Origin of the sequence: Bacillus sp. FCW2, assembly GCF_021228595.1 — a bacterium.
In the GTDB taxonomy this organism is placed as follows: domain Bacteria; phylum Bacillota; class Bacilli; order Bacillales; family Bacillaceae; genus Bacillus; species Bacillus velezensis.
In genome coordinates this window covers 2,563,716-2,621,029 of the sequence record NZ_CP089436.1, presented here as the reverse complement: position 1 = coordinate 2,621,029, position 57,314 = coordinate 2,563,716, and the positions used below count along the sequence as shown (strand labels likewise).

At 45.9% G+C, this 57,314-nt stretch carries 64 protein-coding genes (2 of these 64 cut by a window edge); 45 read left to right on the top strand and 19 right to left on the bottom strand.

All coding sequences use genetic code 11. The annotated features are described in order from the left end of the window. From K3G25_RS13210 to K3G25_RS13115, 20 genes are all read left to right on the top strand, one after another. A protein-coding gene (locus tag K3G25_RS13210) for a glycosyltransferase family 2 protein (protein WP_003150972.1) crosses the window boundary here: on the top strand, nt 1–78 show its 3' portion. Its footprint begins 693 nt before the window's first position; only the last 78 of its 771 coding nucleotides appear in the window; the start codon falls outside the window, past its left edge; its stop codon occupies nt 76–78. 4 nt (nt 79–82) lie between these two features. After that, a complete protein-coding gene (locus tag K3G25_RS13205; protein ID WP_232489343.1) occupies nt 83–1,507 on the top strand; it encodes a capsular polysaccharide export protein, LipB/KpsS family in 1,425 nt (474 codons plus the stop codon). A gap of 22 nt (nt 1,508–1,529) precedes the next feature. Next, nucleotides 1,530–2,699: a DegT/DnrJ/EryC1/StrS family aminotransferase gene (locus K3G25_RS13200; protein ID WP_160183108.1), complete on the top strand. Its 1,170-nt coding sequence runs from the start codon at nt 1,530–1,532 to the stop codon at nt 2,697–2,699. Then, nucleotides 2,700–3,563, top strand: coding sequence for a GNAT family N-acetyltransferase (locus K3G25_RS13195; protein ID WP_072176926.1), 864 nt, complete (start codon nt 2,700–2,702; stop codon nt 3,561–3,563). Continuing rightward, nucleotides 3,563–4,684, top strand: coding sequence for an N-acetylneuraminate synthase family protein (locus tag K3G25_RS13190; protein WP_007614529.1), 1,122 nt, complete (start codon nt 3,563–3,565; stop codon nt 4,682–4,684). The genes K3G25_RS13195 and K3G25_RS13190 overlap by 1 nt, the downstream gene beginning before the upstream one ends. Beyond that, nucleotides 4,677–5,417: a cytidylyltransferase domain-containing protein gene (locus K3G25_RS13185; protein ID WP_232489747.1), complete on the top strand. Its 741-nt coding sequence runs from the start codon at nt 4,677–4,679 to the stop codon at nt 5,415–5,417. Before K3G25_RS13190 ends, K3G25_RS13185 begins: the two co-directional genes overlap by 8 nt. Before the next feature lies 1 nt (nt 5,418). Beyond that, nucleotides 5,419–6,423 carry a PseG/SpsG family protein gene (locus K3G25_RS13180; protein WP_232489342.1) on the top strand — a complete coding sequence of 335 codons (1,005 nt, stop codon included), beginning with the start codon at nt 5,419–5,421 and terminating at the stop codon, nt 6,421–6,423. Nucleotides 6,424–6,450: 27 nt separating this feature from the next. Continuing rightward, the gene (locus tag K3G25_RS13175; protein ID WP_029972897.1) at nt 6,451–7,188 is read left to right on the top strand and encodes a sugar phosphate nucleotidyltransferase; all 738 of its coding nucleotides are present in this window, start codon (nt 6,451–6,453) and stop codon (nt 7,186–7,188) included. 2 nt (nt 7,189–7,190) lie between these two features. Further along, complete coding sequence (gene rfbB, locus K3G25_RS13170) at nt 7,191–8,138, top strand: dTDP-glucose 4,6-dehydratase (RefSeq protein ID WP_021494763.1); 948 nt, start codon at nt 7,191–7,193, stop codon at nt 8,136–8,138. Between the two features lie 20 nt (nt 8,139–8,158). Further along, on the top strand, nt 8,159–9,007 hold the full coding sequence (gene rfbD / locus K3G25_RS13165; RefSeq protein ID WP_021494764.1) for a dTDP-4-dehydrorhamnose reductase: 849 nt from the start codon (nt 8,159–8,161) through the stop codon (nt 9,005–9,007). Further along, nucleotides 9,004–9,459, top strand: a complete 456-nt coding sequence (locus K3G25_RS13160; protein WP_003150986.1) for a dTDP-4-dehydrorhamnose 3,5-epimerase family protein — start codon at nt 9,004–9,006, stop codon at nt 9,457–9,459. Before rfbD ends, K3G25_RS13160 begins: the two co-directional genes overlap by 4 nt. Before the next feature lie 358 nt (nt 9,460–9,817). Then, the gene (locus tag K3G25_RS13155; RefSeq protein ID WP_025649399.1) at nt 9,818–10,744 is read left to right on the top strand and encodes an ABC transporter ATP-binding protein; all 927 of its coding nucleotides are present in this window, start codon (nt 9,818–9,820) and stop codon (nt 10,742–10,744) included. Between the two features lie 64 nt (nt 10,745–10,808). After that, nucleotides 10,809–11,513 (top strand): ABC transporter permease, encoded by a 705-nt coding sequence (locus K3G25_RS13150; protein WP_209387703.1) that lies wholly within the window; start codon nt 10,809–10,811, stop codon nt 11,511–11,513. Between the two features lie 20 nt (nt 11,514–11,533). Continuing rightward, a complete protein-coding gene (locus K3G25_RS13145; protein ID WP_160216628.1) occupies nt 11,534–12,400 on the top strand; it encodes a DUF4097 family beta strand repeat-containing protein in 867 nt (288 codons plus the stop codon). Between the two features lie 191 nt (nt 12,401–12,591). Further along, a complete protein-coding gene (locus K3G25_RS13140) occupies nt 12,592–13,290 on the top strand; it encodes a response regulator transcription factor (protein ID WP_014419158.1) in 699 nt (232 codons plus the stop codon). A 1-nt stretch (nt 13,291) separates the two neighbouring features. Further along, nucleotides 13,292–14,227, top strand: a complete 936-nt coding sequence (locus K3G25_RS13135; RefSeq protein ID WP_061861639.1) for a sensor histidine kinase — start codon at nt 13,292–13,294, stop codon at nt 14,225–14,227. Nucleotides 14,228–14,457: 230 nt separating this feature from the next. Beyond that, on the top strand, nt 14,458–15,744 hold the full coding sequence (locus K3G25_RS13130) for a Glu/Leu/Phe/Val family dehydrogenase (protein ID WP_232489341.1): 1,287 nt from the start codon (nt 14,458–14,460) through the stop codon (nt 15,742–15,744). A gap of 207 nt (nt 15,745–15,951) precedes the next feature. After that, nucleotides 15,952–17,499 carry an L-glutamate gamma-semialdehyde dehydrogenase gene (pruA, locus tag K3G25_RS13125; protein WP_022553947.1) on the top strand — a complete coding sequence of 516 codons (1,548 nt, stop codon included), beginning with the start codon at nt 15,952–15,954 and terminating at the stop codon, nt 17,497–17,499. Between the two features lie 71 nt (nt 17,500–17,570). After that, on the top strand, nt 17,571–19,253 hold the full coding sequence (locus K3G25_RS13120; protein WP_022553946.1) for a M20 family metallopeptidase: 1,683 nt from the start codon (nt 17,571–17,573) through the stop codon (nt 19,251–19,253). Nucleotides 19,254–19,277: 24 nt separating this feature from the next. Then, the gene (locus K3G25_RS13115) at nt 19,278–20,696 is read left to right on the top strand and encodes an amino acid permease (protein WP_012118711.1); all 1,419 of its coding nucleotides are present in this window, start codon (nt 19,278–19,280) and stop codon (nt 20,694–20,696) included. A 32-nt stretch (nt 20,697–20,728) separates the two neighbouring features. Here the strand turns inward: K3G25_RS13115 and K3G25_RS13110 are convergent, their stop codons facing one another. Continuing rightward, on the bottom strand, nt 20,729–21,931 hold the full coding sequence (locus K3G25_RS13110; RefSeq protein WP_014419153.1) for a multidrug effflux MFS transporter: 1,203 nt from the start codon (nt 21,929–21,931) through the stop codon (nt 20,729–20,731). Between the two features lie 222 nt (nt 21,932–22,153). Here K3G25_RS13110 and K3G25_RS13105 point away from each other — a divergent pair, with 222 nt between their 5' ends. From K3G25_RS13105 to K3G25_RS13075, 7 genes are all read left to right on the top strand, one after another. Beyond that, complete coding sequence (locus tag K3G25_RS13105) at nt 22,154–23,392, top strand: MFS transporter (RefSeq protein WP_100262071.1); 1,239 nt, start codon at nt 22,154–22,156, stop codon at nt 23,390–23,392. 161 nt (nt 23,393–23,553) lie between these two features. Beyond that, nucleotides 23,554–24,168 carry a bacilysin biosynthesis protein BacA gene (locus K3G25_RS13100; RefSeq protein ID WP_017418682.1) on the top strand — a complete coding sequence of 205 codons (615 nt, stop codon included), beginning with the start codon at nt 23,554–23,556 and terminating at the stop codon, nt 24,166–24,168. After that, nucleotides 24,158–24,868 (top strand): 3-((4R)-4-hydroxycyclohexa-1,5-dien-1-yl)-2-oxopropanoate isomerase, encoded by a 711-nt coding sequence (locus tag K3G25_RS13095; protein ID WP_100262070.1) that lies wholly within the window; start codon nt 24,158–24,160, stop codon nt 24,866–24,868. The genes K3G25_RS13100 and K3G25_RS13095 overlap by 11 nt, the downstream gene beginning before the upstream one ends. Further along, nucleotides 24,865–25,626, top strand: a complete 762-nt coding sequence (bacC, locus tag K3G25_RS13090; RefSeq protein WP_017418684.1) for a dihydroanticapsin 7-dehydrogenase — start codon at nt 24,865–24,867, stop codon at nt 25,624–25,626. Before K3G25_RS13095 ends, bacC begins: the two co-directional genes overlap by 4 nt. 17 nt (nt 25,627–25,643) lie before the next feature. After that, a complete protein-coding gene (locus K3G25_RS13085; RefSeq protein ID WP_014419149.1) occupies nt 25,644–27,062 on the top strand; it encodes an alanine--anticapsin ligase in 1,419 nt (472 codons plus the stop codon). Then, the gene (locus K3G25_RS13080; protein ID WP_029972889.1) at nt 27,059–28,240 is read left to right on the top strand and encodes a bacilysin exporter BacE; all 1,182 of its coding nucleotides are present in this window, start codon (nt 27,059–27,061) and stop codon (nt 28,238–28,240) included. The genes K3G25_RS13085 and K3G25_RS13080 overlap by 4 nt, the downstream gene beginning before the upstream one ends. Nucleotides 28,241–28,252: 12 nt before the next feature. After that, nucleotides 28,253–29,452 carry a transaminase BacF gene (locus K3G25_RS13075; RefSeq protein WP_021494772.1) on the top strand — a complete coding sequence of 400 codons (1,200 nt, stop codon included), beginning with the start codon at nt 28,253–28,255 and terminating at the stop codon, nt 29,450–29,452. A 16-nt stretch (nt 29,453–29,468) separates the two neighbouring features. Here K3G25_RS13075 and K3G25_RS13070 read toward each other — a convergent pair whose 3' ends face one another. Together K3G25_RS13070 and hemQ are read right to left on the bottom strand one after the other, a co-directional pair. After that, nucleotides 29,469–30,248 (bottom strand): NADPH-dependent reductase BacG, encoded by a 780-nt coding sequence (locus K3G25_RS13070; protein ID WP_021494773.1) that lies wholly within the window; start codon nt 30,246–30,248, stop codon nt 29,469–29,471. 119 nt (nt 30,249–30,367) lie between these two features. Further along, entirely contained in the window at nt 30,368–31,132 is a 765-nt protein-coding gene (hemQ, locus tag K3G25_RS13065) for a hydrogen peroxide-dependent heme synthase (RefSeq protein ID WP_003151011.1), read from the bottom strand. 256 nt (nt 31,133–31,388) lie between these two features. Between hemQ and pta the strand changes: the two genes are divergently transcribed. Next, entirely contained in the window at nt 31,389–32,360 is a 972-nt protein-coding gene (gene pta / locus K3G25_RS13060; RefSeq protein WP_003151012.1) for a phosphate acetyltransferase, read from the top strand. A gap of 37 nt (nt 32,361–32,397) precedes the next feature. Here the strand turns inward: pta and K3G25_RS13055 are convergent, their stop codons facing one another. After that, nucleotides 32,398–33,375, bottom strand: a complete 978-nt coding sequence (locus tag K3G25_RS13055; RefSeq protein WP_232489340.1) for a YeiH family protein — start codon at nt 33,373–33,375, stop codon at nt 32,398–32,400. Between the two features lie 115 nt (nt 33,376–33,490). On the opposite strand from K3G25_RS13055, the gene K3G25_RS13050 reads away from it, so the two are divergent. The 6 genes from K3G25_RS13050 to K3G25_RS13025 all read left to right on the top strand — a co-directional run bounded on the left by K3G25_RS13050 (nt 33,491) and on the right by K3G25_RS13025 (nt 38,197). Continuing rightward, nucleotides 33,491–34,390 (top strand): cysJI operon transcriptional regulator CysL, encoded by a 900-nt coding sequence (locus K3G25_RS13050; protein WP_182072091.1) that lies wholly within the window; start codon nt 33,491–33,493, stop codon nt 34,388–34,390. 46 nt (nt 34,391–34,436) lie between these two features. Continuing rightward, nucleotides 34,437–35,300 carry an octanoyl-[GcvH]:protein N-octanoyltransferase gene (locus tag K3G25_RS13045; RefSeq protein WP_232489339.1) on the top strand — a complete coding sequence of 288 codons (864 nt, stop codon included), beginning with the start codon at nt 34,437–34,439 and terminating at the stop codon, nt 35,298–35,300. A gap of 152 nt (nt 35,301–35,452) precedes the next feature. After that, complete coding sequence (locus K3G25_RS13040; protein ID WP_003151018.1) at nt 35,453–35,632, top strand: hypothetical protein; 180 nt, start codon at nt 35,453–35,455, stop codon at nt 35,630–35,632. A gap of 48 nt (nt 35,633–35,680) precedes the next feature. Next, the gene (locus K3G25_RS13035) at nt 35,681–36,604 is read left to right on the top strand and encodes a DUF6895 family protein (RefSeq protein WP_014721963.1); all 924 of its coding nucleotides are present in this window, start codon (nt 35,681–35,683) and stop codon (nt 36,602–36,604) included. Continuing rightward, nucleotides 36,573–37,370, top strand: a complete 798-nt coding sequence (locus K3G25_RS13030; protein WP_014419140.1) for a hypothetical protein — start codon at nt 36,573–36,575, stop codon at nt 37,368–37,370. Before K3G25_RS13035 ends, K3G25_RS13030 begins: the two co-directional genes overlap by 32 nt. Continuing rightward, nucleotides 37,361–38,197: a hypothetical protein gene (locus K3G25_RS13025; protein WP_029972883.1), complete on the top strand. Its 837-nt coding sequence runs from the start codon at nt 37,361–37,363 to the stop codon at nt 38,195–38,197. The genes K3G25_RS13030 and K3G25_RS13025 overlap by 10 nt, the downstream gene beginning before the upstream one ends. Here K3G25_RS13025 and K3G25_RS13020 read toward each other — a convergent pair. The 5 genes from K3G25_RS13020 to K3G25_RS13000 form a co-directional block, all read right to left on the bottom strand. Then, nucleotides 38,187–39,140, bottom strand: a complete 954-nt coding sequence (locus tag K3G25_RS13020; RefSeq protein WP_025649389.1) for an ABC transporter permease — start codon at nt 39,138–39,140, stop codon at nt 38,187–38,189. The genes K3G25_RS13025 and K3G25_RS13020 overlap by 11 nt on opposite strands. Further along, the gene (locus tag K3G25_RS13015; protein WP_088056390.1) at nt 39,137–40,057 is read right to left on the bottom strand and encodes an ATP-binding cassette domain-containing protein; all 921 of its coding nucleotides are present in this window, start codon (nt 40,055–40,057) and stop codon (nt 39,137–39,139) included. The genes K3G25_RS13020 and K3G25_RS13015 overlap by 4 nt, the downstream gene beginning before the upstream one ends. 97 nt (nt 40,058–40,154) lie before the next feature. Beyond that, nucleotides 40,155–40,709 (bottom strand): HAAS signaling domain-containing protein, encoded by a 555-nt coding sequence (locus K3G25_RS13010; RefSeq protein WP_022553942.1) that lies wholly within the window; start codon nt 40,707–40,709, stop codon nt 40,155–40,157. Continuing rightward, nucleotides 40,710–41,024 carry a PadR family transcriptional regulator gene (locus tag K3G25_RS13005; RefSeq protein WP_026092292.1) on the bottom strand — a complete coding sequence of 105 codons (315 nt, stop codon included), beginning with the start codon at nt 41,022–41,024 and terminating at the stop codon, nt 40,710–40,712. Between the two features lie 260 nt (nt 41,025–41,284). Then, nucleotides 41,285–42,058, bottom strand: a complete 774-nt coding sequence (locus K3G25_RS13000) for an RsfA family transcriptional regulator (protein WP_012118695.1) — start codon at nt 42,056–42,058, stop codon at nt 41,285–41,287. 202 nt (nt 42,059–42,260) lie between these two features. Here K3G25_RS13000 and K3G25_RS12995 point away from each other — a divergent pair, with 202 nt between their 5' ends. From K3G25_RS12995 to K3G25_RS12985, 3 genes are all read left to right on the top strand, one after another. Next, nucleotides 42,261–42,485, top strand: coding sequence for a YuzB family protein (locus K3G25_RS12995; protein WP_003151034.1), 225 nt, complete (start codon nt 42,261–42,263; stop codon nt 42,483–42,485). A 160-nt stretch (nt 42,486–42,645) separates the two neighbouring features. Then, a complete protein-coding gene (locus K3G25_RS12990) occupies nt 42,646–43,947 on the top strand; it encodes an HD domain-containing protein (protein ID WP_003151035.1) in 1,302 nt (433 codons plus the stop codon). A gap of 39 nt (nt 43,948–43,986) precedes the next feature. Continuing rightward, nucleotides 43,987–44,487: a YwgA family protein gene (locus tag K3G25_RS12985; protein ID WP_007407653.1), complete on the top strand. Its 501-nt coding sequence runs from the start codon at nt 43,987–43,989 to the stop codon at nt 44,485–44,487. Between the two features lie 64 nt (nt 44,488–44,551). Here the strand turns inward: K3G25_RS12985 and K3G25_RS12980 are convergent, their stop codons facing one another. Next, complete coding sequence (locus K3G25_RS12980) at nt 44,552–45,946, bottom strand: amino acid permease (RefSeq protein ID WP_050496158.1); 1,395 nt, start codon at nt 45,944–45,946, stop codon at nt 44,552–44,554. Nucleotides 45,947–46,314: 368 nt separating this feature from the next. On the opposite strand from K3G25_RS12980, the gene K3G25_RS12975 reads away from it, so the two are divergent. Then, nucleotides 46,315–46,734: a MarR family winged helix-turn-helix transcriptional regulator gene (locus K3G25_RS12975; protein WP_007407650.1), complete on the top strand. Its 420-nt coding sequence runs from the start codon at nt 46,315–46,317 to the stop codon at nt 46,732–46,734. Between the two features lie 37 nt (nt 46,735–46,771). Here the strand turns inward: K3G25_RS12975 and K3G25_RS12970 are convergent, their stop codons facing one another. Beyond that, on the bottom strand, nt 46,772–46,960 hold the full coding sequence (locus K3G25_RS12970; RefSeq protein WP_003151042.1) for a 2-hydroxymuconate tautomerase: 189 nt from the start codon (nt 46,958–46,960) through the stop codon (nt 46,772–46,774). A 105-nt stretch (nt 46,961–47,065) separates the two neighbouring features. Here K3G25_RS12970 and K3G25_RS12965 point away from each other — a divergent pair, with 105 nt between their 5' ends. The 3 genes from K3G25_RS12965 to K3G25_RS12955 all read left to right on the top strand — a co-directional run bounded on the left by K3G25_RS12965 (nt 47,066) and on the right by K3G25_RS12955 (nt 48,831). Beyond that, a complete protein-coding gene (locus K3G25_RS12965) occupies nt 47,066–47,725 on the top strand; it encodes a site-2 protease family protein (RefSeq protein ID WP_003151043.1) in 660 nt (219 codons plus the stop codon). Between the two features lie 12 nt (nt 47,726–47,737). After that, nucleotides 47,738–48,256 (top strand): YwhD family protein, encoded by a 519-nt coding sequence (locus K3G25_RS12960; protein WP_007407649.1) that lies wholly within the window; start codon nt 47,738–47,740, stop codon nt 48,254–48,256. A 143-nt stretch (nt 48,257–48,399) separates the two neighbouring features. Next, a complete protein-coding gene (locus K3G25_RS12955) occupies nt 48,400–48,831 on the top strand; it encodes a hypothetical protein (RefSeq protein WP_088056391.1) in 432 nt (143 codons plus the stop codon). Nucleotides 48,832–48,855: 24 nt separating this feature from the next. On the opposite strand, the gene K3G25_RS12950 is transcribed toward K3G25_RS12955, so the two are convergent. After that, complete coding sequence (locus tag K3G25_RS12950; RefSeq protein ID WP_100262066.1) at nt 48,856–50,928, bottom strand: transglycosylase domain-containing protein; 2,073 nt, start codon at nt 50,926–50,928, stop codon at nt 48,856–48,858. A gap of 199 nt (nt 50,929–51,127) precedes the next feature. Here K3G25_RS12950 and speE point away from each other — a divergent pair, with 199 nt between their 5' ends. The 3 genes from speE to K3G25_RS12935 all read left to right on the top strand — a co-directional run bounded on the left by speE (nt 51,128) and on the right by K3G25_RS12935 (nt 53,276). Further along, complete coding sequence (gene speE / locus K3G25_RS12945; protein WP_003151052.1) at nt 51,128–51,958, top strand: spermidine synthase; 831 nt, start codon at nt 51,128–51,130, stop codon at nt 51,956–51,958. A 58-nt stretch (nt 51,959–52,016) separates the two neighbouring features. Further along, nucleotides 52,017–52,889 (top strand): agmatinase, encoded by an 873-nt coding sequence (speB, locus tag K3G25_RS12940; protein ID WP_160183093.1) that lies wholly within the window; start codon nt 52,017–52,019, stop codon nt 52,887–52,889. A 168-nt stretch (nt 52,890–53,057) separates the two neighbouring features. Further along, entirely contained in the window at nt 53,058–53,276 is a 219-nt protein-coding gene (locus tag K3G25_RS12935; RefSeq protein ID WP_003151056.1) for a helix-turn-helix transcriptional regulator, read from the top strand. A 590-nt stretch (nt 53,277–53,866) separates the two neighbouring features. Here K3G25_RS12935 and K3G25_RS12930 read toward each other — a convergent pair. From K3G25_RS12930 to K3G25_RS12900, 7 genes are all read right to left on the bottom strand, one after another. Then, complete coding sequence (locus tag K3G25_RS12930) at nt 53,867–54,379, bottom strand: stage II sporulation protein M (protein ID WP_014419132.1); 513 nt, start codon at nt 54,377–54,379, stop codon at nt 53,867–53,869. A gap of 43 nt (nt 54,380–54,422) precedes the next feature. Then, nucleotides 54,423–54,704 carry a hypothetical protein gene (locus K3G25_RS12925; protein WP_232489338.1) on the bottom strand — a complete coding sequence of 94 codons (282 nt, stop codon included), beginning with the start codon at nt 54,702–54,704 and terminating at the stop codon, nt 54,423–54,425. A gap of 186 nt (nt 54,705–54,890) precedes the next feature. After that, a complete protein-coding gene (locus K3G25_RS12920) occupies nt 54,891–55,076 on the bottom strand; it encodes a DUF4177 domain-containing protein (RefSeq protein WP_007407642.1) in 186 nt (61 codons plus the stop codon). 34 nt (nt 55,077–55,110) lie between these two features. After that, the gene (locus tag K3G25_RS12915; protein ID WP_007407641.1) at nt 55,111–55,314 is read right to left on the bottom strand and encodes a hypothetical protein; all 204 of its coding nucleotides are present in this window, start codon (nt 55,312–55,314) and stop codon (nt 55,111–55,113) included. 13 nt (nt 55,315–55,327) lie between these two features. Beyond that, nucleotides 55,328–55,531 carry a helix-turn-helix transcriptional regulator gene (locus tag K3G25_RS12910; RefSeq protein ID WP_003151064.1) on the bottom strand — a complete coding sequence of 68 codons (204 nt, stop codon included), beginning with the start codon at nt 55,529–55,531 and terminating at the stop codon, nt 55,328–55,330. Nucleotides 55,532–55,728: 197 nt separating this feature from the next. Further along, nucleotides 55,729–55,848, bottom strand: a complete 120-nt coding sequence (locus tag K3G25_RS12905; protein WP_021494790.1) for a PhrC/PhrF family phosphatase-inhibitory pheromone — start codon at nt 55,846–55,848, stop codon at nt 55,729–55,731. Next, a complete protein-coding gene (locus K3G25_RS12900; protein ID WP_014419129.1) occupies nt 55,832–56,977 on the bottom strand; it encodes a response regulator aspartate phosphatase in 1,146 nt (381 codons plus the stop codon). The genes K3G25_RS12905 and K3G25_RS12900 overlap by 17 nt, the downstream gene beginning before the upstream one ends. 291 nt (nt 56,978–57,268) lie before the next feature. Here K3G25_RS12900 and K3G25_RS12895 point away from each other — a divergent pair, with 291 nt between their 5' ends. After that, nucleotides 57,269–57,314, top strand: the beginning of a protein-coding gene (locus tag K3G25_RS12895; RefSeq protein ID WP_014419128.1) for a YwiB family protein. 383 nt of this gene lie beyond the right edge of the window; only the first 46 of its 429 coding nucleotides appear in the window; the start codon lies at nt 57,269–57,271; the stop codon falls past the right edge of the window.

The window sequence follows — 57,314 nt, the reverse complement described above, 5'->3', positions numbered from 1 at the left end:
GAGTTTGTGAACAGCCTTCCGCAGCAGACCACGTGCCGGGAGCTGAGGGAATCATTAAAAAAGCTTGGAAAGGGGTGAGGGCTTGTCGGCATACTTAGCGAATTATTGGGTGCTGTACCGGCAGTATATTGACCTTTTTCAGTCACTTCGCTACAAAGACATCCCGCTCGCATTGATCAGTAATTTTTATCAATATATCAGTCCGGCGCTTCGGGAGAGCATGGAGCAGAACCCAGAGCTTTTCGGTCCGGCTGATCAGCATATTCCTGAAGTCGGTATACAGCCATATTATGATCAAAAAAGGCAAAACATTAAGAAAACAGATGAGAAACCGGTAAACGGAAAAGTCATTCTGCATTTCGATCATCTTCGGTTCACCGAGGGAAACTACCGGCAGTTTGATCCGGCAAAAACAGCGGTACTGGCCAGATGGAGTCTGCCTGACCATTACGGGCTGCCCGTTATCTGCAAATTGGAGCTGACGGGAATGGGGCAAAAAGGGAACCCCGTCCCTTATATTGAAAAAGCCCATTCCATTTTGAAAGAGCTTCACAGCCATCCCGCTTTCGGAAACAGAGAATTTCAGGAACGTTTGTATAAAGACATTCCATTATTTATTGAAGCGATTGACGCCGTTGATATTTTGTTTGCGGCCGAGAAGATTTCCGCCGTTGTAGTCGGCACGACGGAGGATATTTACAGCCGTGTGCTGGCGCTGATGTCAGCGAAAAAAAACGCCGTCAGCATCTGTCTGCAGCACGGAGCGCTCATGGGAGATGAAGCGTTTCTGCCCGTATTTACGGACTATCAGGCTGTATTCGGGGCTTATGAAGCGGAGTGGTATAAAGCAAAAGGCTGCAGGGATGAACAAATCATCATCACGGGGCATCCCCGTTTCGACGAGATTTTCTCAAGAGAGCCGATAGATCAAGACACGTTTTACCGCAAACTTTCTTTTCTCCCGTCACAGCGGACGGTGCTGATCGCCACGCAGCCGTTTTCTGATGAATTTTATACGGGCGTGCTTGAAGAGCTTGCCGGCCAAAAGAACATGCAGCTCATTATTAAACCGCATCCGTGGGAAATCGGCAAAAACAAGCTGGATGCTTACAATCAGGTGCTGCGGAAATATAAAGCAGGCAAAATCATCAAAAAAGAGATGGAGCTGTATGATATTCTACCGTATGTTGACGCTGCGGTGACACAGACATCAACGGTCGGTCTTGAAGCGATGCTGTTTCAAAAGCCCGTGCTGATCGGAAAATCAGCGGGAACCCGCCGATACCCTTATTATCATTCACTTGGAGAATTTGTTTTTGAGGACCCGCAGGCACTTGCTCAGGAATTAATCCGGATATGCGAAAGCCCCGCGGAATATCAAAAAGCGGAACAGGCGCGCCGTGCTTTTGTCGCCGCGAACTACCCGGTTCAGGATTCGCTTGCCGCTTTATGCCAAGTGCTTCAGGAAAAAACCGGAGTCAGCTTCAGACGGGTTGACCCTTCATAAAAAAGATAGGAGCGCAAAGAAAATGGTGCAAAAAAGATCAGCTTTTCTTCCTTATTCATTGCCCATGATCGGGAAGGACGAAATTCAGGAGGTTATTGATACGCTTGAATCGGGCTGGCTTTCAAAGGGACCGAAAGTAGAGGCGTTTGAAAAAGCCTTTGCCAACTGGACGGGGGCAAAGCACGCGATCGCGCTGAACTCATGTACCGCCGCTTTGTTTTTGGCCCTGAAAGCGAAAGGAATCGGTCCCGGTGACGAGGTCATCACGTCTGCCGTGACATTCAGTTCAACAGCCAATACAATCGTGCACACAGGCGCCGTTCCGGTGTTTGTTGACATCGATCCGCTTACGCTGAATGCGGACCCTAAAAACATTGAGGCGGCCGTCACCCCGCGGACAAAAGCGATTGTACCCGTTCATTTCGCCGGCCAGTCATGTGATATGGATCGGATTCTGGACATTGCCGAAAAGCATCAGTTATTTGTCTTAGAGGATGCCGCACATGCCGTGTATACCACTTATAAACAGAAAATGATCGGATCAATCGGTGATGCGACGGCATTCAGCTTCTACGCGACAAAAAACCTGGCAACCGGTGAAGGCGGCATGCTGACGACGGACGATGACGGGCTTGCCGATCAGATCAGGGTGCTCAGCCTTCACGGCATGAGCAAAGGCGCGTGGAACCGCTATTCTTCAAACGGAAGCTGGTACTACGAGGTCGAAACGCCCGGCTATAAAATGAATATGTTTGATCTTCAGGCAGCGCTTGGGCTTCATCAGCTGAAACGGATTGACAGCATGCAGCAAAGAAGAGCCGACATTGCGAGCCGCTACCAAGACGCCTTCAGACACATGAAAGGGCTGACCGTCCCGCATGTCAGTGATGACGGGCGGCATGCATGGCATCTGTATGTTCTTCAAATAGAGGAGCAGGAGGCCGGGGTCAGCCGGAACGATCTGATTTCCGCTTTAAAAGACCAATATCATATCGGCACAAGTGTTCATTTTATTCCGGTTCCGTTCCATCCGTATTATCAAAAAACGTACGGATATAAGGAAACTGACTTTCCGGCCGCGGCAGCGTATTATCACCGCACCGTGTCACTCCCTCTTTATCCGTCAATGACAGATGACGACGTTGAATACGTCATTGCAGCCGTTACGGATATCGTCAAAGGGGCTGATTAGGTGTACAGACTGAGGGAAAATCTTGCTCAGGACATGATTCATGCCTTCCTGCATCAGAAGGGCATCCAGCCGGAAGCCTATGAATCGTCGCTCTGTTTATTGGAAGAAAACAGCCTTCAAGGCGTGATTTTATATGAAAACTCTTCGTGGGAAAGTCAATTGTTCCGAAAAAATATCATCAATGTGAAGATTGCAGCCGCAAACAGCACCGGACAGCTCAAAAGGCTGTTTCAGGAATTTTACGCGGCAAGGCGGGCGGCAGGCACTGATTTTATATTTATTAAAATACCGGCTGAAGATATCGGGGCGATGCAGGTCGTTCAGCAGCTTCCGAACGCTTATTTTGTAGGGAGTCTGCTCAAGCTCGTCAGCCCGGTGCGTGTATATAACAGCACGCCGCCGTTTGAGATTACAGAAGCCGGACCCGGCGACATGGAAGCGATCAGCCGGCTGGCCCGCGACGCCTTTACAAAAAGCAGGTATTACCAAGATCCCCGCCTCAGCTATGAAAGTGCAAACCGCCTGTTTGAAGAGTGGGCGCGGAATAACGCGGGAGGCAGAGCTTCGTTACAATTCGCCGCCACATATAAGGGAGAGACCGTGGGCTTTGTTCAGGGGCTGTCTAAAGGCGATGAATTCGTCCTTGATCTGATGGCGGTAAAGCCGGGCTTTGAAGGAAAAGGAGCGGGATTCCATTTAGCGGCGCACGTGATTGAACAATCATTGCGCTTTCAGCATAAGACTGTATCAGCGGGAACGCAGCTCCACAATGTAAGAGCCATCCGCCTGTATGAAAGAATGGGATTTAAAGCGGATGCGTCCTATTACTACTATCATGTGTGGCCCGGGAAGGAGGCGGACTGATGGCATCATGCAAAATCGGAACGAAGTCAATCGGCGAAGGTTCGCCCGTATTCATCATCGCCGAAGCCGGAATTAATCATGACGGAAAACTGAGCCAGGCGTTTGAATTGATAGATGCGGCCAGTGAGGCCGGCGCGGACGCGGTCAAGTTCCAAATGTTTCAGGCTGACAAAATGTATCAGAAAGACCCCGGCTTGTACAAAACCGCTGCGGGAAAAAACGTCTCTATTTTTTCTTTGGTGCAATCCATGGAAATGCCCGCCGAGTGGATCGAACCGCTGCTTGAATATTGTAAGAAAAAAGGCGTGCTGTTTTTAAGTACGGTATGTGACGAAGGCTCTGCCGACTTACTGTATGCGACTTCCCCTTCAGCCTTTAAAATCGCCTCCTACGAGCTGAACCATCTGCCGTTATTGAAATATGTCGCGGGGCTGAAGACCCCGATTATTTTTTCCACCGCGGGCGCTGATATTTCAGATATTCAGGAGGCTTATCAAACCATTACCGGCGAGGGGAACACAGAAATTGCGATCATGCATTGTGTGGCGAAATATCCCGCGCCGCCTGAATACAGCAATCTGAGCGTCATTCCCATGCTTGCCGCCGCATTCCCGGATGCAGTGATCGGTTTCTCCGATCACAGCGCCCATCCGTATGATGTGCCGTGCGCGGCTGTCAGGCTCGGAGCGAAACTGATTGAAAAGCATTTTACGATCGATAAAAACCTGCCCGGTGCTGATCACTCCTTCGCTCTCAATCCGGATGAATTAAAAGAAATGGTTGCGGCGATCCGCTCAGTTGAAGCGGAGCTGCGGCAGGGGCATCACGCTCCGGTTCCGGAAGTGCTGTCGGGAAGCTCCCATAAAACGACGACACCGATTGAAGGGGATATCAGAAGGTTCGCTTACAGAGGCATTTTTTCAACAGCGCCGATTCAAAAAGGCGAATGTTTTACGGCTGAAAACCTTGCCGTCCTTCGTCCCGGCCAAAAACCGCAGGGGCTCCACCCGAGATATTTTGAGCTTTTAACTGACGGCGCGCGTGCGGTCAGGGATATCCCCGCCGACACGGGCATCACTTGGGATGACCTTTTGACGAAAGGCAGCCCATATGATGACTGACATTTTGTTTATCATTCAGGCGCGGATGGGAAGCGGGCGTCTTCCCGGTAAAGTGCTGAAACCGATCGGCGGGTATACGATCCTCGATATGATTGTCAAAAGGGTTCGGCAAAGCGCGTATTATGATCAATCGCGGGATAATCTGATCGTCGCCTCGTCTGACAGCAAGACCGACGACATTCTGTCTGCGCACTGCCTCAGCAAGAACTACCGTGTGCACCGCGGCAGCGAGCAGCGCGTGCTTGACCGGTTTGCACAAGTCATCGAACGAGTAAAACCGGACATCGCAGTCAGACTGACGGGGGATAACCCGTTTGTCGACCCTTCGCTGCTTGATTTTCTGATTCAATCGCATTTAGATCAGCACGCAGACTACACGTATATTTGCGGTACACCGCTCGGCATCGGCGGCGAGGCGGTAAACGCGCGCCTTTTAACAGAGATCAATGCCGACAAAACGCTGGCGGACAAATATCAGGAGCATGTCACGCTTTTAATAAGAGAATCCTCTGAGAAGTACCGGCTTCTCTTTCCTGAGCCCCCGCAGGAACTCCGGGCTCCTCACTTGCGGCTGACCGTCGACACCGAAGAGGACTACAGGCTGGCCCGCGAGCTGTACGTAAAAGCGGGCTCGCGTCCTGATATCCCGGCAAAAGAATTGATCCATCTGCTGAATAGTGATCCGGAGCTCAGGGCCATTAATCAAATGATCCGGCAAAAAGAGGCTGATTAGCATGCGGGTTTTGATTTTCGCGGACGGGGGCCGTGACATCGGCATGGGGCACGCGGTCCGGATGAAGCTGCTTGCCGGTGCCATTAAGAACAATTGCTCAATAACGTTCTACACAAATAAAGAGGCTTCTTCTTATCTGTCTTCTGATCAATGGGAAGTGATCATCAAGCCTGATAAGGGACAGAAGGAATTTATTGTCCGGGAAATAAACAGGCAGGCTCCTGACCTTCTCATATTCGATCTGCTCGATATGCCGTGTGACTGGTTAGAGGAAGTCAAAAAGCATTCATCGGCACGTATCGTCTTATTTGAAGAAAAACGGGAACATGTCATTCATTTATGCGATGCCGTTATAAACGGCATTTACGGAGGGCTGAAAAGCCGGACGGTTCAAATGGGCGGCGCCGTTGTATATGAAGGCCCGGAATATATCATTCTTCATCCGGGTTTTGAAAAAGCAAAGCATCTCTATCAGCTGAGAAAAGAATGCCGGACCATATTGGTCTCATTAGGAGGAAGCGACCCGAAGAAGCTTGTCTTTAAAGTGATGGAAGCATGCCGCCGCATCCCCGATATTCAGCGAAAACGAGTGATCATCGTCATGGGCGGCGCCGCGCCTCATGCTGATGACGTGCGCGCGCATCTTACACAAATGCCTTATGCCGAGATGGTAAGGCAGACAAATGACATGGCCGCGCTTCTTTCGAGGGCTGATATGGCCGTCGTGTCCGGCGGGATCACTTTATATGAGACCATTTGTACGGGTGTGCCCTGCATCGTACTTTCTCAAGTGGAGCATCAAACTGAGACGGCGGAAAAATTCGCCGCACGGGGGGCCGCCGTTCATCTCGGCCTTGGTGAATGCATATCAGCGGACGTTCTCGCACGGCATATGTCTGACATGGCCGCTGATTATCCGATGCGGTCCGGACTTCATCAAAACGGAAAGCCGCTGGTTGACGGCAGGGGCATCAAACGGGCGGCGGCGATTCTTTATGATTTGTGATAAAACCACACGTAAGGAAGTGTTCATGTGAAAGGTGTTATCTTAGCCGGAGGCACCGGCTCACGCCTTATGCCGCTGACAAAAGCGGTCAATAAGCATTTACTCCCTGTCGGTCCATATCCGATGATTTACTGGTCGATCATGAAGCTGGAAGAAGCGGGGATTACGGATATCTTGCTGATTACGCAAAAAGAATATATTCCGCAATTTCATAAACTTCTCGAAACCGGAGAAGAACTCGGCGTCTCAATCACATATCAGGTTCAGCCAGCCGCATCCGGCATTTCCGACGGTTTATCATACGCAAAGCGGTTTACCGGGCGCGACCCGTTTGTCCTGCTTTTGGGAGATAATATTTTTGAAGATTCATTAAAACCTTATACGGAGCGTTTCGCAAAGCAGGGAAAAGGAGCGAAAGTGCTGCTGAAAGAAGTGGACGATCCGGAGCGCTTCGGCATCGCCGAGATTGATGAGGAAAACAAACGGATCAAGTCGATCATTGAAAAGCCGGAGCAGCCGCCGACCAGACTATGCGTCACAGGGATCTACATGTACGACGCAGAAGTGTTTTCTTATATTGAACAGATTTCCCCTTCAAAACGCGGCGAACTGGAAATTACAGATGTCAATAATTTATACATTGAACACAGTGAGCTGACGTATGATGTGTTAACGGGCTGGTGGGTGGATGCGGGCACGCATGAATCGCTCTACCTCGCCGGAAGCCTGGCGCATCAGGCAATACAGAAAGGACAGGAGCATTAATCATGCCAAAATCATATTTAATTACAGGCGGCGCCGGATTTATCGGCCTTACCTTCACAAAGATGATGCTGAAAGAAACGGACGCGCAGATTACCGTCCTGGATAATCTCACGTATGCAAGCAGGCCGCTTGAAATAGAAGCCTTAAAAAAGAACGGCCGTTTCCGTTTTATCAAAGGTGACATTTCTAAAAAAGAGGACATTGACAAAGTCTTTTCCCACATGTATGACGCTGTCATTCATTTTGCGGCTGAATCCCATGTGGACAGAAGCATAAATCAGGCAGAGCCGTTCATCACAACAAATGTGATGGGCACATACCGACTGGCGGACGCGGTGTTGCAGGGAAAAGCCGGCAGACTGATTCACATTTCCACAGATGAGGTGTACGGAGATTTGGCGCCGGATGATCCCGCTTTTACAGAGACGACGCCGCTTTCTCCGAACAATCCGTATTCCGCCAGCAAGGCAAGCTCAGACCTGCTCGTCATGTCTTATGTGAAAACTCATAAGCTTCCAGCCATCATTACAAGATGCAGCAACAATTACGGGCCGTACCAGCATCACGAGAAAATGATTCCGACCATTATCAGGCATGCCGTAAACGGCACGCCGGTTCCGCTGTACGGCGACGGATTGCAGATCAGAGACTGGCTGTTTGCCGAAGACCATTGCCGCGCCATTAAGCTCGTCCTGGAAAAAGGAACACTCGGTGACATTTACAATATCGGCGGAGGAAATGAACGGACGAATAAAGAGCTTGCGTCATTTATCATGAAGGAGCTCGGTGTCGAGGAACGGTTTGCTCATGTCGAAGACAGAAAAGGGCATGACCGCCGCTACGCCATCAATGCTTCAAAGCTGAAAAATGAGCTGGGATGGCGGCAGGACGTCACATTTGAAGAAGGAATGAGAAGAACCATTCGCTGGTATACAGACAGCCAAGACTAATCGGAAAGAAGGTGATCCGATTGACGAAGGTATTAGTAACCGGAGCGGCCGGCCAGCTGGGGCGGGAGTTATGCCGCCAGCTGAAGCGGGAAGGGTATGAAGTGATCGCCTTGACAAAAGCGATGATGAACTTATCCGACCAGCGTTCGGTGCGGCACTCGTTCAGCCATTACAAGCCGGATATCGTCGTCAATACGGCGGCATACACCTCCGTTGACAAATGTGAAACGGAGCTCGACAAAGCGTATTTAATAAACGGAATCGGCGCTTATTATGCCGCGCTTGAGGCTGAAAACACCGGCGCGAAATTCATTCACATCAGCACCGATTACGTCTTCAGCGGCAAAGGAACACGGCCATACCAGACCGACGATCCCGCAGATCCGGGCACGATTTACGGAAAAAGCAAAAAACTCGGCGAAGAACTGATCCGGTTAACGGGAAAAAACCACACCATTATCAGAACATCGTGGGTGTACGGCAGCGGCGGGCACAACTTTGTCAATACGATGCTGAAACTTGCGGATACACATGATCAGGTGCGTGTCGTTAACGATCAAGTCGGCGCACCGACGTACACAAAGGATTTAGCCGAAACGGTGATCGGTCTGTTTGACAGGCCGCCGGGCTTATATCACGCCGCAAACAGCGGAGTGTGCAGCTGGTATGAATTTGCCAAGGCTATTTTTGAAGAAAGCGGCAGAACCGCCGCCGTGCTGCCCGTCACGACGGAGGAATACGGAAATGAGACGCCGCGCCCCGCTTATTCGGTGTTGAGTCTTGAGTCGATTGAACGGCAGGGGCTCGGCATGAGGCATTGGCGGGAAGCGCTGCATGATTATTTACAAAGGGAGGGACAGTGCAAGTGATCGAAGGCGTAAAAATCAAAAAGCTGATCAAACACAGCGATGACCGGGGTTTTTTCTCAGAACTCGTCCGTGACGATGAACATCTCTTAGAGCGTTTCGGGCAGGCTTCCTGGTCCAAAAGCTATCCCGGCGTCATTAAAGCATTTCACTATCATGAGAAACAGGATGACCTGTGGTTTTTTCCGACGGGTCACGCCCAGGTCGTGCTCCATGACCTTCGCGAAGAGTCGGCAACCAAGGGAGAAACGGATGTCTACTACATGGGAGAAGACAATCCGATGCTCCTTCTCATTCCCAAAGGCGTCGCACACGGGTACAGAGTGCTGGGCGAAACCCCGCTGACCATTATTTATTTCACGACGATGTCCTACAATCCGGATCAGCCTGACGAAAAAAGAATTCCGTGGAATGATGACACCATCGGATTTGACTGGCAGACGGCTCACCGGTAGCGCACAAGACGAAGACAGCGGATGTCTTCGTTTTTTTGTGCTGATGTTAGCATTTGCTGTGAATGGAGCTAGTGAATAAGATACGACCGTCGACTATCATGATTGCTGGCCTGAAGGACAATTTCATCAAAAATGTCTTGGAAGATGTCGGTTAATCCTTAATGGAACCAAAAATTAAAAGATTCTTATTTTCTTCTCCTATGAAGAACATACATCCTAAAAAACAATAAATGATTTATAGAATGGGGATAGGATTAGGATTTAATTAGAAAAATCTTAAGAAAAAAGTAATATTTGCTTAAGGGAAAAGAGAACTTTCCTTTATATAGTAGGAGTATATATGGAAAGGGGAAAGCGAATGACATACATCTTAAAAACGAGTCAGCTTACAAAAACATTTAAAGGAAAAGAAGTTGTTTCCGGGGTTAATATGCACGTGAAAAAAGGGGAGATTTATGGATTCTTGGGTCCCAATGGTGCAGGTAAAACAACCATTATGAAAATGATTACCAATTTAATCAAGCCAACAAGTGGGGAAATAGAAATTTTCGGTGAGAAATTAACAGATACGTCATTTGAAGTTTTAAAACGAATGGGCACCATTATTGAATATCCCATTTTCTATGACAACCTCACTGCTAAAGAAAATTTAGATTTCCATTGTGAATATATGGGCTATTACGATAAAAAATCCATTGACCACGCTATCGAGCTTGTAAAGTTACATAATATTGATAATAAAAAAGTGAAAGAGTTTTCTTTAGGAATGAAACAAAGGTTAGGAATAGCCAGAGCTATTTCTACAAGACCAGAACTTCTCATTTTAGACGAGCCGATTAACGGTCTGGATCCAATAGGTATAAAAGAGTTGAGGGATCTCTTTAAGTTACTTTGCAGAGAATATGGAATTACATTATTAGTCTCCAGTCACATTTTAGCCGAAATGGAACAAATGTCAGATACTGTTGGTATCATACAGAATGGCAAGTTAATAAAAGAAGTTTCTATGAAGAGTATAAACGGAAAACAAACAGAGTATGTAGAGGTAAAAGTCCAAAATATAAAAAAAGCGTTATATATTTTAGAGCAAAATCTGGGGATAAGAAATTTTAAAATGATTGACCAGCAATTAATTCGTATCTATGAAACAGCAGTTACACAACAAGAAATCTCTAAAGCACTTATTCTGAATGACATTGGTATAGAAAGTATAAATAAAAAACACAGTTCTTTAGAAGAATACTTCTTAAATTCTATGAATGGGGAGGGAATACACACTAGATAGATTGCCCGTCTGTGTTATGCACCTATTTGCATTGTCTTAAATTCTTCTGCTGGAGGCTATTAGCATGTTAAAACTTATGAAATTAGAGTACAAAAAACATCACTTATCACAGTATTTTAAATGGGTGGCACTTTGGATATTCATCATCTTTGCCTTAGTGGCTCTTATGGGATGGGAATCTAAAAATGAAAATGAACTTATGTTTCGTGATTATGCAGATTTTATATCTCTAACTAATATTTTAATCAGAATTGTGTTTATTTGTTTTTCTGCTGTGATTTTATCCCGTTTAGTTATTGATGAATATAAAAATAAAACAATACAATTGCTGTTTACTTATCCTTTACAAAGAAAAAAATTAATGCAAGCTAAACTATCTATTGTCTTCCTATTCTGCTTTGTAAGTATTGTTATTGCTACGTTTGTTATTAACTTGTTAATTCTCTTCGTGAGTCCGCACTTATATTTATTCGAGAAGCCTGTTGAAATGAGTGAAGTTGTTTCCGCTATGCCATCGACTCTTCTCACCGCTTTTATGATGGGAGGAGTGAGTCTGATTCCTTTATTTTTCGGCATGAGAAAAAAATCAACTTCTGCTACAATCACTTGGGCTGTCATAATCGGGGTCTTTATCAATGCAACAGTTTCCGACGGAGGAGAAACAGTCAGTTTAAGTCAATTTATTATCATTCCAATTATACTTTGTTTATTTGGTTTTTTAGTGGGTTATCTTTCTTACCGTAAGGTGGATCAGAAAGATTTATTGTAGATAAAAGGAGAAATTATACAATGAAGAAGATTATAGCATCATGTGCAGTGTTAATCGTAATCGGCGGAATTGTTTTAAGCCTTTATAAGACAGATACTAAAAACTTTAAAAAGAACGTGTCCTACAATGTTGAAAAAATTGATACTTTAAAAGTATATACTGACTCATGGGATGTGAAGTTTAAAAAGAGTAATTTAAATAAGGCAACAATATCTGCTGAGGGGAAACAGAAAGATAAGGCTCCAGTTACATTTCAAGAAAATGGGAGAGATTTGGTCGTTAGTCAAAAAGAACAAAAGAATGGCGGCTTTTTGGATGGATTTACTTTTGGGAAGCAGGGCGGCACAATCTATATTAATGTTCCCAATTCAGGTATGAACAATATTGAAATAACCAATAAAGATGGGAATATACAATTAAGTGAAATTTCAGCTGAACATATTGTCGTTGATAATCATTCCGGTGATGAAAAAATCAATAATGTTTCGGCTCATACTGGAAAGTTTTCATCCAAGGATGGGGCGATAAGCGTTGAAAATAGTTCTTTTGAGAAATTAAATATAACATCTGCAAGCGGCGATAACGAGATGAAGGAAATACATAGTTCCAATGTAAAGGTTACTTCTAAAGATGGAGCGGTTTCAATCAAGGACATAACAGAAGGAACATCTTTATCAGTAAATACGAAATCAGGAGATATAGGTGTATCTTATAAAAAAGCGCCAACTTCACTTGCTGTTTTTGCTCAGAGTAATTCTGATGTAACGTTTGATCTAGATGGGCTTAATAAGAGCCATGATGGCGTAAAACTGAAAAAAGGTGAAATTGGCGCGGGAAGTAATAAAGTGAGTCTATCTAGTGAAGATGGTTCGATAAAGGTGAGATAAAAAGAGAAAAACACAAGACAACAATTCCCGCTATTGAAGAATGGTTGTCTTATTTGTTTGTATTTAAAATGTTTTGGAATATTTATCTCCTTTTGTATAAAAAATAATTATAATGAGATTAATTATCTGTATAATGATTGAAATAAACAGTGAATTAAGAATATCAGTTTTATATTTAAGGAGCGGAAAGCTTGGGTTACAAAATATTAATTGTAGAAGACGACCAATTCATAAGCGATATGGTAAGCGAAAGCTTAACGAAAGAAGGGTTTGAAGTAACAGCAGCTTTTGATGGTGAAGAAGCTTTAGACATATTGAACACCCAAAAGTTTGAGGTTATATTGTTGGATTTAATGCTTCCGAAGATAGATGGGATGGAATGTTTAAGAATGATTCGTTCCAAAAGTATGGTTCCCGTTCTTATCATGTCTGCAAAAGATGAAGATGTAGATAAGGCACTTGGTCTCGGCCTCGGGGCTGATGATTATATTTCTAAACCTTTTTCTATGCTGGAGGTAATAGCCAGAATTAAAGCAACCATTAGAAGAGAAAGACACTATAAGAGCTCCCTGTCTTCAAAGGAAGAAAAAATCATTAAAATAGGTGATTTAAGTGTTGACCTGCATGGCTTTTCTGTTAAAAAATTCAATGAAAAGATTAATCTCACAGCAAAAGAATTTAATATTTTAAAACTCTTTATTTCTAATCCTTCACAAGTATATACTAAGTCTCAACTTTATAAATCCGTATGGGAAGATGAGTATCATGGAGATGAGAATGTAATTAATGTTCATATTAGACGGCTTAGAGAGAAAATTGAGGACGATCCATCTCATCCAATGTACATAAAAACTTTGTGGGGAATCGGTTATAAGTTGGGAGATTTTTAAATTGTTTTATATGTTGGTTATTTTATTCATATGCTCTGCAGCAGTAAATATATTTCTTTTCCGAAGCCGATTAAATCTAAGGACTGAGATTAAATATATAAGAAATAAACTTCGAAAAGTTGTTAATGAAGAGACAGGCGAAAGATTATTGCTTAACACGGAAGATAAATATATAAAATCCTTGTTAATTCAAATAAACCGTCTTTTAGACCATAATCAAAAGATCAAAGGGAACTACAATAGTATTGAACTGTCCATGCGAAAAATGTTATCAAATATTTCACACGATTTAAAGACGCCTTTAACAGTTATACTAGGTTATATTGAAATGATAAATAACGATAAAAGTCTGACTTCGGAAAAGGTTATGAGTTTACTAAAAACAGTTAATTTAAAAACGGTCGAGGTATTAGCGTTAATAAACCGTTTTTTTGAACTTGTAAAATTAGAGTCAGGAGATAAAAAATTAAATTCTTCACGAATTGACATATGTGAAGTCAGCCGAAAAATAATTTTGGATTACTACGAAATTTTAATCAGCAAAGAATTTGAAGTAGTGATTGATATACCCGATGATTCTGTCTTTGTTAGCGGAGATGAAGATGCAATTGAGAGGGTTCTGAATAATTTAATTACGAATGCAATTCAATATGGTTCCGATGGTAAGATGGTGGGTTTAAAGATCAGAATAACTGATAATGATGTTTTTGTAGAAATATCAGATAAAGGAAAAGGAATAAATGAAATGCATAAAGACCGTGTCTTTGAACGAATGTACACATTGGAGGACTCGAGAAATACCAATTATCAGGGAAGCGGATTGGGGCTGACGATTACTAAGAGATTAGTAGAGCAAATGGAAGGAAGTATATCTTTAGATAGCGTGCCATTTCAAAAAACAATATTTTCTGTGTGTCTAAAACGTATTAGGTTCTAATAAAGCAATAAGGTTTCTTCTGTATACGTCTTCAAATCCCCTTTCTCTTTAATCTGAGAGGCTGACAACAGCCTCTTTTTTTACACACAAAAATCTGGCATGAATCTTGCATATAAAAAGGGGCGTAACGACAATGTGAAAGGGATTGATGGGTTTTGGTGTAAAAGCGCTTACATTTTGTTCTGCCGGTAATTGAAGCTTACACGTAAAATACGATGAGGTGATAAAACATGTCAGCCAACCCGCTTTCTAAAAGCAATCAGAAAGATGAAGAAAAAGAAGTTCTTAATTTGTTCTTGTCAACACAATCGATCATAAAAGAGGCCCTGCGCAAACTGGGGTACCCTGACAATATGTATGAATTGATGAAAGAGCCGATGCGGCTTTTGACCGTACGCATTCCCGTCAAAATGGACAATGGCTCAGTACAGGTTTTCACGGGCTACCGCTCACAGCATAATGACGCAGTCGGCCCGACAAAAGGAGGCGTGCGGTTTCATCCGGAAGTCAGTGAAGAAGAGGTTAAGGCGCTTTCGGTCTGGATGACTTTAAAATGCGGCATCACAAATCTTCCTTACGGGGGCGGAAAAGGCGGCATCATCTGTGATCCGCGGACGATGTCATTCGGAGAGCTGGAACGGCTGAGCCGCGGATATGTGCGCGCGATCAGCCAGATCGTCGGTCCGACAAAGGATATTCCGGCTCCCGACGTATATACCAACTCGCAGATTATGGCATGGATGATGGACGAATACAGCCGCCTGAGAGAATTTGATTCACCGGGATTCATTACGGGCAAACCGATCGTTCTCGGCGGTTCACAGGGGCGGGAGACAGCGACCGCGCAAGGCGTCACGATTTGTATTGAGGAAGCCGTTAAGAAAAAAGGGATTCCATTGGAAAATGCGCGGATCATCATTCAGGGGTTCGGAAATGCGGGGAGCTTTCTCGCTAAATTTATGCATGACGCCGGCGCCAAGGTGATCGGCATCTCAGACGCCCACGGCGCTTTGTATGACCCTGACGGCCTTGACATTGATTACCTGCTGGATAAGCGGGACAGCTTCGGCACGGTGACGAATCTCTTCTCGGATGTCATAACGAACCGGGAGCTGCTGGAAAAGGACTGTGATATTCTCGTGCCTGCCGCAATCTCCAATCAGATTACGGCTGAAAACGCCCATCACATTAAAGCCTCAATCATTGTGGAGGCGGCGAACGGGCCGACAACGATAGACGCCACGAAAATCCTGAATGAAAGAGGCGTGCTTCTCGTGCCGGATATTTTGGCAAGCGCCGGCGGCGTGACGGTGTCTTATTTTGAATGGGTGCAAAATAATCAAGGCTTTTACTGGTCTGAGGAGGAAGTCGCCGGAAAACTGCGCAACGTCATGGTGAATTCGTTTGAATCCATTTATCAGACAGCGCATACCCACAAAGTCGATATGCGTTTGGCCGCCTATATGACGGGCATCAGAAAGTCGGCTGAAGCGGCCCGGTTCCGCGGCTGGGTATAAGTGTTATCCGCAAAGAGATTTTGCATCAGTTAGCTAGCAGATCGCAAAATTTCTTTGCGTTTTCAGATTGCAGCTGACAAATTCGGACAAGCTTCGTCCGCTTTCGGCAAAGATTTTCTTATTTTTATCACAAATTGCTATGCTGGTATGCTTCTTGCATCTTCATAAAGCGTGAGCACACATTACAAAATACGGGGAGGAATTCTAATGACAGTTTCATACGCACACGAACCATTTACAAATTTTCAGGAAGAGACAAATAAACAATCGTTTCAGGAAGCGCTGGCTTATGTGAATTCACAGCTCGGCAAGCATTATCCGCTTATCATCAACGGTGAAGCGATTGAAACGGATAAAAAGATCATTTCCGTCAATCCGGCAGATAAAAAAGAAGTGATCGGTTCTGTATCGGCAGCCGGAAAAGAACTTGCGGAAAAGGCCATGCTGGCTGCGCTGCAGGCATTTCAAACATGGAAAAAAGTACGGCCGGAACACCGCGCGAATGTGCTGTTTAAAGCGGCGGCGATCATCCGCAGAAGAAAGCACGAATTCTCCGCGTATCTAGTGAAAGAAGCCGGAAAACCGTGGAAGGAAGCGGATGCTGATACGGCGGAAGCGATCGACTTTTTAGAGTATTATGCCCGTCAGATGCTGAAACTGAAAGACGGTTCCCCTGTAAAGAGCCGTGACGGAGAATTTAATCAGTATCACTATGAGCCGCTTGGGGTGGGAATCGTCATTTCTCCATTCAACTTCCCGCTTGCGATCATGGCGGGAACGGCGGCGGCAGCCATCGTAACAGGCAACACGATACTGCTGAAACCGGCGGATGCGGCGCCTGTCGTGGCGGCGAAATTTGTTGAAGTGATGAAAGAAGCGGGCCTGCCGGACGGCGTGCTCCAATTCATACCGGGCGACGGAGGAGAAATCGGCGACTATCTGGTTGAGCATCCGAAGACGAGATTTGTGTCGTTTACAGGCTCCCGCGCGGTCGGATGCCGCATCTATGAACGCGCCGCAAAAGTACAGCCGGGCCAAAAGTGGCTGAAACGGGTCATTGCCGAAATGGGAGGGAAAGATACGGTGCTTGTAGACAGAGATGCTGATCTTGATCTTGCCGCTTCCTCAATCGTGTATTCCGCCTTCGGATTCTCAGGCCAAAAATGTTCAGCCGGTTCGCGTGCGGTCATTCATCAGGACGTCTATGATGAAGTTGTTGAAAAAGCCGTCGCTTTAACAAAATCACTCACCGTCGGAAGTCCGGAAGATTTTGATACATACATGGGGCCAGTCATCCACGAAGCATCTTATAATAAAGTCATGAGGTATATCGAAATCGGCAAAACAGAAGGAAAACTCCTGACGGGAGGCGAAGGTGATGATTCAAAAGGATACTTTATTCAGCCGACCATTTTTGCGGATGTTGATGAAAACGCCCGCCTGATGCAGGAGGAAATTTTCGGGCCGGTCGTCGCGATCTCAAAAGCCCGTGATTTCGACCATATGCTTGAGATTGCCAATAATACCGATTACGGACTGACGGGCGCTCTGTTATCGAAAACCCGCGCGCACATTGAACGCGCCCGCGAAGATTTTCACGTCGGGAATCTATACTTCAACCGCGGATGTACGGGAGCGATTGTCGGATACCAGCCGTTCGGCGGCTTCAATATGTCAGGAACCGATTCAAAAGCCGGAGGACCTGACTATCTGATTCTTCATATGCAGGCAAAAACAACGTCTGAAGCCTATTAATCTTTCGGAAATAGCGCGATGAAAAAGAGAGTCGCGCTATTTTCTCTATATTAGGGTAAGGAGGATGGAACATGTATCAGCAGCTCAGCAAAATGCTTCCGGAGGAGAAAATAGAAGCCATTACAAAATCACTGGTAGCGTTAAACAGCATCAACGGCACATTGGGAGAAGGAAAAAAAGCCGACTATATCAAAGATATGATCAAGAGCTTTCCCTACTTTCAGGAGAACCCGTCACATGTGTGGGAGCAGGCGATTCCTGAGGACCCTTACGGCCGCAAAAATATTTTCGCATTTATTGAGGGAAACGGCGACAGCCTGAATACGGTCATTTATCACGCTCATCTTGATACGGTCGGCATCGAGGATTTCGGCCCTTTAAAAGATATCGCTTTTGATTCCGACCGTCTCGCGGAGTATTTCTCAAACTATGAATTTGATCGTGATGTGCAGCGGGACGCCCGCTCAGGCGAGTGGATGTTCGGAAGGGGTTCGGTTGATATGCAGAGCGGTATTGCCGTTCATCTCGCCAATCTGCTTCACTTTTCTGAGCGGCGCGATCAGCTGCCGGGCCATATTCTGTTCATGGCAAACCCGGATGAAGAAAGCCAGCATTCCGGCATTTTAACGAGCATTTCTGAATTAAAACGGCTGAAACAAGAAAAGCAGCTTCGTTATTTAGCAGCGATTAATAACGATTTTATCACCCCGCTGTATGAAGGTGACACGACAAGGTACATCTACACGGGCGCGGCAGGGAAGCTTTTGCCTTGCTTTGCGATTTACGGGCGGGAGGTGCATGTCGGAGATACGCTGTCCGGCATCGACCCGAATTTGATCGCGTCAGAAATCACCAGAAGAATTCACAACAATATTCATATGGCGGAAAACATTGAAGGGGAGCTTGTGCTTCCGCCGACCTGCCTCTACCAGCGTGACAACAAGGAAGCGTATAACGTGCAGACCGCCGTCAGCAGCTATGTCTATTTTAATTATTTTATTTACGAGAAAACCGCCAAAGAAGTCATGGATCAGCTGACTGCGGTGGCTGACGAAGCCTGCAAAGAGACAGAACGAAAATTATCTGATTATTACGACGAATACTGTGAGAGAACGAGCCTGCCGAAAAAAGAGATGTCATGGAACGTTCAAGTGTACAGTCTGGAAGATTATCTGAAAAGGCTGAGAAGCCGCGGGATAGACCCGGCGCAGTGTATCGAGCAGGCATTTAAAACATATGAACATCTTGAACTGCGGATGAGATGCTTTAAAGCCGTCGAGGAACTGCAAAAACTCGATCCTGAGCAGGGAGCCAAGGTCATTATTTTCTATGCGCCGCCTTACCTTCCGCACAATTATCTGAAGGAAGAGAGCACACGGGACCGGCTTTTGCAGCATGTCATTCAAGAAGCCGTCGATAAAACAGCGGCGTCAACCGGAGAAACCTTCGCCTTTAAAAAGTTTTTCCCTTATTTAGCGGACGGAAGCTTTTTATCGCTGCATGAAACAGACGCAGAGGTCTCCGCCTTTACCGATAATTTTCCGGGCTGGGATGTCATCGGGACGATTCCTTTTAAAGAAATCAGGGAATTGAATATTCCGTCGGTCAATATAGGGGTATACGGAAAGGACGGCCATAAATGGACGGAACGCGTGTACAAGCCGTACACATTCCATGTGCTGCCGGAGCTCATTCAGCAGACGACAATGCACCTTTTGCACAGCTACCGATTAGACATACGCACAAATGGCTGACATAACGGAATAAGGGGGATGTATATGCAGGGAGATACCAATCAAACTGAATTGCAGCGCACGATGAAGGGCCGGCATTTGTTTATGATCGCCCTCGGCGGCGTGATCGGGACGGGGCTTTTTCTGGGCTCCGGTTTTACGATCAGTGAAGCGGGACCGATCGGCGCGATATTGGCTTATGTGATCGGCGGATTTTTAATGTATCTGGTGATGCTTTGTTTGGGGGAGCTCGCGGTCGCCATGCCGGTCGCAGGATCATTTCAGGCGTATGCCGCAAAGTTTCTCGGGCCGTCGACGGGTTTTACGATCGGATGGATGTACGCATTCAGCTGGGCCAATACAGTGGGGCTTGAACTGACGTCGGCGGGGATTTTAATGCAGCGGTGGTTTCCGGCCGTTCCGATTTGGGTGTGGTGCCTTGTATTCGGCGTCGTCATTTTTTCCATTAACGCGCTGTCTGCGCGGAGTTTTGCGGAAATGGAATTTTGGTTTTCCAGCATTAAGGTCATGGCCATTGTATTGTTTATTATTCTCGGCTGCGCTGCGGTATTCGGCTTTGTCGGTTTTAACGGCGGGCAGACGGCTCCGTATCTGTCAAACTTTACGACGGACAAAGGGCTTTTCCCGAACGGCGCCCAAGCCGTGCTGTTTACCCTTGTCATGGTGAATTTTTCATTCCAGGGCACCGAACTGGTCGGAATCGCCTCGGGAGAAAGCGAAAATCCGGAAAAAACGCTTCCCCGCTCGATCCGAAACGTCATATGGCGGACGCTGTTTTTCTTCGTGCTGGCGATGTTTGTTCTCGTGTCCATTTTGCCGTACCAAACGGCAGGCGTCATCGAAAGTCCGTTTGTGGCTGTGCTGGATAAAATCGGCGTTCCCTATGCGGCTGATATCATGAACTTTGTCATTCTGACCGCCATGCTGTCGGTGGCGAATTCCGGACTGTATGCTTCGTCCAGAATGATGTGGTCCCTGTCAAAAACTAAGATGGGCCCCGCTTCCTTAACGAAACTGACGAAAAAAGGCGTGCCTCTGAAAGCTCTTTCCATCACCATCGCCATCTCCGGTTTATCCCTGCTGACAAGTGTATTCGCGGCTGAAACGGTGTATGTGTGGCTCATTTCCATCTCCGGTATGATTACCGTCGTCGCGTGGATGTCAATCTGCGCTTCACAATTCGTTTTCCGGAGACGCTTTCTCGCTGAAGGAGGAAATCTGAAAGACCTGGCGTTTAAAACGCCTCTTTATCCGATCGTGCCGATTCTCGGATTTTCGGTTTACGGTCTTATCTTAATCAGTCTCATTTTTATCCCCGACCAGCGTATCGGTCTGTACTGCGGCGTCCCGCTGATGATCATCTGTTACGCGTATTATCACTTCGGTATCAAAAAACGCCTGAAGCGTGAGCCGGCTTCTTCGGAAAAAGGCGCTGCCGGATAAGAAAAAAAGCCCTCCGCTTAAAGCGGCGGGCTTTACTTTGTTTTCCGTTTTGCCGACAGCACATAGGATAGAACGGCACAGAACTCAAAACCGAAAATGCTGACGGCCATCGGCCAGGCATTTTCTTCTCCGGCAATACCGACAAGGGGAGCGGCAGCCGCACCGCCGATAAAGGGCAGGAGTCCGAGAAGAGCCGCAGCGCTTCCCGCGCCTTTCTCCTGTTTCTGCATAGCCAAAGAAAATCCCGTCGTCGTGACGATCCCGACAGAAGAAACAATGATGAATAAAGAAATGCAGACCGCCGTCAGGCCTAAACCAAACGCAAGTGATAAAAGCAAAGCGATGCTTCCGATGACGGCGATCAACAGCCCGGAGACAAACAGCTTCCGTTCATCATGTGTTTTAGCCATCCGTCCGGTGATTTGGGTGGCGCATATGATTCCCGCACCGTTTACGGCGAACAGCAGGCTGAACATTTGCGCTGATACGCCGTAGATGTTTTGCAGTACAAACGGCGACCCGGCAATGTATGCGAACATGCCGGTCATCACAAATGCCTGGCTGAGCGCAAATCCCATAAACATCCGGTCGCCAAGCAGGCCGCGAAACGTCATCAGCGTCTCCCGGAGTCCGCCGCTTGTCCGCTTTTCCGGCGGGAGTGATTCAGGCAACGCCGTAAGCACGGCGGCAGAAATGATACAGCCGATCACCGCCAGCACGATAAATACGATTTTCCAGCCGGCGAACTGAAGGATAAATCCCCCTGTAATCGGCGCTAAAATCGGCGCCGCCCCATTGACGAGCATCAGTAATGAGAAAAAAGCCGTCAATTCTTTTCCGGAATACATATCGCGTGCGGAAGCCCGTGCGATGACGATTCCGGCCGCCCCGGTGAATCCTTGAATAAACCTCATGACAATTAAAAACGAAACAGAAGGGCTGAAGGCGCATAATAAAGAAGACAGCGTATAAAGCAGCAATGACAGAATCAGCGGCTTCCGGCGCCCGATCATATCACTGAGCGGCCCGACAACGATCTGCCCGACCGCCAGCCCCAAAAGACAAAACGTCAGGCTCAGCTGCGCAAGTGACGCTGTCGTATGAAGATCGGCCGCCACTTCAGGCAAAGCGGGCAGATACATATCGAGCGAAAGCGGCCCGAATGAAGCGAGCGTCCCGAGAATCAGTACCATGCCGAGGCCTGCGCGGGCGGCCTTTGAATCAGCGTTATTCATTCCATGACCCCCACCTTAACAAATGATTCTATCACTATAGCATAACCGGACGGCGTATTTTATATTATTTGTTGAATATAAACTAAATATTTTATTTAAAATCTGAATGTAAATAAAAAATCAGAATTGGTTTTCATGTGAAATGTAAAATGAAACATAAGGATGCTAAACTATAAAACAACAAAAAGTAGAAAAGTTTTACGGAAGAGGTGTTCACAGAGCATGAACAGCAAACAAACCGATCACATCGAAACGAAACGCCGATTTCCGATCTGTCTCGCGCTTGCTTTGACATTAGGCGTATTTGCCGCCGGTTCTGAAGAGCTGGTGATTTCTCCGCTGCTTCCGGATTTGGCGCGGGCTTTCAGCTCGGATGTCAGTGTGCTGGCGCTTTCCATCAGTATTTACGGAGTGATGATTTTTATCGGCGCTCCGCTTCTCGTTCCGCTGGGAGATAAATATTCCCGGGAACTCAGCCTGCTGGCGGGGCTGCTTATATTTACGGCCGGCACGGTGATCTGCGCGCTGGCGCACAATCTCTTTTTCTTCTTTCTGGGCAGGGCGCTTTCCGGGCTTGCGGCGGGTGCGTTTGTGCCGACAGCATATGCGGTGGTCGGCGACCGTGTGCCTTATGCGTACCGCGGCAAGGTGATGGGTCTGATCGTGTCAAGCTGGTCGCTCGCTTTGATTTTCGGCGTTCCGATCGGCTCTTTTATCGGCGGTGTTTTGAATTGGCGGTGGACGTTTTGGATTTTCGCCCTGATGTCTGTCCTCGTTGCTTCGCTCATTTTCATTGAGGCGCGCCGCAGTACGGCGGATGGGGATAAAACAGAAGAGGAAAACGGACGGCAGGCAGGCACTTTCCGGGATGCGCTGAAGGTGCCCCGTGTCCCTGTATACCTCACGATCACTTTTTGCAACATGATCGGTTTTTACGGCATGTATTCCTTTCTCGGCACATATCTTTACCGCGTGCTGCCGGGGGGGAATACAGCTTCAGGGCTGCTGATCATGGTGTACGGAATCGGTTTTTCCATGAGCGTGTTCACCGGAAAAATCGCAGATAAGGCGGGGAAAATGCGCTCTTTGATCGCGGCATTGGCCGTGATCAGCATATGGCTTTCCTGTCTCGCCTATGCGCCGTCATCAATGCCGTTTTTGGTCATCGGGTTATTCGTCTGGGGATTGATGCAAAGCCTGACGGTGACCTTGCTCAGCACCATTTTAAGTGATTGCTCACAGAGCCGCCGGGGTAAAATCATGGCATTTTACAGTCTGGCGTCCAATTTGGCCGTGACCTTGGGTTCGGCTGTCATGGGTCCGGTCTACGTCGGATACGGATATGCAGCTGTCGGATTTATCTGTGCGGCCGTCACCCTCATCGGCTTTGTCCTCAGCGTTTTCGCATACAGAAGGTATGGAAAATATGAGCATCGGACCGACCAATCATTGTATCGGTAAAATAAAGTTTCTATAATTTTGTAAATGTTAATTTTTAGCACCCTATTTCATAGGGTGTTTTCTAATATATAGGAATAATTATCAATATTTTCAAATAATATTGACAGCTTGAACGTCTATGGATAATATTTACTTAAAATTTAACAGATTGGTTGGTGCTCATGATTATATTGGATAATAGCATTCAAACGAAAAGCAAGGCTTATTCAATATCTAAACTGATTACGATCAACACGCTCGGTCCTGAAGGGACAAGCAGTGAGTACGCAGCAAAAAACTTCATCACCAATTTTACCCTTCTCCAAGGGGTGAACAGTAAATTATCACTGCATGATACATTTGAATCGTGCATTGAAAAAACGCTTCAAAGTCCGCTGGAATACACAATTGTGCCTCACGCGTATGACGGCATTAAGCACTTCTACATGAGACCGGATCTGCAGCTTCTGCAAATTTTCAGGTGCGACACCCCGATGTACGGCCTGGCTGTCCGGCCCGGTTTTGAATATACGGATGACATGCTTGATAAGGCTGTCATCGTATCCCACCCGTCTCCTATCAATTTGATTAAGTATTTTACCCGTAAAGATGTCACGTTTGATCTGGTGAACTCAACGAGCGCAGCCGCGAAAAGAGTGAAGGACGGTTTGTCCGACATCGCGCTGACAAATGAGCTGGCCAGACAAAAGTACGGCCTTCACTTTGTCAAAACATTTAAAAGCATTCCCATGAGCTGGTCATTATTCGGAAAAGGAGAGATTCATGATGAAAACTGAACAAGATTTGCAGGAACTTTATTTCCCGACGCCTAAATTAATAGAATGGGATAACGGAGTAAGACAATATTCGTCCGTCAGAGGCGATACGGAAGTTCTGCTTTCTTACGTTCCGTCGCATACAAACGTGGAACCGCATCAGCATAAGGAAGTCCAAATCGGCCTTGTCGTTTCCGGCGAGCTGTCCATGACTGTCGGAGATGTCACAAGAAAGATGACCGCGCTGGAATCAGCCTATATCGCGCCTCCTAACGTGCCTCACGGCGCAAGAAATGAGACGGATCAAGAAGTGATCGCCATTGATATTAAACGCCTGAAAGCCGGTGAAACCTACACAAGCCCCGAGGACTATTTTTTGAATATTTTTAAAACGAGAGACTTATTGCCTGGGATGGAAGTCACGTTCTTCGTGGAAGACTGGGTGGAAATCATGCTTGCCAACATTCCGGGCAATGGAGGAGAAATGCCGTTTCATAAACACCGCAATGAACAGATCGGCATCTGCATCGGCGGCGGCTATGATATGACCATTGAAGGCTGCAAAGTGGATATGACATTCGGCACAGCTTATTTCTGCGATCCGAGAGAAGATCACGGCGCCATCAACAGATTTGAAAAAGATTCAAAATCAGTCAATATCTTTTTCCCTCCGCGCTATAACAGAGCAAAAGCGAAAAAATTAGAGGCGAAAGAGTCATGAACCTGACGGATAAAACCGTCCTCATCACAGGGGGCGCATCAGGCATCGGTTATGCCGCGGTTCAGGCGTTTCTGAATCAGCAGGCGAATGTGGTCGTCGCGGATATTGATGAGGCGCAGGGAGAAGCGATGATCCGGAAAGAAAACAATGACAGGCTGCACTTTGTCCGGACGGATATTACAGATGAACCGGCATGTCAAAACGCCATCCGGTCAGCGGTTGACAAGTTCGGCGGATTGGATGTGTTAATCAATAACGCCGGCATCGAAATTGTCGCGCCGATTCATGAGATGGAGCTGAGCGATTGGAACAAGGTGCTTAATGTCAATCTGACGGGCATGTTTCTTATGAGCAAGCACGCGCTCAAGTATATGCTCAAAAGCGGCAAGGGCAATATCATTAACACGTGCTCCGTCGGAGGAGTCGTTGCATGGCCCGACATTCCCGCATATAACGCCTCTAAAGGCGGCGTATTGCAGCTGACGCGTTCGATGGCCGTCGATTACGCCAAACACAACATCCGCGTCAATTGCGTGTGCCCGGGAATCATTGACACACCTTTGAATGAAAAGTCGTTCCTTGAAAACAACGAAGGCACGCTTGAAGAAATCAAAAAAGAAAAAGCGAAAGTCAATCCGCTGCTGAGACTCGGCAAGCCTGAAGAAATAGCGAACGTCATGCTGTTTCTCGCGTCGGATTTATCAAGCTATATGACCGGAAGCGCGATCACCGCAGACGGTGGATACACCGCACAATAGAGAAGGAGTGTTTACATATGGAGAGAAAAACAGTATTGGTCATTGCTGATCTTGGAGGCTGCCCGCCGCACATGTTTTATAAAAGCGCTGCTGAAAAATATAACCTGGTCAGCTTTATTCCAAGGCCTTTTGCAATTACAGCCTCTCATGCAGCTTTGATTGAAAAATACTCGGTCGCGGTCATTAAAGATAAAGACTATTTTAAGAGTCTGGCTGATTTTGAGCATCCCGATTCGATTTACTGGGCTCATGAAGATCATGACAAACCTGAGGAAGAAGTAGTCGAAGAAATCGTCAAGGTGGCCGGCATGTTCGCGGTTGACGCCATTACGACCAACAATGAACTGTTTATCGCTCCGATGGCAAAAGCGTGTGAACGTCTCGGCCTGCGGGGAGCGGGCGTACAGGCCGCTGAAAATGCCAGAGATAAAAACAAAATGAGAGCCGCCTTCAACCGGGCCGGCGTCAAATCCATCAAAAACAAACGGGTGACGACGCTGGAAGATTTCCGCGCCGCGCTTCAGGAAATCGGAACGCCGCTCATTCTGAAGCCTACATATCTGGCGAGCTCCATCGGCGTGACGCTTATCAAAGAGATGGAAACGGCCGAAGCCGAATTTAACAGAGTCAATGAATACCTGAAGTCGATCAACGTACCGAAAGCGGTCACGTTTGAAGCGCCGTTTATCGCGGAAGAATTTTTGCAGGGCGAGTATGACGACTGGTACGAAACAAGCGGTTATTCCGACTATATCAGCATAGAAGGCATCATGGCCGACGGAGAATACTTCCCTGTCGCGATTCATGATAAAACACCGCAAATCGGATTCACGGAGACATCGCATATTACGCCGTCCATCCTGGATGATGACGCGAAGCGAAAAATCGTCGAAGCAGCCAAAAAGGCGAATGAAGGACTAGGCCTCGAAAACTGCGCAACACATACAGAGATTAAATTAATGAAAAACCGGGAAGCCGGACTGATTGAATCAGCGGCACGATTTGCGGGCTGGAACATGATTCCGAATATTAAAAAGGTCTTCGGCGTCGATATGGCGCAGCTGTTATTGGATGTTCTCTGTTTCGGAAAAGAAGCCGATCTGCCGAAAGGATTATTGGAGCAGGAGCCATGCTATGTCGCCGACTGCCACTTGTATCCTCAGCATTTCAAAGAGAACGGCCAGCTGCCTGAGACGGCTGTCGATTTCGTCATTGAAAGCATTGACATTCCCGACGGCGTCTTAAAGGGAGACACCGAAATCGTTTCTTTCTCGGCGGCCGAGGCGGGTACGTCCGTGGATCTGCGGCTGTTCGAAGCGTTCAACAGCATTGCGGCGTTCGAGCTGAAAGGAAGCAATTCGGGTGACGTGGCCGAATCAATCAAACAAATTCAGCAGCAGGCGAAGCTGACTGCAAAGTATGCGTTACCGGTATGAAACAGCTGAAACCGAACTCTAAGTATTTGCTTTTCGGGCAGGCGCTTTCGTTTATGGGAGACTATTGCGTTCTCCCGGCCCTGCTCATTTTGTCTACATACTATCACGACTACTGGGTGACGTCCGGCGTCATCGCGGTCCGCAGTATTCCGATGGTGTTTCAGCCGTTTTTAGGCGTGCTCGTGGACCGGCTCGACAGGGTGAAAATCATGCTGTGGACGGATGTGATCAGAGGTATCATCTTTTTGGGGCTGACATTTCTCCCGAAAGGCGAATATCCGCTGCTTTTTCTGGCGCTGCTGTTTGTTTCTTACGGAAGCGGCGTGTTTTTTAATCCGGCACGTCTCGCGGTCATGTCGTCTTTAGAAGCGGATATTAAAAATATCAACACTTTGTTTGCAAAAGCCACGACGATTTCGATTATTGTCGGCGCTGCAGCCGGCGGACTTTTTCTGTTAGGCGGTTCTGTGGAGCTTGCCGTCGCGTTTAACGGGGTGACCTATCTTGTCTCCGCGTTTTTCATCAGCCGCATTAAGCTTCAATACGTGCCGATTCAGTCAGAAAACGTGAGAGAAGCTTTTCAGTCGTTTAAAGAAGGCCTGAAGGAAATCAAAACAAATGCTTTTGTGTTAAACGCCATGTTCACGATGATTACGATGGCGCTTTTGTGGGGTGTCGTCTACAGCTATTTCCCGATTGTCAGCCGCTTTTTAGGCGACGGGGAAATCGGCAATTTCATCCTGACGTTCTGTATCGGCTTCGGCGGCTTTATCGGCGCCGCTCTTGTCAGCAAATGGGGCTTTAACAACAATAAAGGGCTGATGTATTTTACAGTGTTATCGATCGTCTCGCTTGCGCTGTTTTTGTTTACCCCGATTTTCGTCTTGTCAGTCATTGCCGCCATTCTTTTCTTTATCGCAATGGAATACGGTGAGGTGTTGGCGAAGGTCAAAGTTCAGGAGAACGCGGCGAACCAGATTCAGGGCCGGATTTTTTCGGTGGCGGAGGCCTCCATCGGATTGTGCATCGCCGTCGGTTCCATGCTGATCAACATTGTAGACGCGGCAGTCATCATGGCGTTTATCGTCCTTATGGTCAGCGGACTGTTTCTGCATACAAAACTGGTCAATAAATCCTTTTCAGAACGGAATAACGAATCAGAGCAAATTCATTTATAAGGAGCCTTTCAGATGGAAATCATACCGTCCGACGTCATCAAGACACTTCCGAAACAGGAATTTTCGCTCGTTTTTCAAAAGGTAAAAGAGATGGAGAAAACGGGAGCCCAGATCATTAATCTCGGCCAGGGGAATCCCGATCTCCCCACTCCGCCGCATATCGTTGAAACTTTGCGGGAGGCTGCGCTGAATCCTTCGTACCACGGATACGGCCCGTTCAGAGGCTATCCGTTTCTGAAAGAAGCCATCGCGGAATTTTATGAGAGAGAGTACGGGGTATCGGTCAATCCGGAGACAGAAGTCGCGCTGTTCGGCGGAGGGAAAGCTGGTTTGTACGTTTTGACGCAATGCCTGCTGAACCCCGGCGATATCGCCTTAGTCCCGAACCCCGGCTACCCTGAGTATTTATCGGGCATTACAATGGCCAGAGCGGAGCTGCATGAGATGCCGCTTCATCCGGAAAACGGCTATTTGCCGGATTTTGAGCGGATTGATCCCGCCGTCCTGAAAAAAGCCAAGCTGATGTTTTTGAATTACCCGAATAACCCGACGGGCGCAACTGCGGATCAGGCGTTTTATGAAAAAGCGGCTGCGTTTGCAAAAAAACATGACATCCACCTTATTCACGATTTTGCATACGGCGCGTTCGAATTTGATCAGAACCCGGCCAGCTTTCTTCAGGCGAAAGAAGCGAAAACGGTCGGCGCGGAGCTTTATTCATTTTCGAAAACCTTCAATATGGCAGGCTGGAGAATGGCATTTGCCGTGGGCAATGAGAAAATCATTCAGGCGGTCAATGAGTTTCAGGATCACGTCTTCGTCGGCATGTTCGGCGGTCTTCAGCAGGCGGCAGCGGCGGCGCTGTCAGGAAATCCTGAGCATACGGAGCGTCTGAAGCGCACATATAAAGAACGGATTGACTTTTTCACGGCGTTATGTGAAAAGGAATTAGGCTGGAGCATTGAAAAACCGAAAGGGACTTTTTATGTTTGGGCTGAAATTCCGAATGAATTCGAGTCCTCACACCAGTTTTCGGACTATCTGCTGGAGCATGCCCATGTTGTCGTGACGCCCGGCGAGATTTTCGGCAGCGGCGGAAAGCGTTATGTCAGAATATCAATGGTGGCCAAGCAGGGCGATTTGAGGGAATTCGTGCTGCGGATTCAAAAGCTCGGTTTGTCCTTTCCTTCATTACAAGAAACATCCCGCTGAGAGCGGGATGTTTTTATTATATGCTTTTCATGCTGCCGCCGTCGGCTGACACTTGCTGCCCGGTAATATAAGAGGCTTCTTCAGAGGCAAGAAAGGCAGCCAGCGCCGCGGTTTCTTCCGCAGTTCCGACACGCTTCATCGGGACGCCTGAGGCAATCCGTTCTTCCGCTTCCGCTTTAGAAATGCCGTTTTGCTTCATGACATTCTTCACGAATTGGTGATAACGGTCTGTGGCGATAAATCCGGGATTCAGACAGTTGACAGTAATGTGAAAAGGCGCAAGCTGAATGGCGATGTTTTTGCTGGCATTAATTAAAGCGGCGTTCATCATGCTGTTGGTAAACATATTGGCGCCGGGTTCTTTCCATAGGTTTCCGACGATATTAATGATTCTGCCGAATTCGTGCTGTTTCATGATTGCTGCGGCCGTTTTCATAGAGTCGATATAAGCGATTGTTTTATTCGTAAAGGTATTTGTCATATCCTCTATATCGCAGGTTTCAAAGGTATCCGGCGAACCGCCCGGAATGTTGTTGATCAATACATCAAGCCGTCCGCATTGTGATCTGATCTCTTCAAAAATGCCGGCTCTCGTCTTCTGGTCCGACATATCCCCGGCCAGAACGGTGACGCCCGCATCCGGATGTTTGGCGAGGATCTCTTCTTTTACCGATTCGATATTTTCGGGAACTCGTGAATTAATGACGGTATGAAAGCCATTGTCCGCCAGTTTCAGAGCGATCGCTTTGCCGATCCCCTGACTGGCTCCCATAATAAATGCGGTTCGTTTTGACAACTGTCTGCACCCCTTTACCAAAATGGAATCTCCTTTACATCGTAAAAAAAAATGATAAAAATAGCAAATTTTATTTAAATTCTGACAAAGGAAAAACCCGCCGGACAGGCGGGTGGGTGTTACACGTGCAAAAACTTCGGAAGCGTGTCGAGAGACAAGCGGTTTCCGACAAAAAATGAACCGAATTCGCCGTAGCGCGCGCTGACTTCATCAAAGCGCATTTCGTAAACAAGTTTTTTGAACTGAAGCACATCATCGCTGAAGAGCGTGACGCCCCATTCGTAATCGTCAAAACCGACAGATCCCGTGATAATCTGTTTGACTTTGCCGGCATAGCTCCGTCCGATCAAGCCGTGGCTTCTCATCAGATTTCTGCGTTCATCCATAGAAAGCATGTACCAGTTGTCATTGCCGCTTCTTCTTTTATCCATCGGATAGAAGCAGACGTATTTCGCTTCAGGCAGCTCAGGATACAGGCGGGCGCGGACATGCGGATTTTCATACGGATCGCCTTCTCCGCTTGCCAGGTAGTTGCTCAGCTCAACCACGGACACGTAAGAATAAGCCGGGATTGTAAATTCAGCAAGCTTTGATTTGTTAAATTCAAGCTCGATTTCGTTCAGCTCTTCCATTGTCGGGCGAAGAATCATCAGCATGAAATCAGCTTTCTGTCCGACGATGCTGTAGATGGTTTGCGAGCCTTTGCCTTCTTTTTGGGCGACGCCCCATTTTTCAAGCAGTCCCGTAAATTCGTGAATAATCGACAGGCGCTCATCGCTGGATAACATCTTCCATGACGTCCAGTCCATTGTGCGGAAATCGTGAAGCGCGTACCAGCCGTCAAGCGTTTGGGCGGCTTCGTTCGTTTTTTGCTGCTCACTCATGTATCTTCACTCCTATATCTTTTCATTGATGCCTTCACTATATCACAGTTTAACCGTTTCGGCTGTGGAGAAACCTTGAATAATCCGAAGCCTTGTGTCAGAAACTATGCCGTGAACAAACGGTCAATTAAATTAGTTAGAAAAATAAGATTTCTTTTTGAAAGCGCTATAATGGAAGTTGGTTATTTGAATTTAGCTGGAAGAAGAGTATGCTGTAAAAGTAAGCGTTTTTTGTCAACATAGAGGAGGGTATATCGTGGCAGATTTATTTACAAAAGTACAAGAAAAAGTCGCAGGAAAAGATGTGAAAATCGTATTTCCTGAAGGGTTGGACGAACGTATCCTGGTTGCGGTCAACAACTTGGCGGGCAACAAGGTATTAAAGCCGATCGTAGTCGGCAATAAAGAAGACATTCAAGCAAAAGCGAAAGAATTAAACCTTACGCTTGACGGCGTGGACATTTTTGACCCGCATACATATGAAGGCATGGAAGAACTCGTTCAGGCTTTCGTAGAACGCCGCAAAGGCAAAGCGACGGAAGAACAGGCCCGCAAAGCTTTGCTGGACGAAAACTATTTCGGCACGATGCTTGTGTACAAAGGTCTCGCAGACGGACTTGTCAGCGGAGCTGCACATTCTACAGCCGATACGGTGCGCCCTGCACTTCAAATCATTAAAACAAAAGAAGGCGTGAAAAAAACATCAGGCGTCTTCATCATGGCCCGCGGTGACGAGCAATATGTATTCGCTGATTGCGCGATCAACATTGCCCCTGACAGCCAGGACCTTGCCGAAATTGCCATTGAAAGCGCCAATACGGCTCAAATGTTTGACATTGACCCGCGCGTTGCCATGCTCAGCTTCTCTACAAAAGGATCGGCGAAATCAGACGAGACGGACAAAGTGGCTGAAGCCGTGAAAATTGCGAAGGAAAAAGCGCCTGAGCTTACGCTGGACGGCGAATTCCAATTCGACGCTGCATTTGTGCCGTCTGTCGCGGAGAAAAAAGCGCCGGACTCCGACATTAAAGGAGACGCGAATGTATTTGTATTCCCAAGCCTTGAAGCAGGTAACATCGGCTACAAAATCGCTCAGCGCTTAGGCGGCTTCGAAGCGGTCGGACCGATTCTGCAAGGATTAAATATGCCTGTAAACGATCTTTCCAGAGGATGTAATGCGGAAGACGTCTACAATCTTGCGTTAATTACGGCTGCTCAAGCGCTGTAATCCGCTAATGCCGGCCTTTACGAGGGCCGGCATTTTTTTATAGAAAGAACGTCACTGCGGCCAAGCCGAACAGGGACAAACAAAGAGAACCGATCAAGCCTGCTGCGAGCGCCCGCCAGCCGTTATGACGAAACGCCGATATATGGACTTTCAAACCGAGACCCGCCATCGCCATACCGATTAAAACATAAGACACTTGAACAAGAAATTCGGAATGCGCGGCTGAAATGACGCCTGATGTATGGATGGCGCTCATTCCGAGAAATCCGAAGATAAACCAAGGGATGGGGAGTGAAGCGGCAGAAGCCGTCTTTGACTTTCCGCTGCGGCGAGCCCGCATTCCGAGCATGAATGCGGCCGGGACGAGCAGCGCGACCCGGGTCAGTTTGACGATCACCGCCATCTCGACGGCTGCTTTTCCTCCGGCGCTGCCGGCCGCCGCCGCATGCGCCACCTCGTGAAGCGTTGCCCCGCAAAAGGCTCCGTAAGCCGCAGGAGAAAAGCCCAATCCATGATAAGAAAGAGAATATACAACAGTAAAAATGGTTCCTAATAACGAAACGGCGGCCGCGCTGACGGCGGCTGCATCTTCATTTGATCTGATCTGCGGCGCGATCGCGGCAATGGCAGCCGCCCCGCAGATCGCTGTGCCGCAGGCTGTCAGCGTGCTGAGTGTCTGATCTATACGGAACAGCCGGGACAGTCCGTATACAACGGCACCCGCAAACATCATACAGCAGACGGCAATTGCAAATACGTGCCAGCCCGCATGATAGATATCCGCCAGATTCAGTCTCATACCAAGCAGGATGATGCCTGCTTTCAGCAAGTATTTGCTTGAGAACGCGATCCCCGGCTCTAATGCCGCCCGCTGTCCGAATACGGCGCGCCAGAGCATGCCGATCAGCATTGCAAGGACAAGCATTCCGAACATATGCAAAAACGGCAGGCGGCTGACATAGAAAGCCGCAAACGCAATTCCTGCGGTAACTGAAACACCTTTTACCATCTTCATCTCAGTCACTTCCCATTATCTTGATAACTCCACTTTACTGCGGTCTTAATCATTAGTAAAATATATTTATATGATCTAAACGATTAGGAAAAATAATGATTAGGGGCGATGCTTTTTGTATTATGGGGAACTGAAAACATTCATTGCCGTCGTGGAAGAAAAAAACTTTACAAAGGCGGCGCAGAAGCTGATGATTTCTCAGCCGAGCGTCAGCCTTCACATTAAAAACCTGGAGAAAGAATTTCAAACCGCCTTGCTGAACCGCTCTCCGAAGCACTTTACGACTACGCCGACGGGGGACATACTCTATCAGCGAGCCAAGCAGATGGTCTTTTTGTACGAACAGGCCAAATCCGAAATTTACGCCCATCATCATTATGTCAAAGGGAAGCTCAAAATCGCCGCGAGCTTTACCATCGGCGAATATATTCTGCCGCCGCTTCTCGCAAAGCTTCATGACGAGTATCCCGAGCTGAACCTGGACGTCATGATCGGAAACACGGAGGAGGTCAGCGAAGCGGTTCGGATGCTTCAAGCCGATATCGGATTAATTGAAGGGCATACGGGGAAAAATGAACTCGACATTCAGCCGTTTATGGAGGATGAATTGTGCATTGCCGCACCGAACGGACACCCGCTCGCCGGCAGAAAAAACCTCCCGGCTGCCGAATTGCAAAATCAAGCGTGGGTGACGAGGGAGAAGGGGTCGGGAACGAGGGAATATTTAGACCATGTTCTTCAATCAAACGGACTGCGGCCGACATCCATGATGACGATCAGCAGCAACCAGGGCGTCAAAGAAGCCGTGATCAGCGGAATGGGTCTTTCCGTTCTGTCAAAAAGCGTGGTGCAAAAGGATCTGCTTCACGGCAGCATTTCCGTGCTTGAGATAAAAGGATTCTCCTTAAAACGGAAACTGTCTATCATCCAATCTTCCATTATGGAGAACACAAAAAACAAAGAAATCTTCATCGCACTTTTGAAAAGCCAATTTCAATCATCTCAAGCGGAGTGATATAATAAATGCATGGAAAGCCTATGACGAAAGGGATTTAATATAGATGGGAAAGCAACCGATTGATTTACTGATGCAGCCGAGCTGGAGAATCATTGACCAATCCAGCCTCGGCCCTTATTTTGATGCGAAGCAGTCATTCGCAATGGATGATACGCTGTGCGCCTCCGTAGGCAAAGGGGAATCGCCTGCGACGGCACGCTCCTGGGTGCACCACCGGACGATCGTGCTCGGCATTCAGGACACGCGCCTGCCGTTTTTAGAGGACGGCGTGAAATTGCTGGAGGACGAAGGCTACCGTGTCATTGTCCGCAATTCCGGAGGCCTCGCCGTCGTACTGGACGAAGGCGTATTGAATATCTCGCTTATTTTTGAAGATGAGAAAAAAGGCATCGACATCGACAGAGGCTACGAGGCGATGACAGAGCTGGTGCGGCGGATGCTGCGTCCGCATAATGCCGAACTTAAAGCATATGAAATTAAAGGATCGTACTGTCCGGGCAGCTACGATCTCAGCATCGGCGGCCGAAAATTCGCGGGAATCTCACAAAGGCGCCTGCGGGGCGGAACCGCGGTTCAGATTTATCTCTGCGCCGATAAAAGCGGAAGCGAACGCGCCGATCTGATCAGACGTTTCTATCAAGCCGCTTTAAAAGACAAAAGCAACGATACAAAAGGCGTATATCCCGATATCCGGCCCGAAACGATGGCTTCATTAAGCGAATTGCTGCAAACGGACATTACCGTGCAAGACTTAATGCTGACGCTTTTGACTGAACTGAAGGAACTCAGCGGCCGCCTGTATGCAGCCGGATTATCGCCGGAAGAAGAGAAGGTATTTGAAAAAAATCTGACCCGAATGCTGGAACGGAATGAGAAGGTGTTCGGCACGCAGGAAAGCTTGGACTAAGTCCGGGCTTTTTTTGTTTTTGGTAATTATATACTATTTAGTTATAGTGAAAAAGAAGTGTTATATGAAAACTAGTTTACATTATATACCTTATTTGATTAATATATTTATGTAGGTTCCAAATAATTCTATAAACTGAAGGAGATGGAGATATGAACTTTAAAAAAATAAAAGAAGAAAAAAGAATCACGATCCCGACGCATTTGTTAGCCGGAGATGCGGAACAATCAGGCAATTCTTTCGCTTGGAGCGGCTGGGTGCTTGTAGTGCCGAGCCAAGAAGACAATCAAAACCCGAATTTGAATTTCTCTGATTTAGCCGCTCAAAAGTAGGATAATCACTGTTTGGAGCCTACACATCTGAGACGAGGCGGTGAGAGTGTGACACAAGAGTATATAAGAGAAATTAAGCGGGGAGCACTGTCATGGATTGTTAAAAATATCCATTACTTTGATATGAATCATAAAGTAGCGAATGATTTCAGGTGGCGCCTTAAAACATTTATAGAACTCATTTTTCTTACCAATTACCTGATCAGAAATCAGGCAGATGATAAGGAAGTTGCTGTTTTAACGGAGTTTATTACAGAAAGGCTCCGTAATGATCAGCTTGAAGAATTTATTCATTTTGATCCGGACGGTCTCGCCGGATTGGCTATTGCGGGTGAATTTCTTACCTTGACTGATCATCCGTCACGGGCTTCGGTGATATGGGAGCTGGAAAAATTCACGGCAGCGCGTTTTGATCGCAGCCTTGCTAAAATTCCCTTTCGGAAAATGGATCTGAAGTACAGTCTGCAAAGAGCAGGCGTAACCTCGGAAATAACGGATTTTTCTGACTTATATCACTACACAGCAGCTGGTCAGGATATCCCAAATACATATATGACGGATCATGATGCGTACAGCATCACTCATACGATTTTTTATATAACAGACATGGGATGTTCTTCGCTTACGGATAAAGAGTATCATCTGCCGTCCTTAAAAGAAAAGGTCCTGAAATTTCTCGGGATCTATATCTGTCTTGAGAATTTAGATATTACCAGTGAATTATTGATGTGCAGCTCTTTTTTACATATCGACATGGATAAGGACAACCATAAACCGCTCTATGAAGCAGCCTGGAATAAAATCTATCAGGGCCGAATGAAAGAGGGGAATGTCCCGAGCATCACCTATCAACATAAACCCGGTTTGAAAGGTGAACAGCGAAGAGAAGATGTGTTCAAACATTGCTATCATACAACACTTGTCGCCGCGGGTGCCGCGCATGCCTGTCTTAGAGCAGAAAGGAACGATTAACTTGAACAGATTAGCTGAAGAGGCGGATCAATTTTTATTATCTTTTGCTGAACAATCGCTTCCGGATCAAAAGAGCATTGAGCTGTTTGCCGGCTTCTGCAAATACTGCAGGAAGACGAGCCATTCTTCCGCTGTAAAAGAACATACTGAAAGGATTGCCTCCGCTTTCGTTGATAAGTCATGCTGGGAAGATCTGTTTCACTGTAACACGGCCATTGTCAATGAGTTGATTCATATCTATTTAACGGCAAAAGCTTATAAAAAGAAGCAGGGAATGGATTCGGATGATCAAGTCATACGTCACGGATTGCAAAACGGCTATCTTATAAAAAAAGAATGGCCTTATTTTAAATACGCCGAATTCGCTGGTTTGCTGAGCGAGCTGGGAATGTCAACTGACCATGAAAAAGTGCGCTTTTACAAGAATTCGATGTTTCAGCCTTTGCTCCATGACGCATGGAAAAGAACAGCTGAAAACGAGCTGGAGTTTGTCGAGTACTGTCTTCTTCATTTGAATGAGGGAGAGCATCTGCTTCATCCCGGCTTGAAGGCGTCCATTCAAAAATGGCTTGTGTTTTGTCTCGGCAGCCGAAAAATGAAACAGCTGTGCAATATGTTATTTATCCAATCGTGTATCGATCCATTTTTTTATGGCTGTCAAGCGGCTCTTCATCATATAAATAACGAGAATCCATCCATTCATTGTGCTCCGGCTCTTCTGCCGGCGATTGAGATTCTGAATCTGGAGTGTGGAACATGCGGATAGTCAAGGAACATTTTAATATAAAAAAAACAGAAGAATGGCTGCTGGGTTTTTGGAAGAACATTCAGCTGCAGCCGGAAGAAATGGAAGCAGATGATCTCATGCACCTGTTTTGCGGTTTAGCGGCATGTCATCACTTTGAAAAAAGAAAGGATACAGAAGAAGCCATTCTATTCTTAGACCGTTATTTTGGAGAAAAAACGCACGAATGCCATCCGGTCCTGTTCGCGTATGCGTATCATATATACCGCAGGATGGATGCCGCAAAAAGCATCTTTTTTCATAACGGACTTGAACAAATGGTCCGCGGTTTACAAGAGGAACTGAAATCAGAGCCTTCCTCTATGATCCTCATGGTGTTAGGGGCTTATTTTGGGGCGATGACTCCGGAAGAACTGATCGTGTTCTTAGAAACCGTAATGAAACGTGAGGCCGATTTGCTCATGGCACCGGGCGGCATCCAGGAAGAACAGGCGGATGCCCTTTATGCCGTCACTTATTTGCAAATGAAAGAATTGCAGCCTTTTCTCACGGAATGGTACAAAACATCAGACTTTGCTTTTTCAGGTTTAATGTTAGCCGAGTGCAGAAAGTATCACATTGACGCCGTTGCAAAATACACAGCCATTATGAAATTTCTCAAATTCGATGAGGCGCTTTTTATACGGGAAGGGCGGGAATTTCTACGCTTTCAGCAGCGAAGCAGCGGGAGCTTCGGTTATTTGAATCCATTAGCGATGGACCAAGGGGCGGTCAGCGGCAAATTGCTGGACCGGCAGTATTTCCTGCCGTCCGCTCATTATGCCGCCGCCTCTCTGTCTATGCTGTAATGTCTCTCTTTTGAAAGACGGAAAAAGAAATCAATAAACAAATAAGAAAGTAGATCGCTATAACCGTCACGGAATAGGGGATGTTTAACGTTGAAATCGCATCACCCGCGCTTTTATTTACATAAGCAACGAGGTTTAAATGCGGAAAGAGCGTAAATTTATACCACGTATATTGGGCAAGCAAATCAGTTCCGCCCAATATACTGCCGGCAAACAGCAGTAAAATCGATAAGCAGAGGGAGAGCGCCTGGCTTTTGCACAATACTGACAAAGTGAACGCAATGGTGACAATGCTTATAATTGATATGAAACGCAAAAGCAGAATGATTCCGGATGCTTTGATTGAACTGATGGTATACAGACTGTCATTTAAATGAGTATAGACGAGCGGATATGAAGCATTGGAAAAACCGAATAACACGCCGCCGATCAGCAAACAGCTCACACAGTAAAATAAGTAAATCATACCGGTAAACAGAAGGGAGGCCAGAAATTTCGATGTTAAAATCCGCCATCTTCGGTTCGGGCTTGTAGCGATAAACTTAATCGTCCCAAGGGCAAACTCTTTAGAAACAACCCCGCTGACGGTTAAAATCGCGGTTAAGCTTACGAAAATCTCAAGCCCGTTTGAAGTAACCGTGCCGAAAAACCTCCAGCCGTTCCATTCATAAGGGTTGATGTTATGCTCCAAATAATAGTCTTTATTCTTAACATCAGCAGAATAATAAACGCCTGTCGTTTCAGCCGGTTTATCAATTTCTTCCTGTTTTTTTTCGGCGAGAAGCCGTTCTTTCCAATTGTTATCCGAGGAAGCATCTAACTCATGATTCATAATAAGGCCGGCCAGCAAAACGATGAGAAACAGGAAGAAAAGAGATAAAAGTGTGCCTTTTTTTCGGGTTATTTTTATGAATTCGTTCTGCGCCAGATGAAATATGCTCATACCGCGTCCTCCTGATCTGTAATCATCATGTATTTCTCTTCCAATGACAAAGTTCTTGCAGAAACGCGGGAAATCAGAATTTCTTTCTCTGCCAAAGATTTAATGACATACGGGATGGTATCTTCTTCCGCTTCCAATTCAATGACGCGGCTGTCTTTTTGCTGTACTTGAAGAATACCTTCCCGCTCTAATATTTCTTTCGCCCTTGCCGGATGATCGACCGTGACGGTAAACAGCTTTTTCTGACCAAGGTCATGTCTGTTCTTCATGTCTTCAATTCCTAAAATCCGTCCCTTTTTAATATAGGCAACCCTATCACAAATTTCCTCCATTTCAGACAATAAATGGCTTGATAATAAAATAGAAACCCCTTGCTTCGCTAAATCGGAAAGAATGGTGCGCAATTCTTTCATACCTTTAGGATCGAGGCCGTTCATCGGTTCATCCAGAATTAATAACCCGGGATTGTGAAGAAGAGAATAAGCGAGCCCCAAGCGCTGTTTCATGCCTAATGAGAAATGTTTCACTTTTTTGCTGGCAGCCTGATCTAGTCCGACTTTTGCAAGGGTATTCATAAGGTCATCCGTTTTCAGCGAGGTGCTCCGCAGTCTGGTGAAATATTTCAGGTTTTGCAAAGCGGTCATATTCGGATACATATCCGGGCCTTCAATGATAACCCCGATATGTCTCATAAAATATTCAAAGTCGCTGTCCGGTCTGCCTCTGAATGAAATGGCTCCTTCTGTTTTTTTAATAAGCTGTACGATCATTCTGAAAATAGTGGTTTTTCCTGAGCCGTTCGGCCCTAAAAGGCCGAATATCTCGCCTTTTCTCACATCGAAAGAAATTGACTGTACAATAGGGGTATGATTGATTGTTTTAGAGACATCTTTTAATATCAGGGCTGGTTCAGTCATGATATTTGCACACCTTCCTTATGATTTAGGGTAAAAGCCGTCAAAACCGAAGAACATGCTTCCGATCAGGCCGGCAGCGATTAAAATGAGAGCAATGCTATACCACATTTTTCGATTCAATGGTTTCCCTCCTTACAACGCTGACATTCCATTTGAAATAGCGCAAAAAGATGCGGAATATCAGTTTCGAAAGATCAAATCCGGCCATAAACACCGCCATACCCGCTCCAAGAACCATACATCCGTTAAAAATGGCTGTTACAATCGGCACTTTTACAAGGAGAAAGAATGATCCGGTCATCAGCATCAGGCCGATCGCCATCAAACTTAACACCGCAACAGAGGCAAAAAGAAACGGTGTCAGCATAAACATGAAGTTGAACATGCCCATACCCAGCATCAGGCCGAATGCTTTGAAAAAGGAGCGCCATGTTTTCTGCTCCTCGGCATCACTGATGAAAATATCCGCTTTTAAGGCGCGCGCAAGTGTTTTGGGGTTTCCTAAATTGCCGGCGATTTGTTCATCGCTTTTTCCTTCAGCGCCGCCCATTTGGAATATTTCGCCGATATCGGCGAGTATCTCTTTTTGCTCAAATTCCGGCAGATCTTTTATTTCCCGCCGGAGATGTTTTAAATATTGGTCTTTACACATTCATTTTCCCTCCTTAATGATGCTGTTCACTTTTTCGGACAGGTCAAGCCATTCCGATTTTAATGTTTGATGATAAAAGGCGCCTTCTTCTGTTACTTTGTAATATTTGCGTGATGGGCCTTGATCGGAAGCTGCTGTATACGTTTTTAGGCAGTTATTTTTTGTGAGTCTTCGTAATATGGGGTAGATGGTGCCCTCCGATACAGGGAACGTTTCACTTATGATCTTGATTAATTCATAACCATATAAATCTTCATAAAGAAGCAGGGACAACACACAAAGTTCCAACGCTCCTTTTCGTAATTGGCTACTCATTTACTATCATTCCCATCATATCTAATAATTGTATTCTCTATACAGTGTATTGCACAGTAGCTAATCGATCAATAATTCCCAAGAACCATTTGGGATGAGGAATTGAATCTTTATGCTTATGTGCGGGCGGGGACCGAGATGCGCAGCCCTTGCGGAAAGAAGGCCTCCTGAACAATGTTTACATTAATATAGATCAGGATTCGCGTCATTGACAAATGGCAAAAACCCCTTTTTCCATGACAAGGAAAGGGGTTTTTCCGTTATTCGGCCATTTTTTCTAAATTGCCGTTCCGGTCCATTTTAAAGGACGGAGAGGCATGCTCGTCGTCTTCAAATAAAACTAGTTTTCTGGCTCTGTTCATAATTTTCACCAAGGTTTCGTAGTCTTCCTGAATGGTTTTTTGATCTTTTTCAAGCTTTTCGACGGCCGCTTCCAGCTGCTCGGTTTTAGACTGAAGTTCTTGGTTTTCCCGTTTTAAACGGTCATTTTCCATTTGCAGGGCGGAAGTTTGCTTTCCGCTGCCTTCATAGCTCTGCAGAAATTGAATGACGTCTGCCATTGTGAGCTCCGCCTTTTGGCTCGGCTGCTGAGGCGCCAGCAAATGTGATAAACTAGCTAACTCTTCCTTGAAGCTTTCATCGACATAAGGCATATGTTCGCCGGACATGACGGCTTGCCGATCTTCTTTTGGCGCTTCCGTTTGAACCGTCTCTTCGGCTGCGGTTTCCTGCATGATGTCCGCATCCGGTGCAGGCGGCTGGTATAATAGTTTCTTCTTGGCCGGCTGGCCGTTTCCGAGCGCGCGCATCCGCTGTTTCCGCTGTTTTTTGGCAAGCTGAAGCGCTTTTTCATATTGATGGCGGACGACAGCATTCCACCTGAATCCGCACGCTGCCGACGTTCTGTTTAATTTATCGCCTACCTCTTCAAAGGCATTCAGCTGCGTGCTTCCTTCCCGAACGTGACGGAGCACGGTTTCCGCAAGCAGCAGGTCATTTTCCTCCGACCAGGCGTCCTGTCTTTGTTTTGTCAATGTTCTCAACCCCCAATATCTTTGATGGTATTAGAATGTCCAGATTGGAAAATATTTATACAAATTGGCTGAAAGAATGAGAGATACGCAGAGCCTTGCAGGATAAGATGAATCCTTGTACAATGAGATGTGATGTGATTTTTTTCGTTTTTAAAATTAAGATTTAACATAGAGGAACATTGAATGAAGGGAAGCGTACATCATGGCTAATGAATTCCGAGTGTGTGATGATTGCCAGGCCACCAATATTAAGACTTTGCTGCCGCGTTTGAAAGAAGCTGACCCGGATGCAAAAGTGGAGGTCGGATGTCAGTCATATTGCGGGCCCGGACGCAAAAAATCGTTTGCTTTCGTAAACAACCGCCCGCTGTCGGCGCCGACTGAGGACGAGCTGATTGAGAAAGTGAAAAAGAAGATCAAAAAGTAAATGTGTATTTTTATGACAGCCTCGCCCGATGGGTCAGGCTTTTTTGCTTCAAAAAATCAATGACGGAAAACTGGAACAAAACGCCGGACAAATTCAAGGATGTTTTCAAATTACAGAGCCGATATAATAGAATCACGGCTAAAAAAAAGAGGGAATGACGATGGCGTATCCAAACGGAAAATTATCAGAAGAAAAAGTGTTTAAAGATCCCGTTCACCGCTATGTTCATGTGCGGGACAAGCTGATCTGGGATTTGATCGGCACCCGTGAATTTCAGCGGCTGCGCCGGATCAAACAGCTCGGTACGACGTATTTGACGTTTCACGGCGCGGAACACAGCCGTTTTAACCATTCTCTCGGCGTCTATGAGATTGTCAGACGAATGGTTGATGATGTTTTTAAAGGGCGTCCTGAATGGGATGACAATGAACGCGAACTCTGTCTCAGCGCCGCGCTTTTGCACGATTTGGGACATGGGCCGTTTTCGCATTCCTTTGAAAAGGTTTTTCATCTGGATCATGAAGACTATACGAGGGAAATCATTCTCGGCGACACCGAGGTGAATCAGGTTCTCAGAAAGGCGGGACCGGGATTTCCGCAGGATGTTGCTGAAGTCATTGCCAAAACATACAAAAACAAGCAGGTGGTCAGCCTGATTTCGAGCCAGATTGACGCCGACAGGATGGATTACCTTCAGCGGGACGCATACTATACGGGCGTCAGCTACGGACATTTTGATATGGAACGGATTTTAAGGGTGATGCGTCCGCGAGAGGACCAGATCGTCATTAAGCAAAGCGGCATGCACGCCGTCGAAGACTATATTATGAGCCGCTATCAAATGTACTGGCAGGTGTATTTTCATCCAGTGACGAGAAGCGCTGAAGTCATTTTGACGAAAATTCTCCACCGTGCGAAGCAGCTCCATGAAGAAGGGTATATATTCACGCATGCTCCCGTTCATTTTTATTCCATTTTTGAAGGGAAGCTGACGCTTGCGGATTATCTGAAGCTTGATGAAGCCATCATTTTATATTATTTCCAGGCTTGGGAGGAAGAAGAGGACCCGATTCTGTCCGACTTGTGCCGCCGCTTCATTAACCGCCAGCTGTTTCAATATGCCGAATTTAACCCCAATGAGGAAATGTCGGCTTATTTTGAACTGACCGCTCTGTTTAAAGAGGCGGGAATTGATCCCAATTATTATTTAGTGGTCGATTCTTCATCGGATCTGCCGTATGATTTTTACCGGCCGGGTGAAGAGGAGGAGCGTCTGCCGATTCACCTGTTAACGCAGAACGGCCAGATCAAAGAGCTGTCCAGGCAGTCCGCCATTGTCGAATCCATTTCGGGCAAACGCCGGACGGACCATAAGCTCTACTATCCGATGGACCTCATTTGTGACGATTCAGAAAACCCTGAAGCAAAATTAAAAATCCGGCAGCTGCTGGGACTGACATAGAAGGATTTTGGTAAAGAAGGAAAAGGAGATGTCGGGAATTTGTTGAAAGAACATGCAAAACTGATGAAGGTGTTCTCGGATTCTGGAGAAATCATCGGGCGGAAAAAGCTGCAGAAAATCATTTATATCGCGAAGAAAATGCAGTATCCTTTCTACGAAAAATATGATTTTCATTTTTACGGCCCGTATTCCGAAGAACTGACGCTTCGAATTGAAGAGCTGTGCAATCTTGGGTTTCTGGATGAGGTGAAGGAAAAAAAGGGCGGCTACTTTCAATACCGGTACTCGCTGACGGAGACGGGAGCCGAGTTTTTACATCATGCGGAGCTTACGATGCCGGATATGAAGAAGTACATCGACAGCGTCAACAGCCGCTCATCCCGGTTTCTGGAGCTGGTGTCTACGATTTTGTATTTTGACGGCCTTGAAGCTGAGGAAAAGAAAGAGAAAGTGTTTACGATAAAAAGCAAACAGAAATATACAGATGAAGAATATGATGAGGCGCTTCACTACATAGAAGAGCTGAAACATATTTGTTAAAGGCGATGGCTTTCGTCTTTTTTGATGAAAAAACCAGGCCGCGATAAAGCGGGCCTGGTTTTGTTTATTGTCTCAATTTGCTGTGCTTGTACGAATATAAAAAGTAAACGATGACGCCGATGATCAGCCAGACGGCAAAATAAAGCCACGTTTTCAGCGGCAGATTGACCATTAAAAACAAACAGCAGATAATGGCCAAAATCGGCAGTACTGGTACAAAAGGCACTTTAAATCCCCGCGGCAGATCCTTATGGGTGCGGCGCAGAATCAGCACGGACAGACTGACCATGGCAAATGTCAATAGCGCGCCGATGTTTGAGAGATCTGACAGCTCTTTCAGATCAACAAAACCCGCGATGCAGGCGCTGATCAGTCCGATCAGCCATGTATTAAAGATCGGCGCTCCCGATTTCTTTCCGACAATGGTAAAGACTTTCGGCAGCATTCCGTCTCTTGCCATCGCAAAAGATATACGGGTCGCCGCATATGTATGGGCGAGAACGACGGCCATCAGTCCGATCACCGCACCGGCAGCGATAACGCCCGCCACCGCGTTTTGTCCGACAGTCTGTAACACATATGACATGGCTTCCGGCACATTAAGCTGTGAATACGGAACCATACCCGTCATGACGAGACAGACGATGACGTATACCAATGTACAGATCACCAGTGAACCGATAATACCGATCGGCAGGTTGCGCTGCGGTTTTTTGACTTCTTCAGCCGAAGCGGAAATCGCGTCAAACCCGAGAAACGCAAAAAAGACGGCAGAAGCCCCTGTAATGACGCCTTTGATTCCAAAAGGCATAAAAGGATGCCAATTGCCCGGCTTTACAAAAAAGCTTCCTGTGATGATAAACAGCAAAACAATTCCGATTTTTACGAGAACCATTACATTATTAAAGGTTTTGCTCTCCTTGGAGCCGCGTGACAGAACGACGGCAATTAATAGAGTAATGATGATGGCAGGAAGGTTGACGATGCCCCCCTGGCTCGGCACGTGCAGCAGACTGTCCGGCAAAGGCATGCCGATTTCGGCTAACAGATTATTAAAATAACTTGACCAGCCGCTTGCCACCGCCGACGCCGTCACCATATAAACGGATAAGAGCGTCCAGCCCATTAAATGGCCGACAATTTCTCCCATGGTGGTATAAGAGTAAATATAGGCGCTTCCGTAAACCGGGAGAACAGAAGCGATTTCGGCGTAACATAATGCTGCAAGGCTGCAGACAACGGCTGCAATGATAAAAGAAAAGATTACGGAAGGCCCGGCGTTTTTCGCGGCCGTAATGCCTGTAAGAACCATGACGCCCGTCCCGATGACGGCGCCGATGCCCAGTAATGTTAAATCAAATCCACCCATCGTTTTGGCAGTCTGCCTGTTTCTGCTTTGTTCAAGCAGCTGGGTGATGTCTTTTTTTTGTAGGATATTCCGCAACACGCATCCCTCCATCCAAAAGCAAAAGCCAAGAGGGACTCTTTGGCTTTTACCCGTGTCACATTCTGTGTAATCGACAATCCTGTGTTCTGTTTCCCCGTCTGTTCCGTTTCTTTTCCAGTCATATTGTCTGCCGCATCCGATCAGATTATCCTTTCTGTCAAACGCAGTCACCCTTAATGATTTTACCTGAATCATGTCTATAAAACCAGCATTGCATAAAAGGGATGGGTGAAAAAGTAGGAGATAATAGTCTGTATAGGGCAGGATAAAAGTTGCGGGCTTTCCGGCCGAAATTTTGACTTTCCCCGCGAGGTATCAGTAAAATGTAATAAAAAACAATCAAATGATGATGGATGCATCTTGAAATGGGGAGTTTCTGCATGGAGCACGATATATTGCAAGCAAATGTACTGGATTACGCGCTCACGAAATATTTAAAGAGCACGAAAAAGCTTGATGAGGCGACAATTCCGAAGAGTATAAACAATATCAGAGGATTTATTCTCAGGATTATTTACCGGCACGGCACGTGCACGATTAAAGATATATTGCAGGAAGTCACATTATCGCCTTCAGCCACGACAACCGCTCTGAATCATTTAGAAAAAGAAGGTTTCGTGGAAAGGTCGAGAAATAACGAAGACCGGCGCACGGTATGGATGACGCTTTCCGAATCGGGAAAAATGGCGGCCATGCAAATGATTGAAAACCGGCAGATGCTCATTGACGAGCTGTTCGAAGCATTGACAGAGGAAGAAAAGAACACCTTTTTCAGCCTCGTTGAAAAAGTAATGAAATAAGCCGGCCTGACATAGCAGCGCCGGCAGTTATCAAGGATTACTCCGTATCGCTGATCCGTTTGCCGGCGACGGCGTAATGATCCTTTCTCATTTCTTCAATCATGACAATGATCTTTTCTTCGGCTGCGCCTGTCGTTTCTTTTACGGCTTCTGTCACTTTTTCAACCAGATTCCGTTTTTGTTCATCTGTGCGGCCTTCAAGCATTTTAACGGTTACGAGCGGCATGGTGCTGATCCTCCTTTATCGTTTCCTCTCTTTGGAAGAGAGGTCACTTATAGTATACTGAATGAAGGACAATCTTGCATTTTTTAAAAAAGGGGATTTTTACATTTGGACAGATTTTTATATTATCCGCTGGAGCTTATGCCCTATGTCGTGATTACGCTGATCGTGGCATTTACGATGCATGAACTGGCGCACGCGTATGTTGCGTATCGGTTCGGAGACGATACCGCGGCGAGACAGGGCAGATTAACGCTCAATCCGATTAAACATCTTGATGTTTTCGGAACGATTCTAATTTTGGTCGCGGGTTTCGGCTGGGCCCGTCCGGTGCCGGTGAACCGCCGCGCCTTTAAAAGACCGCGGCTGGCGGGAGTGCTGGTTTCCGTCGCCGGGCCTGTAAGCAACCTGCTTCTTGCCTTTATCGGTTTCTTTTTGCTAGTGTTGATGCATGCTTACGGAATGGAGCTGCTTTCTGCATTCAGCATGGGGCTTGACCGCTTTTTCTCTATTTGGATTCAGCTGAATCTCGCGCTGTGTTTATTCAACCTGCTGCCGCTTCCTCCGCTTGACGGCTACCGGATTATTGAGGATCTCGTGCCGCCGCGGGTGCGCGCCAAAATGACTCAGTTTGAGAGTTACGGGATTATCGTGTTTCTCGTGCTGTTTGTGACACCGGTCGGCTCCTATGTCGTGTGGCCGCTGTTAAGCGAGGGGAGAGACTGGATTCTCAAGGTATTTGCCATTATATTTCAACCGCTTTTGTAGGAGGGTATTTTCATGGAAGAAAAAAAGAAGAAAACAATCGGATTTAATATTATTAAAAGTGATCCGACCGACGGACATGGCGGTTTTGGCGCCGGGGCGCTGAGCCTTGACAATATTTCTCCGGTATTTGTCGATGTGGAAGAGAAGGAAGCCTTCGTTGACATCGGCGCAATGCATGCCCGCAGTGTCGTTGAAAAAGGCATCAAATTCCTGCCGAACAAAGATGAAGTGCCGAACGGAAAACCGTACTGGCTCGTGTGGGTCACCATCGACAGAAAAGAAGAAGGCCCTTATTACGCGGGTGTGACGGCTTGTGAAATGACTGTGGACAGAAGTATCCGCAGAGGCTATAAGTCATTGCCGGAGCATGTGAATTTAATGGATAAATCAATGAAGCGCTGCATTATCGTGGACAAAATGGACGCCAGCTCAAAGCAGGTGCTTGCTGAATTTCTGCAGAAGCATGACCAGGGGCTCTGGGAACGTTCATCTGATGAATTGAAAACAGGTCTGCTTCCGGAAGAAAAATAATTTGTGAACTTTTTGTGAACTTTATAAATATTTGCACTATTTTACATTTGTACTGAGTAAACTGTTGATACAGAATCAGGACATGGAAAGTCCCGAGCCGAACCAAGACTCGGGGTTTTTCATGTTTACGCGGAGGTTTCATCATGTTCACCGTCTTTGAAATCGGGCCTTGGGTCATTGAAGCAGATGCGGCGGCAACGAGAAAACAATACGAAAAATCATGGCCTGATCCTTGCGATTGCGGGCACTGCCGGAACTTTTCCGAGGCGGTGAGTCTTCTTCCCGCCGAGAAAACAAGGCTGTTTACGCAGTTTGGGATTCGTCCGGCTGTCTGTCACGATTTGGGGGAGCATGGAAAGGAAAACGGCCTGCATCATTATGCGGGCAGCTATCCGATTGTCGGCAGGTTTAGGGAAGGCTGGCCGAAGTTTCATATCGAGAGGGCGGGAGACATCCGCTTTTCGTTTTCATTGCCGAGTACAACATTTTTTATACCGAAGGGTTTTCCTGACCCTATTATCCATCTCGACTTTTCACTCTTGCTCCCGTGGGTGCTTGAGGAAGACGCGGATTAAAGCCCGGCGCGCAATGCACCGGGCTCAGTCTTTTTTGCCGAGCCACTTATCCCACCATTTTTTGCGCGGAGCTTCTTTGCGGGCGGGTACGTGTTCCTTTTCTTTTTTAGACGGTTCCGGTCCGTAGCATACATCCGCGGGCTCAGTGCCTGCGATGAAATACGTATAATGCTTTGCGGCGCAGCCGGGTCCCGAAGTGTAGCCGGAAGCGGGATCGATATAGACGCCCGTGACGCCCTTCGGCGGTTTAAGCGCTATTTCCGGTTCTCCTTCGAGCGCCTTCTCCATAAAGTCCGCCCAAATCGTCTTCGCATAGCTTTTTTCTTCTACTGAATCAATCGTGCTGCTTTTGTCATAGCCTGTCCATACACCGGCGGCAAGAGCCGGGTTAAAGCCGATCATCCAGCTGTCTGCGCTCGTCGTGCCTGATTTACCGCCATAGGTTCGGGTCAGCCGGTCAGAAATGGTGCGTCCCGTGACGGAAGTATAGCCGTTTAAATCCTGATCAAACATGCCCGTCATCATGCTCGCCGTCACAAAAGCGGCTTTTTTATCAAGCGTCTGCTGATGTCCGCGCGGCTGTTCATACAAGACATTGCCGGCGGTATCCGTCACTTTTGTGATAAAGGAAGGGGTGATTTGTTTTCCCCCGTTTGCGAGCATCGCGTAGGCATTAACCATCTCAATCGGGCGCACGGGTTCAGTTCCGAGCGCCAGAGACGGAAGGGGCTTTAAATGTTCGCTGATGCCGAATTCCTTTGCCGCCGACACGAGCTTATTCATGCCGAGAAAGAGATGGGTCTTCACTGCATAAATGTTGTCTGATAACGCAAGCGCCTGAAGCAGCGTAATCGGTTTATTGGCGTAGTAGCCGTTGTAATTGCTTGGAGAATAAGTATCTCCGTTGTCGTCAATCTGGAACTCTGTGGCTTCGCTTTTCATCAGCGTGACCGGTGTAAAGCCGCTTTGAATCGCTTTGTAGTACAAAAGCGGCTTGATCGTGGAAGCAGGCTGCCGTTTCGCCTGTGTTGCCCGGTCAAACGGGCTTTTTTCGTAGTCACGTCCGCCGAGAAGCGCAAGCACGCGCCCTGTTGCCGGATCAATCGCGGAAAAGCCGACCTGAATGTCAGAGCCGGTACGGATCGTATGTGCCACAGTGTTTTCCGCAATCCGCTGCATGCGCTTATCAAGCGTCGTATAAACACGCAATCCGCTCGTTGCCAGCTGTTCGCGCGTCATGCCGAGCTTTTTCTCGAGTTCTTTCATCGCATCATCGTAAAAATAAGGCGCCGTTTTCGCCGCGGTTCTGTTTTTCAGCGGCTGATAGGCAAGCGGCGTTTTCTTAAGCCTTTTCGCCTTTTCTTTTGAGATCATTTTTTGGCCGATCATCAGTCGGAGAATGGTTTCCTGGCGCTGTTTGGCCTTCTTTTCGCTGACATATGGCGAATAGCCGGACGGGCCTTTCGGTATGCCCGCCAAAAGCACGGCTTCCGCATCGTTCAGATCTTTGGCGTGTTTGCCGAAATACAGGCGCGAGGCGGCTTCAATTCCGTATGCACCGTGGCCGTAATATATCGTATTTACATAACCTTCTAAAATCTCGTTTTTAGAATAGTTCTGTTCAAGGCGGATCGTGTAAAATGCTTCGTTCCATTTTCGTTTCCATGTCTTATCATGCTCAAGGTAGAGATTTCTCGCGTATTGCTGGGTGATGGTGCTTGCGCCCTGAACCTTGGCCATTGCCTTTATGTCAGCCAGCGCGGCGGCGGCCATCCGCCGGTAATCAAAACCGTGATGATTGTAAAAGTTTTGATCCTCCACCGCAATGGCGGCCTGCACCGCTATCGGATTGATATCTTTTAACCGGACCCAGTAGCGCTTTTCCCCGAAATCGGTCTCACCTAGCTTTGAGCCGTCATTTGCATAAAGAATCGTAGACTGAGGAACCCGGACGGAGGGGGCCCCCTGCCATTTCGCTGCAAGAAGAACGGATGTGAAGCAGACGCCGGCCAGCATTCCGCCGATCAGTGTCAGAAAGATGCAGGCGCGGATGATTTTGAACGTGATTCTGAGCTGTTTTCCAGATACTTTATCCACTTTTGGGAACCCCCTTTTTCATGATTCTATTATTATGTGAAAAAAGGGGGTTTTTTAAACATATCAAACCGGACACTTCTTTACTTTTTCCCCTCCATCCTCTATACTTTTTCCTTAGGTGAAAATGAGATTTTAACCGGAATAAAAGCGATACAGACGCTTACAATAAATGAAATAAGCCTTGAAAGGGAGATGACAATTGAGCGAGCTTTGGTATACGGAGAAGCAGACGAAGAATTTCGGCATTACATTAAAGGTGAAACAAACATTACATACGGAACAGACGGAATTTCAGCATCTGGAAATGGTGGAGACAGAAGAATTCGGCAACATGCTGTTCTTAGACGGAATGGTCATGACTTCTGAAAAAGACGAATTCGTCTATCATGAAATGGTTGCGCACGTCCCGTTATTTACGCACCCGAATCCGGAAAACGTCCTCGTTGTCGGCGGCGGAGACGGCGGTGTCATCAGAGAGATTCTGAAGCACCCAAGCGTAAAAAAAGCGACGCTTGTCGACATTGACGGCAAGGTTATTGAATACTCTAAAAAATTCCTTCCGTCCATTGCGGGCAAGCTTGATGATCCGCGCGTCGACGTGAGAGTCGATGACGGTTTCATGCACATCGCGAAATCAGAGAATGAGTATGACGTCATCATGGTTGATTCAACAGAACCGGTCGGACCGGCCGTCAATCTGTTCTCAAAAGGCTTCTATGCCGGAATTTCCAAGGCGTTAAAAGAAGACGGCATCTTCGTCGCGCAGACGGACAACCCGTGGTTTACACCGGAGCTGATTACAAACGTACAGCGTGACGTGAAAGAAATCTTCCCGATCACCCGTCTGTATACGGCTAATATCCCGACGTACCCGAGCGGCCTGTGGACATTTACAATCGGTTCTAAAAAGTACGATCCGCTTGAAGTGGAGGACAGCCGTTTCTTTGACATCGACACGAAATATTACACGAAAGAGCTTCACAAAGCGGCATTTGTTCTTCCGAAATTTGTGAGCGACTTAATCAAATAAAAACGTATGGCGCAGGAGCGAATCTTGCGCTTTTTTACAGGAAAGCGAGGGTTTTATCATGAGGTTTGATGAAGCATATTCAGGAAAAGTATTTATCGCAAGCCGCGCCGACTGGAAAGAGGCGGACGCCATCCTTTACGGCATGCCGATGGATTGGACGGTCAGCTACCGTCCGGGTTCGCGTTTCGGCCCGGGGAGAATCCGCGAGGTGTCTATCGGTCTTGAAGAATACAGCCCGTATCTCGACCGTGACTTGGCTGATTTGAATTTCTTTGACGCCGGCGATATTCCGCTTCCGTTCGGCAATCCGCAAAGAAGCCTTGATATGATTGAAGAATACGTGGACAGCATTTTAGAAAAAGGAAAGTTCCCGCTCGGTATGGGAGGGGAGCACCTTGTATCATGGCCTGTCATAAAAGCCATGTATAAGAAATTTCCGGACCTTGCCATCATTCATTTTGACGCGCACACCGACCTGCGCACGGATTATGAAGGCGAACCGCTTTCCCACTCTACTCCGATCCGCAAAGCGGCCGAGCTCATCGGGCCGCAAAACGTATTTTCATTCGGCATCCGTTCCGGAATGAAGGAAGAATTTGAATGGGCGAAAGAAAACGGCATGCACATTTCTAAGTTTGAAGTGCTTGAGCCGCTGAAAAAAGTGCTGCCGCAGCTTGCGGGACGCCCTGTTTATGTCACGATCGATATCGACGTGCTTGACCCCGCTCATGCGCCGGGAACGGGCACGGTTGACGCAGGAGGCATCACGTCTAAAGAATTGCTCGCGTCCATCCATGAAATCGCGCGATCAGAAGTCAATGTAAAAGGCGCTGACCTTGTAGAAGTCGCGCCGGTCTATGACCACTCAGAACAAACCGCAAACACGGCAAGCAAGATGATTCGTGAAATGCTGCTTGGGTTTGTGAAATAAAAGAATTTCCCCCGCTTGAAACATGGCGGGGGATTTTTATATTGTATATAAACTACTTAGAAGTTAGTAAAAGCAACATATTATTTTACCATTAATAATTGATGTTATTGATAAAAATTATATAATAGGGTATTATTTAGTAAATACATCTTTAGAAAGGAAGTTAGAATGAAAACAGCAGTAGAAAATGAATTGGAATTAAAAAAGATTGAAATTTCAGTAATTAAACTGATAATTGCTGAAAAGCCTAATAAAGAGATCGCTAAGTCATTAAACTACTCGCAGCGTAATGTCGAATATATCATAGCCGGTCTCTGTAAAAAGTGGAATGTGAGTACTAGAGTCGGTATTGTTTCGGAAGCATATAAAAGGAATTGTATACAGTGAACGATATGAAAGAAAAACCCCTATTGAGGGGGTTTATTTATATATGCTAAAAAAACATTCTATACAGGAATGCCGTAAAAATAAAAACTGAGATTGTCAGGTAGTTCAAATTTGTTCTCCATTTCAGAAGAATAAACAAAAGAAATAAGTATGCAATATTGAACAAATCAAAGATAGAAAAAATCAAATGATTACTTGTGAAAAATAAACTAGTGTTTGGATGTTCTGCGAAAATGTTTTTGAATGATATAAGAAAAAACTTAATTGCGACCGGGATGTTAGAAAACATAAATAGGGAATAAAAAGTTTTGATCTTAATTTGAGCGCCAAGAAAATTTATAATGAGAAATAATACGAACCCTTCAAAAATCACCCCGAACATTAAAAGAAACAGAGCAACAATTGCTATGATATAATCTAAATGTTTTATGTGATCAATAACTTGTATAGATATGTTTTTGGGAATTAAACTTTTCATAAAAGGTAAAAGGGAACTTAAATAAAAGGCTAACCCGATAATATAAAACAAAAACGAGGACAAAAAATTAATGTTTCGTTCCTTAAATGAAGATAATTCAATTTGCATAATCCTAAGAGACTCCTTTTATAAAGATAGGTGTAATAAATGTTTCTAACATAGCTGCTATTATTAAACCGATAAATATAATACCAATATATTTAAAAGTGAATTTCAAATTTATTTTGAGGAGTAATAAATCTAAAGTTAATTTCATTCCTACAGAGGCTGCAAGAAGCAATACCGGCACTTCAATTATTCCATGGGGAATAACAAGCAGTAAAAGGTTTAAATTGTCTTTGATGTTTCCTATCGCATTCCCTAAAATTAATCCATTTATAATTAAAACAGCAACCGTGCCAAGTGACAGCGTCAACGGTCCTAAAAAAACAAGCAGACTCGCTACTTTAATATTATTAAAGAAAATCTGAAAAAAATCCGGACGGATATTTCGATTTAGATTATTTACATTTGAAGCGGGATCTGTATAAAAATATGCTGTAAATAAAGCAATTAAAAATAAGATCAGACAGAGTATGTACAATTTGACTAAAACATTCTTTTTAAACAATGTATTTTCATCCATTCGTTAAAGGGACTGCCAGGGATATTGAATTTAATGTTTTATATTATGCTGCTGCTGTACTTGCTCCAGCCAATTGTTCTAAAACGGCCAATGGCAAGCCTGCACCAAGAGATCCTAAAACAGTAATGATAGCCAGGACTGAACCCGTTGCGGTGATAGCACTGACAATCCAACTAGGAGCTATTATTCCAGCTCTGTTTAAAATATCGATGACATCCATGCTTAAATGATTATGTTTTATACTGAAAAGAGCGAGAACAATGATTCCTGATGCTACTAATGTAAAAATCGCTTTACTATTTTGTGTTTTTAAAAGTAGACTCATTTTTTCCTCCAATTTTTTCAATATCCCCAGCAAGTTAAATAATAAAATATATTGGAAGCTATTTGAATTGCGGATTTCCGAAAAAAATAGTTAAGAGGTGAAATCCGTTAAGGTATCTGCTGACTTATTTCAGTACAAAGAAAGCCGGACCATATGTATGATCCGGCTTTCTTTGTACTGAAACATTTATACTTTTTTTTCAAGAATAATATCAAAATAATCGGCTGCCCCATAACCTGAAATAGGAGGAGCAAATATTTGGACCAGCTTCCATCCTTGCTGCGAATACTTTTCAATAATTTCTTTATAGTCTTCTTTAGGCTTTCCTTTCCATCGGTTTACTTCTACTTTTATGAACTTATATTCGTACATTGCTGTATAATCCTCCGGAAGTGTATTGGAATTGTTACCTTGTTTTTCGATTATGATAAACTTGAATCCATAAATAGAGTGCGCAGCCTATTAAAAGTATTGGAAATTGCCATCCTGTATTTCCGTTTTTAAAATAATCTATTAATGACCATATCAGTAAAGCGACAGTATAAAAACTAAATGCTATTCTGGCGGCTATACCCGATTGGTGTTTTTGCATCTCATCCATTTTCTTCATAAGAACCGCTCCCTTAATTTTTTTTGGCGTTATAGTTGAATACTTTATCTATTCCCGTATTTAATGCGTGAGCTATCGAAAAAGCCAGACTTAAAGTCGGGTCATATTTATTATTTTCAATTGCATTGATGGTTTGCCTGGTCACATTGCAGAGCTTAGCCAGATCATTTTGTGAAATATCAGCTGCTGTTCTAAGTTTTTTTATATTGTTATCCACTAAAACCCTCCTTAAATATTTTTATCTTTATTTTAAATTTTCAAATTTATATATATTTATTTTAAATAATATATGTATATGTGTCAAATACTTTTTACATATTTGAATTTTAAGGTATACTTTTTGTTTTTGCAAATTAGTTGTTTATATAAAAAACGGCTTGCAGTTTAACCTGCAAGCCTAAAAGTAATCATTATTTAAATCATTCCGCGCTGAGCAACTTCAAATTGATGTTCCGGTGCACTTGCAATGTCGGCTGAAACAAAAATAGTGCCTATCGCTAAGCAAGTAAGTGCTAATTTATACTTCAATTTCATACAACTTCACACCTCCTTGAATCTGCTGTCTTGTTTCTTCCACCTTTAAAAAATATGCGGAAGCCTTCTCGAAATTTTCTCTTTCATGATAATATTTTGCCACATCTAAGGCAAAATCTTCAAGATCAGCATACATCAATTTATCTCTGAGAAAGTCAAAACATTCCATGATTGCTTCTTCATCAGGCTCACCGACATATAAAGATTCTAAAAATTCATACTCGACTATATATAGGGAATCTTCTGCCTCCTCTGCATAAGATACCCCTTTGTCATGATATTGTCTGGCTATGGCCGTATTTCCGATTTTATAATGTATTTGTGTGATTAAGAAATAGGCTTGCGGGAGAGAAGTGATGATGTTCCCATCTTCAAAAACAGCTATTGCCCGTTTTATGTAGTCAATGGCTGGTTTGTAATTTTCTTGGCTGTTAAAACAAAGTCCGATATTATATAGAGTCCGGCCCATTAATTGAGGCTGCTGTTCTGCCTCTGCCATGGCATAAGCTTTTTTAAAATGCTGAATTGCTTCATCATATTGCTTTAAGTCAAGAAAGTTGGTAGCGAACAATGAATGGCACTGAAGCACCCTTATATTATATGCCTCCTGCTTATGATAAATTTTATAAGCCTGCCGGGCATAATCCATAGAAAAATAAGTCTGCTTCATATAATAGTAGGACTCTGACATCTTAAAATAAAATTCAGCTTTCTCGATACAATCTTTGACAAAATCAAGCTTATATTCAGCTTTCTTAAAAAACTGAATCGCTGAAAGATATTCACGGCATTCCAGCTCATACATCCCCCGGAAAAAATTAAAATAATAATCAAGACGTCCGGTCAGCCGGGCCTGCTTTTTATCAATATCCGCGAGCAGCTCCGATAGTCTCGGCTGTTCTTCTATCCGCTGCGATTCCAGCGGTTCGAGGTATTCGAGCATCAGATTGTGGCGGAATTCCATGAGAGAATAGTATAGATGAAGATCCTGATCATCTTCCAGGCCTGCAAGTTCTTCTTTGATTTCTCTCCGCAAGTACTCGGCGTCCGGGATGCTGAACCTTCGAATGTACATATACCATTCGTTGATTTTTTCTCCAACCGCTGAAGACGATAAAACACTCGCCACTATTCCGAATCCCTCCCTTCCACGTTATGTATATGACATATTTTATCATTTTCATTCGGAAGGATAGCGCAAAAATACCGCAAACTTTTCCCCGTTGACAAAGCCGTCCGCCGAAGGAACCGCATTTATCCCGCAGACCGGGATTTCCGGTTTTTTCATTTTCCTTAAAAATCATGTTTATCTTCAAAACCAATCAGCAAAGATGGTAAGATAGGAGGAAGCGGTTGAACTTTTTCCCTTGAAAACTTATACTATTCAGGTTAAGCGGGATGATGAAAAGGAAGTGTCAGCATGAGACAGGAGACACCAGTAGCCATTCATGTGCAATCATTCATAC

Bases quoted from the DNA above. Each gene is read 5' to 3' on its own strand.
- K3G25_RS13200 (WP_160183108.1), top strand. From the start codon at position 1,530: ATGGTGCAAAAAAGATCAGCTTTTCTTCCTTATTCATTGCCCATGATC.
- K3G25_RS13190 (WP_007614529.1), top strand. From the start codon at position 3,563: ATGGCATCATGCAAAATCGGAACGAAGTCAATCGGCGAAGGTTCGCCC.
- K3G25_RS13185 (WP_232489747.1), top strand. From the start codon at position 4,677: ATGACTGACATTTTGTTTATCATTCAGGCGCGGATGGGAAGCGGGCGT.
- K3G25_RS13180 (WP_232489342.1), top strand. From the start codon at position 5,419: ATGCGGGTTTTGATTTTCGCGGACGGGGGCCGTGACATCGGCATGGGG.
- rfbB (WP_021494763.1), top strand. From the start codon at position 7,191: ATGCCAAAATCATATTTAATTACAGGCGGCGCCGGATTTATCGGCCTT.
- K3G25_RS13155 (WP_025649399.1), top strand. From the start codon at position 9,818: ATGACATACATCTTAAAAACGAGTCAGCTTACAAAAACATTTAAAGGA.
- K3G25_RS13150 (WP_209387703.1), top strand. From the start codon at position 10,809: ATGTTAAAACTTATGAAATTAGAGTACAAAAAACATCACTTATCACAG.
- K3G25_RS13145 (WP_160216628.1), top strand. From the start codon at position 11,534: ATGAAGAAGATTATAGCATCATGTGCAGTGTTAATCGTAATCGGCGGA.
- K3G25_RS13130 (WP_232489341.1), top strand. From the start codon at position 14,458: ATGTCAGCCAACCCGCTTTCTAAAAGCAATCAGAAAGATGAAGAAAAA.
- pruA (WP_022553947.1), top strand. From the start codon at position 15,952: ATGACAGTTTCATACGCACACGAACCATTTACAAATTTTCAGGAAGAG.
- K3G25_RS13120 (WP_022553946.1), top strand. From the start codon at position 17,571: ATGTATCAGCAGCTCAGCAAAATGCTTCCGGAGGAGAAAATAGAAGCC.
- K3G25_RS13115 (WP_012118711.1), top strand. From the start codon at position 19,278: ATGCAGGGAGATACCAATCAAACTGAATTGCAGCGCACGATGAAGGGC.
- K3G25_RS13110 (WP_014419153.1), bottom strand. From the start codon at position 21,931: ATGAATAACGCTGATTCAAAGGCCGCCCGCGCAGGCCTCGGCATGGTA.
- K3G25_RS13105 (WP_100262071.1), top strand. From the start codon at position 22,154: ATGAACAGCAAACAAACCGATCACATCGAAACGAAACGCCGATTTCCG.
- K3G25_RS13100 (WP_017418682.1), top strand. From the start codon at position 23,554: ATGATTATATTGGATAATAGCATTCAAACGAAAAGCAAGGCTTATTCA.
- K3G25_RS13095 (WP_100262070.1), top strand. From the start codon at position 24,158: ATGAAAACTGAACAAGATTTGCAGGAACTTTATTTCCCGACGCCTAAA.
- bacC (WP_017418684.1), top strand. From the start codon at position 24,865: ATGAACCTGACGGATAAAACCGTCCTCATCACAGGGGGCGCATCAGGC.
- K3G25_RS13085 (WP_014419149.1), top strand. From the start codon at position 25,644: ATGGAGAGAAAAACAGTATTGGTCATTGCTGATCTTGGAGGCTGCCCG.
- K3G25_RS13080 (WP_029972889.1), top strand. From the start codon at position 27,059: ATGAAACAGCTGAAACCGAACTCTAAGTATTTGCTTTTCGGGCAGGCG.
- K3G25_RS13075 (WP_021494772.1), top strand. From the start codon at position 28,253: ATGGAAATCATACCGTCCGACGTCATCAAGACACTTCCGAAACAGGAA.
- hemQ (WP_003151011.1), bottom strand. From the start codon at position 31,132: ATGAGTGAGCAGCAAAAAACGAACGAAGCCGCCCAAACGCTTGACGGC.
- K3G25_RS13055 (WP_232489340.1), bottom strand. From the start codon at position 33,375: ATGAAGATGGTAAAAGGTGTTTCAGTTACCGCAGGAATTGCGTTTGCG.
- K3G25_RS13045 (WP_232489339.1), top strand. From the start codon at position 34,437: ATGGGAAAGCAACCGATTGATTTACTGATGCAGCCGAGCTGGAGAATC.
- K3G25_RS13040 (WP_003151018.1), top strand. From the start codon at position 35,453: ATGAACTTTAAAAAAATAAAAGAAGAAAAAAGAATCACGATCCCGACG.
- K3G25_RS13030 (WP_014419140.1), top strand. From the start codon at position 36,573: ATGCCTGTCTTAGAGCAGAAAGGAACGATTAACTTGAACAGATTAGCT.
- K3G25_RS13025 (WP_029972883.1), top strand. From the start codon at position 37,361: ATGCGGATAGTCAAGGAACATTTTAATATAAAAAAAACAGAAGAATGG.
- K3G25_RS13020 (WP_025649389.1), bottom strand. From the start codon at position 39,140: ATGAGCATATTTCATCTGGCGCAGAACGAATTCATAAAAATAACCCGA.
- K3G25_RS13015 (WP_088056390.1), bottom strand. From the start codon at position 40,057: ATGACTGAACCAGCCCTGATATTAAAAGATGTCTCTAAAACAATCAAT.
- K3G25_RS13010 (WP_022553942.1), bottom strand. From the start codon at position 40,709: ATGTGTAAAGACCAATATTTAAAACATCTCCGGCGGGAAATAAAAGAT.
- K3G25_RS13005 (WP_026092292.1), bottom strand. From the start codon at position 41,024: ATGAGTAGCCAATTACGAAAAGGAGCGTTGGAACTTTGTGTGTTGTCC.
- K3G25_RS12995 (WP_003151034.1), top strand. From the start codon at position 42,261: ATGGCTAATGAATTCCGAGTGTGTGATGATTGCCAGGCCACCAATATT.
- K3G25_RS12990 (WP_003151035.1), top strand. From the start codon at position 42,646: ATGGCGTATCCAAACGGAAAATTATCAGAAGAAAAAGTGTTTAAAGAT.
- K3G25_RS12980 (WP_050496158.1), bottom strand. From the start codon at position 45,946: ATGGAGGGATGCGTGTTGCGGAATATCCTACAAAAAAAAGACATCACC.
- K3G25_RS12975 (WP_007407650.1), top strand. From the start codon at position 46,315: ATGGAGCACGATATATTGCAAGCAAATGTACTGGATTACGCGCTCACG.
- K3G25_RS12970 (WP_003151042.1), bottom strand. From the start codon at position 46,960: ATGCCGCTCGTAACCGTTAAAATGCTTGAAGGCCGCACAGATGAACAA.
- K3G25_RS12960 (WP_007407649.1), top strand. From the start codon at position 47,738: ATGGAAGAAAAAAAGAAGAAAACAATCGGATTTAATATTATTAAAAGT.
- K3G25_RS12955 (WP_088056391.1), top strand. From the start codon at position 48,400: ATGTTCACCGTCTTTGAAATCGGGCCTTGGGTCATTGAAGCAGATGCG.
- speB (WP_160183093.1), top strand. From the start codon at position 52,017: ATGAGGTTTGATGAAGCATATTCAGGAAAAGTATTTATCGCAAGCCGC.
- K3G25_RS12935 (WP_003151056.1), top strand. From the start codon at position 53,058: ATGAAAACAGCAGTAGAAAATGAATTGGAATTAAAAAAGATTGAAATT.
- K3G25_RS12930 (WP_014419132.1), bottom strand. From the start codon at position 54,379: ATGGATGAAAATACATTGTTTAAAAAGAATGTTTTAGTCAAATTGTAC.
- K3G25_RS12925 (WP_232489338.1), bottom strand. From the start codon at position 54,704: ATGAGTCTACTTTTAAAAACACAAAATAGTAAAGCGATTTTTACATTA.
- K3G25_RS12920 (WP_007407642.1), bottom strand. From the start codon at position 55,076: ATGTACGAATATAAGTTCATAAAAGTAGAAGTAAACCGATGGAAAGGA.
- K3G25_RS12915 (WP_007407641.1), bottom strand. From the start codon at position 55,314: ATGAAGAAAATGGATGAGATGCAAAAACACCAATCGGGTATAGCCGCC.
- K3G25_RS12905 (WP_021494790.1), bottom strand. From the start codon at position 55,848: ATGAAATTGAAGTATAAATTAGCACTTACTTGCTTAGCGATAGGCACT.